The organism is Nocardioides sp. (genome assembly GCF_050699375.1).
In the GTDB taxonomy this organism is placed as follows: Bacteria; Actinomycetota; Actinomycetes; order Propionibacteriales; family Nocardioidaceae; genus Nocardioides.
In genome coordinates, this window is record NZ_JBOHDN010000195.1 from 1 (window position 1) to 52,117 (window position 52,117).

General features: G+C 69.6%; 44 protein-coding genes and 1 riboswitch. Of the genes, 31 read left to right on the plus strand and 13 right to left on the minus strand.

Going from position 1 to position 52,117, the window contains the following annotated elements:
• The first annotated feature begins 325 nt into the window (after window positions 1–325).
• From ACRDPS_RS14305 to holA, 11 genes are all read left to right on the plus strand, one after another.
• Window positions 326–1,606, plus strand: a complete 1,281-nt coding sequence (locus ACRDPS_RS14305; protein WP_431502316.1) for an MFS transporter — start codon at window positions 326–328, stop codon at window positions 1,604–1,606.
• A 32-nt stretch (window positions 1,607–1,638) separates the two neighbouring features.
• Window positions 1,639–2,073 (plus strand): Fur family transcriptional regulator, encoded by a 435-nt coding sequence (locus ACRDPS_RS14310; RefSeq protein ID WP_431502317.1) that lies wholly within the window; start codon window positions 1,639–1,641, stop codon window positions 2,071–2,073.
• A 25-nt stretch (window positions 2,074–2,098) separates the two neighbouring features.
• Window positions 2,099–4,246 (plus strand): catalase/peroxidase HPI, encoded by a 2,148-nt coding sequence (katG, locus tag ACRDPS_RS14315; protein WP_431502318.1) that lies wholly within the window; start codon window positions 2,099–2,101, stop codon window positions 4,244–4,246.
• Window positions 4,247–4,606: 360 nt separating this feature from the next.
• Window positions 4,607–6,904 (plus strand): transglycosylase domain-containing protein, encoded by a 2,298-nt coding sequence (locus tag ACRDPS_RS14320; RefSeq protein ID WP_431502319.1) that lies wholly within the window; start codon window positions 4,607–4,609, stop codon window positions 6,902–6,904.
• 90 nt (window positions 6,905–6,994) lie between these two features.
• Window positions 6,995–7,108: riboswitch (SAM riboswitch) on the plus strand.
• Between the two features lie 46 nt (window positions 7,109–7,154).
• Window positions 7,155–8,522: an aminotransferase class V-fold PLP-dependent enzyme gene (locus ACRDPS_RS14325; protein WP_431502320.1), complete on the plus strand. Its 1,368-nt coding sequence runs from the start codon at window positions 7,155–7,157 to the stop codon at window positions 8,520–8,522.
• Window positions 8,523–8,768: 246 nt separating this feature from the next.
• Complete coding sequence (locus ACRDPS_RS14330) at window positions 8,769–9,824, plus strand: lipoate--protein ligase family protein (RefSeq protein ID WP_431502321.1); 1,056 nt, start codon at window positions 8,769–8,771, stop codon at window positions 9,822–9,824.
• 505 nt (window positions 9,825–10,329) lie between these two features.
• Window positions 10,330–12,813: a leucine--tRNA ligase gene (gene leuS / locus ACRDPS_RS14335; protein WP_431502322.1), complete on the plus strand. Its 2,484-nt coding sequence runs from the start codon at window positions 10,330–10,332 to the stop codon at window positions 12,811–12,813.
• Window positions 12,814–12,891: 78 nt separating this feature from the next.
• Window positions 12,892–13,752 (plus strand): DegV family protein, encoded by an 861-nt coding sequence (locus ACRDPS_RS14340; RefSeq protein ID WP_431502323.1) that lies wholly within the window; start codon window positions 12,892–12,894, stop codon window positions 13,750–13,752.
• Window positions 13,753–13,868: 116 nt separating this feature from the next.
• The gene (locus ACRDPS_RS14345; RefSeq protein WP_431502324.1) at window positions 13,869–14,798 is read left to right on the plus strand and encodes a helix-hairpin-helix domain-containing protein; all 930 of its coding nucleotides are present in this window, start codon (window positions 13,869–13,871) and stop codon (window positions 14,796–14,798) included.
• Window positions 14,795–17,083 carry a ComEC/Rec2 family competence protein gene (locus ACRDPS_RS14350; RefSeq protein ID WP_431502325.1) on the plus strand — a complete coding sequence of 763 codons (2,289 nt, stop codon included), beginning with the start codon at window positions 14,795–14,797 and terminating at the stop codon, window positions 17,081–17,083. The genes ACRDPS_RS14345 and ACRDPS_RS14350 overlap by 4 nt, the downstream gene beginning before the upstream one ends.
• A 29-nt stretch (window positions 17,084–17,112) precedes the next feature.
• A complete protein-coding gene (holA, locus tag ACRDPS_RS14355; protein ID WP_431502326.1) occupies window positions 17,113–18,096 on the plus strand; it encodes a DNA polymerase III subunit delta in 984 nt (327 codons plus the stop codon).
• 256 nt (window positions 18,097–18,352) lie between these two features.
• Here holA and rpsT read toward each other — a convergent pair whose 3' ends face one another.
• Window positions 18,353–18,613, minus strand: coding sequence for a 30S ribosomal protein S20 (rpsT, locus tag ACRDPS_RS14360; RefSeq protein WP_431502327.1), 261 nt, complete (start codon window positions 18,611–18,613; stop codon window positions 18,353–18,355).
• Between the two features lie 301 nt (window positions 18,614–18,914).
• Between rpsT and ACRDPS_RS14365 the strand changes: the two genes are divergently transcribed.
• Window positions 18,915–20,771 (plus strand): AMP-dependent synthetase/ligase, encoded by a 1,857-nt coding sequence (locus tag ACRDPS_RS14365; protein ID WP_431502328.1) that lies wholly within the window; start codon window positions 18,915–18,917, stop codon window positions 20,769–20,771.
• Window positions 20,772–20,817: 46 nt separating this feature from the next.
• Here ACRDPS_RS14365 and ACRDPS_RS14370 read toward each other — a convergent pair whose 3' ends face one another.
• From ACRDPS_RS14370 to ACRDPS_RS14395, 6 genes are all read right to left on the minus strand, one after another.
• On the minus strand, window positions 20,818–21,759 hold the full coding sequence (locus ACRDPS_RS14370; RefSeq protein ID WP_431502329.1) for a hypothetical protein: 942 nt from the start codon (window positions 21,757–21,759) through the stop codon (window positions 20,818–20,820).
• Window positions 21,760–21,802: 43 nt separating this feature from the next.
• Window positions 21,803–22,891 carry a WD40 repeat domain-containing protein gene (locus ACRDPS_RS14375; RefSeq protein ID WP_431502330.1) on the minus strand — a complete coding sequence of 363 codons (1,089 nt, stop codon included), beginning with the start codon at window positions 22,889–22,891 and terminating at the stop codon, window positions 21,803–21,805.
• Window positions 22,892–22,910: 19 nt separating this feature from the next.
• Window positions 22,911–23,408 (minus strand): DUF4919 domain-containing protein, encoded by a 498-nt coding sequence (locus ACRDPS_RS14380; protein ID WP_431502331.1) that lies wholly within the window; start codon window positions 23,406–23,408, stop codon window positions 22,911–22,913.
• The gene (locus ACRDPS_RS14385; protein ID WP_431502332.1) at window positions 23,405–24,454 is read right to left on the minus strand and encodes a hypothetical protein; all 1,050 of its coding nucleotides are present in this window, start codon (window positions 24,452–24,454) and stop codon (window positions 23,405–23,407) included. Before ACRDPS_RS14385 ends, ACRDPS_RS14380 begins: the two co-directional genes overlap by 4 nt.
• Window positions 24,454–24,756, minus strand: a complete 303-nt coding sequence (locus ACRDPS_RS14390; protein WP_431502333.1) for a hypothetical protein — start codon at window positions 24,754–24,756, stop codon at window positions 24,454–24,456. The genes ACRDPS_RS14385 and ACRDPS_RS14390 overlap by 1 nt, the downstream gene beginning before the upstream one ends.
• Before the next feature lie 89 nt (window positions 24,757–24,845).
• Window positions 24,846–26,417, minus strand: coding sequence for an alkaline phosphatase D family protein (locus ACRDPS_RS14395; protein ID WP_431502334.1), 1,572 nt, complete (start codon window positions 26,415–26,417; stop codon window positions 24,846–24,848).
• A 185-nt stretch (window positions 26,418–26,602) separates the two neighbouring features.
• Between ACRDPS_RS14395 and ACRDPS_RS14400 the strand changes: the two genes are divergently transcribed.
• The 3 genes from ACRDPS_RS14400 (at window position 26,603) to ACRDPS_RS14410 (ending at window position 29,971) form a co-directional block, all read left to right on the plus strand.
• Entirely contained in the window at window positions 26,603–27,541 is a 939-nt protein-coding gene (locus ACRDPS_RS14400) for a hypothetical protein (RefSeq protein WP_431502335.1), read from the plus strand.
• Between the two features lie 61 nt (window positions 27,542–27,602).
• Complete coding sequence (gene lepA, locus ACRDPS_RS14405; RefSeq protein WP_431502336.1) at window positions 27,603–29,471, plus strand: translation elongation factor 4; 1,869 nt, start codon at window positions 27,603–27,605, stop codon at window positions 29,469–29,471.
• Window positions 29,468–29,971: a GNAT family N-acetyltransferase gene (locus ACRDPS_RS14410; protein WP_431502337.1), complete on the plus strand. Its 504-nt coding sequence runs from the start codon at window positions 29,468–29,470 to the stop codon at window positions 29,969–29,971. The genes lepA and ACRDPS_RS14410 overlap by 4 nt, the downstream gene beginning before the upstream one ends.
• Window positions 29,972–30,002: 31 nt before the next feature.
• On the opposite strand, the gene ACRDPS_RS14415 is transcribed toward ACRDPS_RS14410, so the two are convergent.
• The gene (locus tag ACRDPS_RS14415) at window positions 30,003–30,590 is read right to left on the minus strand and encodes a hypothetical protein (RefSeq protein WP_431502338.1); all 588 of its coding nucleotides are present in this window, start codon (window positions 30,588–30,590) and stop codon (window positions 30,003–30,005) included.
• A gap of 43 nt (window positions 30,591–30,633) precedes the next feature.
• Window positions 30,634–31,599, minus strand: coding sequence for a phosphotransferase (locus ACRDPS_RS14420; RefSeq protein ID WP_431502339.1), 966 nt, complete (start codon window positions 31,597–31,599; stop codon window positions 30,634–30,636).
• 110 nt (window positions 31,600–31,709) lie between these two features.
• Between ACRDPS_RS14420 and ACRDPS_RS14425 the strand changes: the two genes are divergently transcribed.
• Both ACRDPS_RS14425 and ACRDPS_RS14430 read left to right on the plus strand, forming a co-directional pair.
• Window positions 31,710–32,177 (plus strand): pyridoxamine 5'-phosphate oxidase family protein, encoded by a 468-nt coding sequence (locus ACRDPS_RS14425; protein ID WP_431502340.1) that lies wholly within the window; start codon window positions 31,710–31,712, stop codon window positions 32,175–32,177.
• A gap of 22 nt (window positions 32,178–32,199) precedes the next feature.
• The gene (locus ACRDPS_RS14430) at window positions 32,200–32,652 is read left to right on the plus strand and encodes an NUDIX hydrolase (protein ID WP_431502341.1); all 453 of its coding nucleotides are present in this window, start codon (window positions 32,200–32,202) and stop codon (window positions 32,650–32,652) included.
• On the opposite strand, the gene ACRDPS_RS14435 is transcribed toward ACRDPS_RS14430, so the two are convergent.
• The gene (locus ACRDPS_RS14435) at window positions 32,637–33,161 is read right to left on the minus strand and encodes a cupin domain-containing protein (protein WP_431502342.1); all 525 of its coding nucleotides are present in this window, start codon (window positions 33,159–33,161) and stop codon (window positions 32,637–32,639) included. The genes ACRDPS_RS14430 and ACRDPS_RS14435 overlap by 16 nt on opposite strands.
• 54 nt (window positions 33,162–33,215) lie before the next feature.
• Between ACRDPS_RS14435 and ACRDPS_RS14440 the strand changes: the two genes are divergently transcribed.
• From ACRDPS_RS14440 to ACRDPS_RS14465, 6 genes are all read left to right on the plus strand, one after another.
• On the plus strand, window positions 33,216–34,139 hold the full coding sequence (locus ACRDPS_RS14440) for an aminoglycoside phosphotransferase family protein (protein WP_431502343.1): 924 nt from the start codon (window positions 33,216–33,218) through the stop codon (window positions 34,137–34,139).
• Window positions 34,140–34,184: 45 nt separating this feature from the next.
• Window positions 34,185–34,829, plus strand: a complete 645-nt coding sequence (locus tag ACRDPS_RS14445; RefSeq protein WP_431502344.1) for an MOSC domain-containing protein — start codon at window positions 34,185–34,187, stop codon at window positions 34,827–34,829.
• A 49-nt stretch (window positions 34,830–34,878) separates the two neighbouring features.
• Window positions 34,879–36,639: a serine hydrolase domain-containing protein gene (locus ACRDPS_RS14450; protein ID WP_431502345.1), complete on the plus strand. Its 1,761-nt coding sequence runs from the start codon at window positions 34,879–34,881 to the stop codon at window positions 36,637–36,639.
• A 278-nt stretch (window positions 36,640–36,917) separates the two neighbouring features.
• Window positions 36,918–37,607, plus strand: a complete 690-nt coding sequence (locus ACRDPS_RS14455) for a hypothetical protein (protein WP_431502346.1) — start codon at window positions 36,918–36,920, stop codon at window positions 37,605–37,607.
• On the plus strand, window positions 37,604–39,157 hold the full coding sequence (locus ACRDPS_RS14460) for a DNA polymerase Y family protein (RefSeq protein ID WP_431502347.1): 1,554 nt from the start codon (window positions 37,604–37,606) through the stop codon (window positions 39,155–39,157). The genes ACRDPS_RS14455 and ACRDPS_RS14460 overlap by 4 nt, the downstream gene beginning before the upstream one ends.
• 11 nt (window positions 39,158–39,168) lie before the next feature.
• Window positions 39,169–42,714, plus strand: coding sequence for an error-prone DNA polymerase (locus tag ACRDPS_RS14465; RefSeq protein ID WP_431502348.1), 3,546 nt, complete (start codon window positions 39,169–39,171; stop codon window positions 42,712–42,714).
• Between the two features lie 250 nt (window positions 42,715–42,964).
• Here the strand turns inward: ACRDPS_RS14465 and ACRDPS_RS14470 are convergent, their stop codons facing one another.
• Window positions 42,965–43,672 carry a GNAT family N-acetyltransferase gene (locus ACRDPS_RS14470; protein ID WP_431502349.1) on the minus strand — a complete coding sequence of 236 codons (708 nt, stop codon included), beginning with the start codon at window positions 43,670–43,672 and terminating at the stop codon, window positions 42,965–42,967.
• A 164-nt stretch (window positions 43,673–43,836) separates the two neighbouring features.
• Here ACRDPS_RS14470 and hemW point away from each other — a divergent pair, with 164 nt between their 5' ends.
• Both hemW and ACRDPS_RS14480 read left to right on the plus strand, forming a co-directional pair.
• Window positions 43,837–45,048: a radical SAM family heme chaperone HemW gene (gene hemW, locus ACRDPS_RS14475; protein WP_431502350.1), complete on the plus strand. Its 1,212-nt coding sequence runs from the start codon at window positions 43,837–43,839 to the stop codon at window positions 45,046–45,048.
• Between the two features lie 92 nt (window positions 45,049–45,140).
• Window positions 45,141–45,335, plus strand: a complete 195-nt coding sequence (locus tag ACRDPS_RS14480) for a PspC domain-containing protein (protein WP_431502351.1) — start codon at window positions 45,141–45,143, stop codon at window positions 45,333–45,335.
• On the opposite strand, the gene ACRDPS_RS14485 is transcribed toward ACRDPS_RS14480, so the two are convergent.
• Both ACRDPS_RS14485 and ACRDPS_RS14490 read right to left on the minus strand, forming a co-directional pair.
• Window positions 45,329–46,177, minus strand: a complete 849-nt coding sequence (locus tag ACRDPS_RS14485) for a DUF3097 domain-containing protein (protein ID WP_431502352.1) — start codon at window positions 46,175–46,177, stop codon at window positions 45,329–45,331. The two genes, ACRDPS_RS14480 and ACRDPS_RS14485, sit on opposite strands and share 7 nt — an antisense overlap.
• A gap of 49 nt (window positions 46,178–46,226) precedes the next feature.
• Window positions 46,227–46,499, minus strand: coding sequence for a hypothetical protein (locus tag ACRDPS_RS14490; RefSeq protein WP_431502353.1), 273 nt, complete (start codon window positions 46,497–46,499; stop codon window positions 46,227–46,229).
• Between the two features lie 234 nt (window positions 46,500–46,733).
• On the opposite strand from ACRDPS_RS14490, the gene hrcA reads away from it, so the two are divergent.
• From hrcA to ACRDPS_RS14520, 6 genes are all read left to right on the plus strand, one after another.
• Window positions 46,734–47,762, plus strand: a complete 1,029-nt coding sequence (hrcA, locus tag ACRDPS_RS14495) for a heat-inducible transcriptional repressor HrcA (RefSeq protein ID WP_431502354.1) — start codon at window positions 46,734–46,736, stop codon at window positions 47,760–47,762.
• Window positions 47,763–47,847: 85 nt separating this feature from the next.
• Window positions 47,848–49,029 (plus strand): molecular chaperone DnaJ, encoded by a 1,182-nt coding sequence (gene dnaJ, locus ACRDPS_RS14500; RefSeq protein WP_431502359.1) that lies wholly within the window; start codon window positions 47,848–47,850, stop codon window positions 49,027–49,029.
• Window positions 49,030–49,035: 6 nt separating this feature from the next.
• Complete coding sequence (locus ACRDPS_RS14505; RefSeq protein ID WP_431502355.1) at window positions 49,036–49,779, plus strand: 16S rRNA (uracil(1498)-N(3))-methyltransferase; 744 nt, start codon at window positions 49,036–49,038, stop codon at window positions 49,777–49,779.
• 75 nt (window positions 49,780–49,854) lie between these two features.
• Complete coding sequence (locus ACRDPS_RS14510; protein WP_431502356.1) at window positions 49,855–50,340, plus strand: Gmad2 immunoglobulin-like domain-containing protein; 486 nt, start codon at window positions 49,855–49,857, stop codon at window positions 50,338–50,340.
• A gap of 15 nt (window positions 50,341–50,355) precedes the next feature.
• On the plus strand, window positions 50,356–51,408 hold the full coding sequence (locus ACRDPS_RS14515) for a winged helix DNA-binding domain-containing protein (protein ID WP_431502357.1): 1,053 nt from the start codon (window positions 50,356–50,358) through the stop codon (window positions 51,406–51,408).
• A 108-nt stretch (window positions 51,409–51,516) separates the two neighbouring features.
• A partial coding sequence (locus ACRDPS_RS14520) for a PhoH family protein (protein WP_431502358.1) occupies window positions 51,517–52,117 on the plus strand: 601 nt, incomplete at its 3' end.

The window sequence follows — 52,117 nt, forward strand, 5'->3', positions numbered from 1 at the left end:
CCGCCGGGGGCGTGGGGGTCTCGACAGGCTCGACCGCCGGGGGCGTGGGGGTCTCGACAGGCTCGACCGCCGGAGTCGACGTGGTCTCGGCAAGCTCGACCGCCGGGGGCGTAGGGGCCTGGACAAGCTCGACCCCCGGGACAACGCGGTCGAGACAAGCTCGACCACCGGGACAACGCGGTCGAGACAAGCTCGACCACCGGACAACAGCCTCTCAACAAAAGGCGGGCGACAGACGTGTCGCCGGCAGAAGTCGGGCGAACGGGTGCGCGAGCAGACCCGGAAGGGGCAGACTTCGCGCATCCCGAACGCTAAGGAAGCGACGATGACCCGACTCCAGCTGGCCCGGACGGCGGTCTTCGTCGCGTTCGCGATCCAGGGACTGACCTTCGCTTCGCTGATCACCCGGCTGGAGTCGATCCAGTCCAAGCTCGACCTCAGCGCCGCTGATGTGTTCGTCGTACTCGGCACCACCACCGCCGTCGGAGCCGTCGGCAGCGTCGTAGCCGGTCACCTCGCCATCCGGATCGGCAGTGCCACGACCCTCTCGCTGATGCTCGCCGGCGCCTCCGTGACCGCGGTCGCGCCCGCGTTCGCGCCGACCATGGCGACCCTGCTGGCGCTGATCGGCGTCTACGGCTTCTTCCTCGGCGGCGTCGATGCCTCGATGAACATGCAGGGGACCGCCACCCAGGACGCGTACGGCCGCCCACTCATGAACGGCTTCCACGCGATGTGGAGCGCGGCGGCCGTGCTCGGGGCCGTCTACGCGACGGCGACGATCGCCCTCCACGTACCTCTGGGGATGGACATGATCCCCATCGCTCTCGTCGGTCTGGCCGCCAACGCCGCCACGTTCCGGCTCCTCCTCGCGGGCTCGTCGGAGGTCTCGACAAGCTCGACCACCGGGGTGGCGTCGGAGGTCTCGACAAGCTCGACCACCGGGGTGGCGTCGGAGGTCTCGACAAGCTCGACCACCGGGGTGGCGCCGGAGGTCTCGACAAGCTCGACCCGGGCGCTGCCGTGGCTGCCGCTGCTCCTGGTCGCGGTGCCGACGTTCGCGATGTGGTTCATCGACTCGGCGGCCTCGGCGTGGGGCGGTATCTATGTCGTCGACGGCTTGGGTGCCGCGGCGGCGGTGGCGCCGGCGATCTATGCGGGCTACCAGCTGGTGCTTTTGGCCGTACGCCTCCCCGGCGACCACCTCGTCGCCCGATTCGGCCCGGAGAGGGTGATCCGGACCGGCGGGATCGTCGGCGTGGGTGCCCTGGCGCTGATCGTCGTCGCACCTCATTGGAGCGTGGCGGCCGTCGGCTTCGCGATCCTGGGCGGCAGCCTCGCGATGGTCCCGCCGCAGTCGTTCGTGGCCGCCGCGCACATCTCCCCGGAGAACGCCGAGGCGGCGATCGCGCGGGTCAACCTGGCCAACTATGCCGGCTATCTCGCCGCCGCCTCGCTGATCGCCGCGGTGGCCGAGATCTTCGGTGAACGCTCGATGTTCGTCATCCCGCTCGCCGTGGCCGTCCTGATCCCGCTGATGGCCCGCCGTTTCGCGATCCGGCCCGCCGCGACGTACGAAACCGAAGATTTCCCCGCCGTTTCTTGACTCATTCAAGATTTGGCGCAAGACTCTGACACGTGGGGAACGAGACGTACGAAGAGCTGCTGCGGGGGGCCTCGCTGCGCGTCACCCGACCCCGAGTGGCCGTGCTGGGTGCTGTCTCCGAACATGCGCACGCCGACACCGAGACGATCCTCGGGGCAGTGCGCGAGAGGCTTCCCGACGTCTCCCACCAAGCCGTCTACGACTCCTTGGCCGCGCTCTCGGCGGCCGGGATCGTACGCCGCATCCAACCGTCCGGCTCGGTGGCTCGCTACGAGTCCCGGATCGGGGACAACCACCACCACGTGGTCTGCCGTTCCTGCGGGTCCATCGCCGACGTCGACTGCGCCGTCGGCGATGCGCCCTGCTTGACGGCATCGGACGACCACGGCTTCGTCGTCGACGAGGCCGAGGTCATCTATTGGGGCACCTGCCCGAAGTGTCAGGCCGCCAGCGGAGCAAGTAAGTGATCCGAACAACGAGGATTGGAACCAGATGTCTGAAGAGTCCGTGGGTAAGTGCCCGGTCATGAATGCCGGCCGCGTTCACCCGACCGGCGGCAGCGCCAACCAGGAATGGTGGCCGAACAAGCTCAACCTGAAGATCTTGGCGAAGCACAACCCTGTGGCCAGCCCGGTCGACCCTGACTTCGACTACAAGGCGGCGTTCGAGGCGCTCGACCTTGCCGCCGTCAAGGCCGACATCGCCGCAGTCCTGACCGACTCCAAGGACTGGTGGCCGGCGGACTTCGGCAACTATGGCCCGTTCATGATTCGTCTTGCCTGGCACGCCGCGGGCACGTACCGCAGCCACGACGGCCGCGGCGGCGCCGGCAGCGGACAGCAGCGCTTCGCGCCCCTCAACTCCTGGCCCGACAACGTCTCGCTCGACAAGGCTCGCCGCCTGCTGTGGCCGGTCAAGGCCAAGTACGGCCAGTCGCTCTCCTGGGCGGACCTGTATGTGCTGGTCGGCAACGTCGCCCTGGAGACCATGGGCCTGAAGACCTTCGGCTTCTCCGGTGGCCGCGCGGACGTGTGGGAGCCCGACGAGGACGTCTACTGGGGTCCGGAGAACGTCTGGCTCGACGATGCTCGCTACACCGGTGACCGCGACCTCGAGGCGCCGCTCGCCGCGGTTCAGATGGGTCTGATCTACGTCAACCCGGAGGGCCCGAACGGCAACAGCGACCCGGCCTCCTCCGCGGTCGACATCAAGGAGACCTTCCGCCGGATGGGGATGGACTCCGAGGAGACCGTCGCCCTGATCGCGGGTGGCCACACCTTCGGCAAGACCCACGGCGCCCACCCCGACGACCAGCTCGGCCCCGACCCGGAGACCGCTCCGCTGGAGAACCAGGGTCTCGGCTGGAAGAACGGCCACGGCACCGGTTCCGGCGCCGACGCGCTCACCTCTGGTCTCGAGGTCACCTGGACCTACCACCCCACCCGCTGGGACAACGAGTTCTTCCACATCCTCTACGCCTACGACTGGGAGCTCAGCGAGTCCCCGGCCGGCGCCAAGCAGTGGAAGCCGAAGAACAACGGCGGTGCCGACCTCGTCCCCGAGGCTCACGGCGAGGGCAAGCGCGAGCCGCGCATGCTCACCTCCGACCTCGCCCTGCGCGTGGACCCGGAGCTCGACGCGATCTCGCGCCGCTTCAAGGACGACCAGGACGCCTTCGCGGACGCCTTCGCTCGCGCGTGGTTCAAGCTGACCCACCGCGACCTGGGTCCGAAGAGCCGCTACGCCGGCCCCGAGGTTCCTGCCGAGGACCTGGACTGGCAGGACCCGCTGCCCGCCACGGGCGGCGCGATCGACGCAGCCGCGATCGACGCTGCGAAGAGCGCGATCGCCGCGTCCGGTCTGACGGTCCAGCAGCTCGTCTCCACCGCGTGGAAGGCCGCCGCGACCTACCGTGACTCCGACAAGCGCGGTGGCGCCAACGGCGGTCGCATCCGTCTGGAGCCGCAGGTCTCCTGGAAGGTCAATCAGCCCGACGAGCTCAAGCCGGTCCTGGCCGAGCTCGAGGAGATCGCCGCGACGACCGGCGTCTCCTTCGCCGACGTCGTGGTGCTCGCCGGTGGGGTCGGTGTGGAGCAGGCCGCGAAGGCCGGTGGCTACGACGTGACCGTCCCGTTCACCCCGGGCCGTGTCGACGCCACCCAGGAGCAGACCTCTGAGGAGCAGTTCGCCTGGCTGGAGCCGGTCTCCGACGGCTTCCGCAACTACGACTCCGGATTCCTGAAGCTGCCGAGCGAGTTCCTCCTCATCGACCGCGCCAACCTCCTGGGCCTCTCCGCCCCCGAGACGACCGTGCTCGCCGGCGGTCTGCGCGTGATCGGCAACAACTGGGACGGCTCCGACCTCGGCGTACTCACCGAGAAGCCGGGCACGCTGACGAACGACTTCTTCGTCAACCTCGTGGAGTGGCAGGAGTGGACCCCCTCCGCGGACGAGCAGACCTACACCTCGTCCAACGGCTGGAACGCGTCGCGGGTCGACCTGGTCTTCGGCGCCAACTCCGAGCTCCGTGCCCTCGCTGAGCACTACGCGTCGAGCGACGCCAAGGAGAAGTTCGTCGGCGACTTCGTCAAGGCGTGGGTCAAGGTCATGGAGAACGACCGCTTCGACCTGAAGAGCTGACAAGACGCTGACAAGTTGCAGTGAGCTGAGGCCGTACGCCGCGGCGTACGTCTGATCCCGGAGGCCGGTCCCGCAAGGGGTCGGCCTCCGGTGTCATACCCGCCCCGGTAGGATCAACGGCCGCCGTCTCGGGCCTCTCGCTGTGTGGGGGAGGGAATCAGCTGTCTATGTCAGGTGAGAGCAATGGAACAGCGGAGCGCCGAGCCTCCGAAGGGCCCCACCGGGCCGCCACCGTCCTGGCGACCGCCTCCGCCTCCAGCCCCTCGGATTCCAGGCCAACCAGCAGGACAACACCACGCCACGCCCAGCCGTCCGGGTGCTCGCCGGGCGACGCCCACGCCGTCCTGGGCCTCGGCCTGGGTGGCCAAGGCGGAGCCGGCCAAGGCCTGGGCCGCTGAGAAGTGGGCGTCGAGGAGCTCGACCCCCAAGGGCGCAACCAAGGGCGCACCAGCCACGAGCTGGCGACACTGGGGGAAGCTCTCGGCCAAGGTGGCGCTGGTCGGGTTCCTGGCCATCGCGCTGATCGGTTCGGTGACGGCGATCGTGGCCTACAACCGGATCTCGGTACCCGACCCCAACGCCGCCTTCGAGGTCGAGACCTCCTTCGTCTACTACAACAACGCGAAGACCGAGCTCGGCCGCTTCCAGGAGGGTGACCAGAACCGGATCAAGCTCGATGCCGACGAGATCCCGGAGATGGTCAAGCAGGCCGTGGTCGCCGCCGAGGACCGTACGTTCTACGACAACAGCGGCGTCGACGCCGCCGGCATCCTGCGGGCCGCCTTCTCCAACACCACCGAGGGCACCTCGTCGGGTGCGTCCACGATCACCCAGCAGTACGTCAAGAACTACTACCTCAACGCCGAGCACTCCTACTCGCGCAAGCTGAAGGAAGCGGTCATCGCCCTGAAGCTGACCAGGCAGAAGAGCAAGGACCAGATCCTCACCGACTACCTCAACACGATCTACTTCAACCGCGGGGCGTACGGCATCGAGGCGGCCGCGAAGGCCTACTTCGCCAAGTCCACCAAGGACCTGTCGCTGCGAGAGACGGTCGCGCTCGCCGCGATCCTCAACAACCCGCGTGGGTTCGACCCGGCGAGCAGCTCCTTCCGCGGCGAGGAGGAGCTGCTCGGCCGCTATCAGTACGTCCTGCGGGGCATGGTCGAGCTCGGCTCCCTGAAGCAGGCCGACGCCGACAAGGTGAAGGACGCGCTGCCGAAGTTCCCCGCCAAGACGGTCTCGAGCAGGCTGGGCGGCCAACGGGGCCATGCGCTGACCATGATCAAGGCCGAGCTGCTCGGCCTCACCGATGCCAAGGGCAAGCCGGTCTTCACCGAGGAGCAGATCGACAGCGGCGGTCTGCGGATCACCTCGACGCTCTCGCCGAAGGTCATGAAGGCCTCGGCGTCGGCGGCCAGGCAGGTGAAGCCGAAGAACCGGAAGGCGTACGTCAAGGGTGACCCCGAGCAGAAGAACGCGCTGCACGTCGCGACCGCGTCGATAGACGTGGACAGCGGTTCGCTGCTCGGCTTCTACGGCGGCCAGGACTACCTCGCCAGCCAGCACAACTGGGCCGCGACCGGCGGTCACGCGGGGTCGACGATGAAGGCCTTCGCCGCGGCTGCCGCGATCGAGAAGGGCTACTCGCTCGAGTCGACCTGGGCGGGGGACTCGCCGTTCACGTCCTACACGGGATCCGAGGTGGTCAACGAGGGCGAGCAGGCCGGGATCGCCGACGGGATGGACTACGGCCAGCACATCACCATGCTCAAGGCGATGGAGCAGTCGGTGAACACCGCCTTCATCGACATGACCGAGTCGATGGGTGGACCGGAGGCGGGTCGCAAGGCGATCTACGACACCGCGCTCGCGGCCGGCCTCCCGCCGGAGAAGGCCGATCCGACGCTCCCCGGTATTCCGGGCACGTCCAGCTTCCTGACCGATCAGGACGACCGGATCGCGCTGGGTGGGGCCAACGTCAGCCCGATCAACATGGCCAACGCCTACGCCACGATCGCCAACGGCGGCTATCGGCACGACGTACACGTCGTGAAGAAGGTCCGTGATCGCGCCGGCAACGTCCTCTACAGCTGGAACGGCCGCAAGAACGCCCGGCACGCGATCTCCGAGGACGTCGCGGCGGACGTCACCTACGCCATGCAGGGTGTGGTGCAGAGCGGCTCGGGGCAGAAGGCCCAGAGCATCGGCCGTCCGGTCGCCGGCAAGACCGGAACGGGCACGTGCACGAATGCACAGTACGTCTGCTCGTCGTGGTTCGTGGGCTACACCCCGCAGATCGCCACGGCCGTCCGCTACTCACGCGGCAACGGCGAAGGCAAGCTCGACGGTGGCTGGATGCCGTCCTACTTCGGTGCCGACTATCCCACGGAGACCTGGGCGGCGATCATGGCGAAGGCCATGGACGGCAAGGAGGTCGAGAGCTTCCCTGAGCCGGTCTACGTCGACGGCACCGACCCCGAGCCCGGTCACGAGGAGGAGCTGATCGCTCCGCCGCCCCCGCCCGAAGATGACGATGAGGAATGTGACCCCATCGCGGAGCTCTTCGGCGCCTGTGACGGCGACGAGGGGGACGGCGAGGGAGACGGCGAGGGCCGGCCGTGGGGCGACGGGCGTCCGGGGCGAGGCGACGACTGACGCAGAGATGACCGAATCGCGAGACGCATGCCCACGTATCGAGATGTCGGTTTGGCGAGCAGAGCCGGTCTCCGGCACCCTCTTGGGCAAGGTCACGACTGCCAGCGCGAAGCCCCGGCTTGCTGGCGGGCAACCCTCCTACGCGGTGGGGTGCTCCGGGTGACGACCTGGCTCGCGCCGAGGTGGCGTGGGCAAGCGCGTGCTTCTCCGGGCAACCCTGGGGGAGCCCTGATCCCGAGAAGGGTGACCCATGTCCCTGCTCCCGCTCGTCGGCTCGAACACCCAGGTCCCGCTGCTGGACGGCACCACGAGGACGTACGCCAACCTCGACGTCGCCGCGTCGGCGCCGGCGCTGCAGAGCGTGGCCGACCGGGTGGCCGAGGTGCTGCCCTGGTACGCCTCCGTCCACCGTGGCGCCGGCTATCTCTCCCAGGTCTCGACGGCTCTCTATGAGCAGTCGCGCGAGCAGATCGGCGACTACGTCGGCGCCCGCGAGGACGACGTCACCGTCATCACCCGCAACACCACGGACTCGGTGAACCTGCTCGCCGGCTGCGTACCCGGCCGGGTCCTCGTCCTCGACATCGAGCACCACGCCAACCTGCTCCCGTGGCACCGCGTCGCGGCAGGGGTGAGCGTGGTCGCGGGCCGGGACACCCTCGCCGGCACCATCGCCGCGCTTGCGGACGAGCTCGCCCGCGAAACGTATGCCCTCGTCGCGATCACCGGCGCCTCCAACGTCACCGGCGAGGCGGTGCCGGTCGGCGAGGTCGTCACCCTGGCCCACGCCCACGGTGCGCGGGTCTTCGTCGACGGCGCCCAGCTGCTCGCCCATCGCCACTTCTCGCTCGCGGAGAGCGACGCCGACTACGTCGCCTTCTCCGGCCACAAGCTCTACGCCCCCTATGGCGCCGGCGCCCTGGTCGGGCGCCGCGACTGGCTCGACGTCGGCACGCCCTACCTCGCCGGCGGGGGAGCGGTCGACGACGCCAGTCACGACTCGGGCATCGAGCTGGTCGAAACCTCGTGGCAACCCGCCCCCGCCCGCCACGAGGGCGGCTCGCCCAACGTCATCGGCGCGGCAGCACTGGCCGCTGCCTGTACGACCCTCGGCGGCCTCGCGGCCGCCGAGCTGGATCGTCACGAGGCATCGCTGAGGGAGCGCCTCGTGACCGGCCTGACCGCGTTGGCGGGCGTCGAGGTCGTACGTCTGTGGGCTCCAGAGGCGGAGCGCAAGACGACCGGCGGAGAGCCGGCCGAGCCAGTCGGTGTGGTGACGTTCACCGTGGCGGGCATCGAGCCCGGCCGGGTCGCCGCCTACCTCTCCGCCGAGCACGGCCTGGGCGTACGCGACGGTCGCTTCTGCGCACAGCCGCTCCTCAAGCGTCTCGGGCTGACCGGCGGCGCGGTGCGCGCGAGCATCGGCATCGGGACCTCGGTCGCCGACGTGGACCGGTTGGTGGCCGGCGTACGGTCCCTTGTGGAGGGTGACGTCCGGGGTGAGTACGTCCTCGTGGACGGTGTCTGGACGCTCGCCGAGGACCCGCGCCCGCTCGTCGGCCCGGCCGGCCTCACCCGCCTCGCCGACACCGCCGGCTCCTGCGGCGCCTCGGTCTAGTGGTCGGAGCCGATAGTTCGTCCCTGGTCCGTCGTCCGGGTGCGTGCGGGGCAAAGGCCACTTCGTTCAGACCTCCCCGCGAAGGCATACCGGGGTCTTTCGAGCGGGGGCAACGCCGCCCAGTGCGTGCCATGTCGGCGGACCAGGGACGAACTTGAGGCGATGACCACTAGCTCCCGCGCAGTCCGGTGGTCGAGCCTGTCGAGACCTCGGGATGGAATGACCTGCTCACGGTGTTGTGGAGATGTGAGCGAACGAGTGCATGGCGAGCGGAAGGTACGCGGCGGGAAGCTGGTCGTCGTCGACGCCACCGTCTCCGCGGACACGATCATCGACGTCGTCGTCTCGGGCGACTTCTTCCTGGAACCTGACGAGGCGCTGGGGTGGCTGACCGCGGCGCTGGAGGGGCAGCCGGCGGACGCCTCCGTCGACGAGCTGACGGTGGCCCTCGACGTGGCGGCACGTGATGCCGACCTGGTCGGCTTCGGCACCCGCGACGTCGCACTGGCGGTGATGCGGGCGCTTGGCCGGGCCACGACCTGGGACGACCTCGATCTGGAGATCGTCGAGACCGGCCCGCTGGAGCCGCGGGTGCAGATGGCCCTCGACGAGGTCATCGCCCGCCAGGTCGCCGAGGGCCGTCGCGCCCCCAACCTGAGGTTCTGGGACTGGGCGAGCGGCGCGGTCGTGATCGGCAGCTACCAGTCGCTCTCCAACGAGGTCGACGAGGCCGCCGCGGAGGGTCACGGCATCGAGGTCGTACGCCGCATCTCCGGCGGCGGCGCCATGTTCATCGAGCCCGGCAACACGATCACCTACAGCCTCGCCGTCCCCGACACGCTCGTGGCCGGGATGACGTTCCAGGAGTCGTACGCCTTCCTCGACGAGTGGGTGCTGCGCGGGCTGCGCAGCGTGGGGATCGAGGCGGCCTACGCCGGTCTGAACGACATCGCCTCGCCGGTCGGCAAGATCGCCGGTGCCGCTCAGAAGCGGGTCCCGGGCGGGGTGCTGCACCACGTCACGATGGCCTATGACATCGACGCGGACAAGATGCTCGAGGTGCTCCGGATCGGCCGGGAGAAGATGTCCGACAAGGGCACCAGGAGCGCGACCAAGCGCGTCGACCCGATCCGGTCCCAGACCGGGCTGAGCCGGGACAAGGTCATCGCGGCGCTGCTGACCGAGTTCGAGGAGAGCTTCGGAGCTGCGTACGTCGGGCTCGATCGGGCGACGCTCGACGAGGCGGCGGCGCTGGTCGAGAGCAAGCATGGGACGCGGGAGTGGGTCAATCGCGTGCCGTAGGCGCGTCGCTCGATCTCCAATACGTTTTGAGGCCGCCGACGGAGTCGGCGGCCTCAAAGTATTGGACTCCGCTGCTCGGAGCGTTCCTTGGATGAGATGGGGGGGTCCTCATTCACGACCGACATCACGAGCAGCGGAGCGCCGTCAGTCTGACACGCGCCAACTCACGCTCGCAATAGAAGATGCGCCCTCCGAGCGTATTTTCTGTCGGTCGATCTGCAGGGTGGAACTCATGGGGTATTGAAAGTACTGGACCAGAGGATTTGGACCGTAGTTTCCGGGTCTTCGGACCCAACTGGGCGATGGGCTCGAATGACGACGCGCGTCCAGGTCGGCTACCCTGGTGACATGCAGATGTCTGTCCTGCTTCTTAGGCAGCCGCGCTGACCCTGAGGGACACACCCAGGTCACGCGGCTACCCCTCCATGTGAGGGGCCCTTCTCATTTGTAGGGATCGTTCCAGAAGCAGTCTTGACGCACGACACTCGACAAGGACGAAAGACCAATGACGCAGGAGCAGGCCGAGCAGGCGACGTACGACGTCACCGAGCTGCAGGACAAGTGGCGCCCCATCTGGGAGAAGCTGGAGCCGTTCAAGGCCGGCCAGCGCGAGGGGGCCGAGAAGCGCTACGCGCTGACGATGTTCCCCTACCCCTCCGGTGACCTCCACATGGGTCACGCCGAGGTGACGGCCCTGCACGACGTACTGGCTCGATACTGGTGGCTGAAGGGCTTCGACGTCCTCAACCCGATCGGCTGGGACTCGTTCGGCCTGCCCGCCGAGAACGCCGCGATCAAGCGCAACGAGAACCCCGCCGGCTGGACCTACGCCAACATCGAGACCCAGGCGGAGTCGTTCAAGCGCTACGGCATCTCCTTCGACTGGTCGCGCCGTCTGCACACCTCCGATCCTGAGTACTACAAGTGGACTCAGTGGATCTTCCTGAAGCTGTACGAGGCGGGCCTGGCCTACCGCAAGAAGTCGCCGGTCAACTGGTGCCCCAACGACCAGACCGTGCTGGCCAACGAGCAGGTCGTCAACGGCGAGTGCGAGCGCTGCGGCGCGGTGGTCACCAAGCGTGACCTGACGCAGTGGTATTTCAGGACCACGGCCTATGCCGAGGAGCTGTACGACGGGCTGGACCAGCTGCAGGACACCTGGATCGGCAAGGTCGTCAACATGCAGCGCAACTGGATCGGCCGGTCCGAGGGCGCGCACGTCGACTTCGAGATCTCCCTGGCCGACGGGCAGACGAAGTCGGTCACCGTCTTCACGACCCGCCCGGACACGCTGTACGGGGCGACCTTCATGGTCGTCGCCGCCGATGCGGACCTGGCCGCCGAGATCGTCGCCCCGGAGCGCCGTGGCGACCTGGAGGGCTACGTCGAGGACGTACGCAAGGCCTCCGACATCGACCGGCTGGCGACGGACCGTCCCAAGACCGGTGTCGACCTGGGCGTCACCGCGACCAACCCGGTCAACGGCGAGCAGATCCCGGTGTGGGCCGCCGACTACGTGCTGGCCGACTACGGCACCGGCGCCGTGATGGCCGTCCCGGCCCACGACCAGCGCGACCTGGACTTCGCCAAGGAGTTCTCGCTGCCGGTGCGCCGCGTCGTGGACGTGCCGGGCGCGGACAACCCCGAGGAGACGTACGTCGCGACCGTCGGCGACGGTGCGTACGTGAACTCCGCCGAGCTGGAGGGTGTCGCCGACAAGGCGAGCGGGATCCACAAGATCATCGAGAAGCTCGAGGCCGAGGGCCACGGCAAGGGCACGATCAACTACCGGCTGCGCGACTGGCTGCTGTCGCGGCAGCGCTACTGGGGCGCGCCGATCCCGATCGTGCACTGCCCGGTCGACGGTGAGGTGGCGGTGCCGGACGACCAGCTGCCGGTGCAGCTGCCCGACCTGGCCGGAGCCGACCTGAAGCCCAAGGGCGTCTCGCCGCTGGCGGCTGCCTCGGAGTGGGTCAACGTGGCCTGCCCGAAGTGCGGTGGTCCGGCCACGCGGGACTCGGACACGATGGACACCTTCGTGGACTCGTCGTGGTATTTCCTGCGCTACCTGTCCGCGACCGACGAGAGCCAGGCGTTCTCCTCCGAGCTGGCCAGCGAGTGGGGCCCGGTCGATTTCTACCTGGGCGGCGACGAGCACGCGGTGCTGCACCTGATGTACGCGCGGTTCTTCACCAAGGCGCTGCGCGACATCGGTCTGATCGACTGGGACGAGCCGTTCTCGGCCTACCTGTCCCAGGGCAAGGTCATCAACGGCGGCAAGAAGATGTCGAAGTCGCTGGGTAACGGTGTGAACCTGTCGGATGTGCTGGAGGAGTTCGGTGTCGACGCGACCCGGCTGACCCTGGTCTTCGCCTCCCCGCCGGAGGACAACATCGACTGGGCCGACGTCTCGCCGGCCGGCTCGGTGAGGTTCCTGCAGCGCGCCTGGCGGCTGGCCGGCGACGTGACGTCGTCCCCGGGTGCTGATGTCACCGGTGGTGACGTCGCGCTGCGGCGTACGACTCACAAGACGGTCGCCGAGGCCGAGCAGCTGATCGAGTCCTACCGGTTCAACGTGGTCGTGGCCCGAGTGATGGAGCTCGTCAACGCGACCCGGAAGGCGATCGACTCCGGTGTCGGCCCCGCCGACCCCGCCGTACGTGAGGCCGCGGAGACCGTTGCGATCCTGCTGTCGCTGGTCGCGCCGTACACCGCCGAAGAGATGTGGGAGATCCTGGGGCACGAACCGACGGTCGCGCGAGCTGCGTGGCCCACGGTCGAGCCCCACCTGCTCGTGGAGGACGTCGTGACCGCGGTCGTCCAGATCAAGGGCAAGGTGCGCGCGCGCCTGGAGGTCTCGCCGTCCATCTCCGAGGCCGACCTGGAGGCCGCCGCGCTGGCCGACCCCGCGATCGCCGCGGCGATCGAGGGGCAGACCGTGCGGAAGGTCATCGTCCGGGCGCCCAAGCTGGTCAACATCGTCGTCTGATCCTCGTCTGATCGTCGTCCGATCCTGTCGGCTCGCTGCGGCGAGCCGACAGGATGGGTCGATCTGTACGCTTCAGCCATGGCCCGGGTAGCGATCGTGACGGACTCGACCGCGATGCTTCCATCCGATCTCGGGGATGCCGCGGAGCTGATCACATCGGTGCCGTTGCAGGTGATCGTGGATGAGACCGCGTACGACGACGGGGTGGAGGAGACGTCGCCGGAGGCGCTGCTGGCGGCGTTGGCCGCGCACAAGACAGTGACGACCTCACGACCCTCGCCGGCGCTGCTGGCGGAGACGTACGCCAAGCTGGCCGCCCAGGGGTTCGAGGAGATCGTCTCGATCCACCTCTCCGCCGAGCTGAGCGCGACGTGCGAGTCCTCGATGCTGGCGGCGCGGGAGGCTCCGGTGCCGGTGCTCACCGTGGACACGCGACAAGCCGGACCTGGTGTGGGGTTCGCTGTCATGGCCGCCGCGGCGGTGGCCGGTCACGGCGGTGATGCCGCCGAGGCGCGCGCGGCCGCGCTGGAGCGGGTCGGCGCGACCAGCTCCTACTTCTACGTCGACACGCTCGAGTATCTGCGCCGTGGTGGGCGGATCGGCGCCGCCGCGGCTCTGCTCGGGACTGCGCTGGCGGTCAAGCCGTTGCTCACGATCGAGGAGGGACGGGTCGTGCCGCATGCGCGGGTGCGTACCGCTGAACGGGCGATCGCGCGGCTGCAGGCGCTCGGGGTCGAGGCAGGCGAGGGGGCAGAGTCCGTCGAGGTCGTCGTCGCGCATCTGGGGAGTCCCGACCGGGCTGCCGCGATGGCCGAGGGACTGTCCGCGCAGCTGGCCGACAGGATCAGCGGCGACGTACGCGTCGGGGAGCTGGGCTCGGTGCTCGGCGCGCATGCGGGGCCGGGGTGCGTGGCTGTCTCCGTGGGGCCGGCGCTCTGATTCTGGCACTGCTTTTCGGGCCGGTTGCCGTCCACAGGCACGGTTGAGGATCGGGTTATCCACAGGCGCTGAATTCGCGTTCGGAACTGTCGGCGAGGGCGCATAACTTCGGCGGCATGCGCACCCGATCAACCTCCGAACATGCCGAAGCCGTCGCTCGCCGGCTGGAGGAGCTGCGAGCCGAGCTCGATCCGCCGGGCGAGGCGGTCGAGCCCGCGGATCCGCTGGAGGATGGCGACGGAGAGGAGTGGCAGCCGCCCTGGTGGGACGGGCCGGGGTCGACCGATACCGCTGAACTGGACCCGTTGGTGCCGGTCCCGGGGCGCCATGCGTCTCGACGGCAGGTCGTGATCTCGCCCGACGTGGTGCTGCCGGAGCCGCTGCGTGGACGGGTGAGCCTCGGGCCCTGGCATCTCGTCGTCGTCTCGTTGGTGCTGGTCGCGGGGTTGGCTCTGGCCTGCTGGTGGATGATCCGGTCCGATCCGGAGGTGGTGCCGGCCGCCCGAGCGGCGCCGCCGTCGGGGTCGGCATCGCCGTTGGTTCCGTTGCCGACGGGTTCGGCCTCACCTGGAAGCGTGGCCGGGTCGCCGTCGGACGGGGCTTCTGCCGGCACGGTGACGGTCGACGTCGAGGGCAAGGTGCCCAAGCCGGGCATCGTGGTGCTGCCGGTCGGGTCGCGGGTGGTGGACGCCGTCGAGGCAGCCGGCGGGTCCTCCCACAAGCACCTCGCCGGGCTCAACCTCGCCGCCGTGCTCACCGACGGGCAGCAGATCGTGGTCGGCGCCCCGAACGGAGGCGGTGCCGTGCCGCCGGGTTCGGGTGGGCCGGGAGCCGCGGCGCCCGGAGGACCCGGGGCAGGGGTGAGCCTCAACGCCGCCTCCATGGAGGAGCTGGAGACCCTTCCCGGAGTGGGACCGGTGACGGCGCAGGCGATCATCGACTGGCGTACGACCAACGGTGCCTTCACCTCCGTCGATGAGCTGCTCGAGGTCGACGGGATCGGCCCGAAGACCCTCGACTCGCTCGAGTCGCTGGTCACGTTGTGAAGGACCTTCGTCTGCCGCTCCTCGGCGCCGGCGCCTGGGCCGGGGCGCTGGCCGGGCCGGTGGTCGTGGCAGGCGGGCGGGTCGGGATGGTCCTGCTGGTGCTGGTCGCCGGCGTCTTGGGGATCGGGGGTGGATGGGCGGTTCGCCGTCGTCACGCGACGGCGCTGGCTTTGGTGGTGATGGTCGCCGGGACGGCGGCCGTCGCCGGGCTGCACGCTGCCCGCGTCAGCGACAACCCGGTGGCCGACCTGGCCGAGAGAAAGGCCCAGGTGCGGGTGCTCGCCACCGTCACCACCGACCCGATGGAGGTGATCGGTGAGCATGCGACCTACCAGCTCCGGCGCGCCAGCGTGCGCGAGATCAAGGGCCGAGGTGTGGTCTACCGGCTGCGTACTCCGGTGGTCGTGCTCGGCGATGAGGCGTGGGCGGACGTCCCGCTCGGGGCGACGGTGTCGACGACGGGTCGACTGGGCAAGAGCGACTCGCACGAGGAGTCCGCGCTCCTGATCGCCGGGGAGCCTCGGGTGGTCGCCGGCCCGGGGATCTGGTGGCGGGTCTCGGACACGCTGCGTGCCGCCATCCGGGAGGCGGTGGCACATCGGCCTCCCGATCAGGCCGCACTGGTCCCGGCCCTGGTCGACGGCGACGACACCGGACTCTCCGACGATCTGGCCGACGACTTTCGTACCACCGGGCTCACCCACCTGCTCGCCGTCTCGGGCACCAACCTGACCCTGGTGGTCGGGTTCATGCTCATCGTGGCCCGCTGGGCCGGAGTGCGGGGAAGGGGTCTGTACGCGATCGGGGTGCTCGGCATCCTCGGATTCGTCGTGCTCGCACGGACCGAGCCGAGCGTCGTGCGAGCGGCCGCGATGGGCGCGGTGGGGCTCCTGGCGATGACCCACAACGGTCGGCAGCGGGCGCTGCGGGGGCTGGGAGCGGCGGTGATCGGGCTCCTGCTGATCGACCCGGGGTTGGCGACATCGGTCGGCTTCACGCTCTCGGTGCTGGCCACGGCGGGCATCCTGCTCTTCGGCCCGCCGTGGCGCGACGCCCTGCGCCGCTGGATGCCGCAGTGGTGCGCGGAGGCGATCGCGGTCCCGGCGGCGGCGCAGCTGGCGTGCACCCCGGTGGTCGCCGCCATCTCCGGACAGGTCAGCCTGGTCGCGGTGCTCGCCAACCTGCTCGTCGAGCCGGCCGTCGCACCGGCGACCGTGCTCGGTCTGTTGGGTGGCCTGCTCGGGTTGGTGTGGGATCCGCTCGGGATGGTCGCGGGCACGATCGCGACCTGGTGCGTCGCCTGGATCATCGTCGTCGCCCGTGTCGGTGCCGGGCTGCCGACCGCGCAGGTCGGCTGGGCCACCGGGCCACTCGCGCTGCTGATGCTGGTGGTCGTCTGCGCCGCGATCGCTTTCCTGGCGCCGCGGGTCCTTCGGCATCCGGTCACCGGTGCGGCCGGCTGCCTGCTGCTGCTCGCGGTCGCTCTGGTGCGGTTGCCCAGCCCGGGATGGCCGCCACCGGGCTGGGTGCTGGTGATGTGCGATGTCGGGCAGGGAGACGCGCTGGCGGTGCGTACCGGCCCGGGCAGCGCGATGGTCGTGGACGCCGGGCCCGACCCCGCCCTCGTCGACGACTGCCTCGATCGGCTGGGGGTCGAGCAGGTCCAGCTTGCCGTGATCACCCACTTCCACGCTGACCACGTCAACGGCGCCGAGGGCCTCTTCACGGGGCGCCAGGTCGCCGAGCTGTGGACCTCGCGCCTCCAGGACCCGTCCGCGGGTGTCCGGGTTCTCGGTGAGGCCGCCGGTGCGGCAGGAGTGGTGCCGGTTCCCGCACCGTACGGAGCGACGACGACGCTCGGTGAGGCTCGGATCCAGGTGCTCTGGCCGACCGGCGACTCCGACACCCGCGGCCCCGGGGACGGCTCGACGGCCAACGACGCCAGCGTGGTGCTGCTCGTCGAGTCCCACGGCCTACGTCTGCTGCTGACCGGAGACATCGAGCCGGAAGGACAGGACCGGCTGGCCGAGGACCTGGCCGGGCTCGACATAGACGTGCTGAAGGTGCCCCACCACGGCTCGCGCTACCAGGACCTCGACTGGCTGCGTGCGTTGTCGGCGCAGGTCGCGCTCACCTCGGTCGGAGCCGACAACGACTACGGTCACCCGGCGAGGGCCACGGTCCGGGGGCTCGAGGAGGACGGGACCAAGGTCTACCGCACCGATCGCGACGGCTCGATCGCCATCGTCGAGTCAGGAGGCGAGGCCGACGTGGTGACGCAATAGGTGTCGGTGCTGTGTGGGAGGGTTTGAGCATGGCACGCACCGCCTCCGCCCCCAGCCCTGCCGGCACTCTGTCGGCCCCCGATGTACTCGGCCGGGTGACCCTGGTGACCGGCAAGGAGGAGTTCCTCGGGGAGCGTACGGTCGCGGCCGCGAAGGCTGCCGTCAGGGCGTTCGACGCGGAGGCGGAGATCTCCGAGGCGACCGCGGCCGATCTGACTCTGGCCACGCTCGGCGAGATGAGCGCGCCGTCGCTCTTCTCGAGCATCAGGTGCGTCGTCGTACGAAACCTGGAGAACCTGCCGGACGAGTCGGTGGCCGGGTTGGTGGACTACGCCGGGATGCCGTCCGAGGACGTCGCGCTGGTCCTCGTCCATGGGGGAGGGCAGAAGGGCAGCGGCACGCTCGCGAAGCTCCGAAAGCTGCCGAAGGTGACCGAGCGCAAGTCGGTCGAGCTGAAGGCGCGCGAGTTCGGGAGCTTCGTGAAGGCCGAGCTCCGCCTGCACGGGGCGAGCATCGACGAGGAGGGCGCCGACTTCCTGATCCAAGCGGTCGGCCAGGACCTCCGCGCGCTCTCGGCCGCGGCGAGCCAGCTGGCCGGGGACAACGACGTGAAGCGTCTCGGGATGGACCACGTGAAGCAATACTTCGGCGGCCGGGCCGAGGTGAAGAACTATGTGATCGCCGATGCGATCATCTCCGGCGACCGGGTCAAGGCACTCGAGGAGATCCGCTGGGCCCTGGACACCGGGTCCTCCCCGGTCTATGTCCTCTCGGCGGTCGCCGGCCAGATGCGTACCGTCGCCAACCACGTGGCCGGCATCCGCGACAGCGCCACCCCACCGTGGAAGCAGAAGACCGTCGCCGGCCTCGCTCGAGGCTGGTCCCGCGAGGCCATCGGCGACGCCCTCCGCGCGATCGCGCGAGCCGACGCCGACCTCAAGGGCGCCGCCAGCGACCCCGCGTACACCCTCGAGCGCCTCGTCCTCACCATCGCCGCCCTCCGCCAGCGCTGACCCCACACGCCGAGACGTCACTTCTGCAGGCCGAGGCGTCAGTCGTGCAGGCCGAGACGTCACTTCTGCAGGCCGAGGCGTCAGCTCTGCAGGCCGACACGTCACAGCTGCCAACTCGACCTGCAGAACTGACTTCTCGGCCTGTAAAGGTGACGTCTCGGTCTGCAGAGCTGACTTCTCGGCCTGCAAAGGTGACTTCTCGGCAGAAAAGACGAAAACCCCCGCCACATGGGACGGGGGCTTCGGTGGGGCTACCTCAGAGGGAGGCGGCCTTCTTGGCGATCGCCGACTTGCGGTTGGCGGCCTGGTTCTTGTGGATGACGCCCTTGGAGGCAGCCTTGTCGAGCTTCTTCGCGGCGACCTTGGCGGTCTCGACCGCGGTGTCCTTCTCGCCGGCCTCGGCGGCGGTGGCGAACTTGCGGATGACGGTCTTGAGCTCGCTCTTGACCGCCTTGTTGCGCTCGTGCGCCTTCTCGTTCTGCTTGTTGCGCTTGACCTGCGACTTGATGTTCGCCATGGGTGAATAATCTCCAGTGCTTCGACGTGTGGTGGTGCGAGCTCTCAATCCGGCCCCTCGGGGAAAGTGAGAGGGGAGAGGCCTACGCGAACACGCTTGCGGTCAAGGTTACAGACTTGCGACGTACGGCCTCAAATCGCCGTTCCCGTGGGGGCTACCGCAGGGTAGGCTGTGGTGATCTCGGTCACGAGATTTCCGGCGGAACCCTGTCGCGACGCGACTCGAGCGTCTAGGGTCCCCCGCGCGGTGCCTCGTGCTAACCGCCCATCACCCCACGCTCATACTGCAGGCCAGGAGAACCATGCCGACCCAGTCCGCGATCGATCTCGCGTTTCTCGACGAGATGCCGGCGAACTTCGCCATCCACTTCCTCAACCGCGTCAAGGCCACGCCCGACGCGGAGGCGTTCCGCTATCCCGTGGTCGGCTCGACGACCGAGTCAGGCGGGGAGGAGTGGAAGTCGCTGACCTGGAAGGAGGCCAGCGACCAGGCCAGCCGGCTCGCCGCCGGTCTGGTCTCGCTCGGCCTCGAGCTCGAGCAGCGGGTCGGCATCGCCTCGACCACGCGCTACGAGTGGATCATCGCCGACCTCGCGGTGATGCTCGCCGGCGGCGCCACCACGACGGTCTACCCGTCCACGAACGTCGAGGACACGGCCTACATCCTCGGCGACGCCGAGTGCCGCTTCGTCTTCGCCGAGGACGACACCCAGCTCGCCAAGATCGCGGAGAAGGCTGCCGACCTGCCCGAGATCGTCAAGGTGATCACCTTCGACGGTGAGACCGACGGCGAGCGGGTGATCGGCCTCGACGACCTGGCGAAGATCGGCGAGAAGCACCTCGCCGACCACCCGGACCTCATCGAGGAGACCGCGGCGAGGATCACCGCGGACCACCTGGCCACGCTGGTCTACACCTCGGGCACGACGGGCAGGCCGAAGGGTGTGCGCCTGCTGCATCGTGCCTGGGTCTACGAGGGTGAGGCCGTCAGGACCCAAGGCGACGTGCTCGGCCCCGATGACCTGCAGTTCCTGTGGCTGCCGATGTCGCACGTGTTCGGCAAGGTCCTGCTCTCGATCCAGATCGCCTGCGGCTTCCCGACCGCGATCGACGGCCGGATGGACAAGATCGTCGACAACCTCGCCATCGTGAAGCCGACCTTCATGGGTGCCGCCCCGCGCATCTTCGAGAAGGTCCACTCCAAGATCGTGATGATGGTCGAGAACGACGGTGGCGTGAAGAAGAAGCTCTTCGACGCCGCCTTCGCCAACGGCATCGCCCGCGACCGGTTGCTGCGTGAGGGCAAGACCGTGCCGACCGCGATCGCGCTCAAGCACGCCGTCCTCGACAAGCTCGTGCTGAGCAAGGTCCGCAACCGGTTCGGCGGCCGCGTACGTTTCTTCATCTCCGGCTCCGCCCCGCTCAACCGCGACATCGCCGAGTGGTTCCGGGCCGCGGGCATCCTGATCATGGAGGGCTACGGCTCCACCGAGAACGCCGCCGGTGCCTCCGTCGGCACCCTGACGGAGAACAAGCTCGGCACCGTCGGCAAGGCGTTCCCGGGCAGCGAGGTGAAGATCGGCGACAACGACGAGCTGCTCATCCGCGGCCCGCACGTGATGCCCGGCTACCACAACCTGCCCGAGGAGACCGCCAAGGCGCTCGACGCCGAGGGGTGGTACCACACCGGTGACAAGGCCTCGATCGACGACGAGGGCTACATCACCATCACCGGCCGGATCAAGGAGTTGTTCAAGACCTCGGGCGGGAAGTACGTCGCGCCGCCGGCGATCGAGTCGAAGTTCGCTGCGCTGTGCCCCTACTCCAGCCAGTTCCTGGTCTTCGGAGCCAACCGCAACTTCGTCACCGCACTGATCACCCTCGACCCCGAGTCGATCACCGCCTGGGGCGCCTCCCGCGGTCTGGAGGGGAAGTCGTACGAGGAGATCGTCACCTCGCCGCAGGTGCGGGAGCTGATCGGCGGCTACGTCGACGAGCTCAACGCCGGCCTCAACCGCTGGGAGACCATCAAGAAGTGGGAGATCCTCGAGCACGACCTCACCGTCGAGAGCGGTGAGCTCACCCCGTCGCTCAAGGTGAAGCGCAACGTGGTCGAGGCCAAGGAGCAGGAGCGGATCGACGCCTTCTACGCCGGCTGATCTGGAGGTCGCGCGGGTAGGTCCTGCCTGCTGAGCGACGGCAGCCCTACCCGCGCGACCTCCATCCTCGGCGCTCCGTCAGCCAGTCCAGAGACACCTCGCCCTGCCACCGCTGCATCCTGCGGAGGTGGGGCGAGGTCGTCTTGACCGGCTGCTCGGCCGCGGCCAGGAAGTAGCCGGCGAAGAGCGCCAGGACGGAGTCGATGGCTTCCGGCGCGGCCTTGGACAGCAGCGGATGGGCGGCGAGGAACGACTCGACCTCGAGACCGTCGCCACGGGGGCCGACCAGCAGCATGAGCGAGTCGATCCAGTCGGCGCCGAGCACCGGCCAGGTCCAGTCGACCAGCAGCACACCGCCGTCGGGGCGGATCAGGATGGTGTCGTCGCGTACGTCCAGGTGGACCAGGGTCTCGCCGGCGGTGTGCTCCGCGAACCCGGCGGCGAGCTCGGCCGCCCGGTCAGCGTGTACGTAGCCGATGACCCGATCCCACAAGGCAGGGAACGAGGCGTGCTCCTCGGCGAACGTCGGCCAGCCGATGCCCGGGGCGGGGGTGAGTGCGGCGGCGGCCTCGACGAGCGCGCCCGAGACGACCTCGAGATCCGGGAAGGTCCACGGCCGCGACGGCAGCCGCGACTCGACATGCTCGAAGGCCAGGACCACCCACTCGCCGTCGTCGAACCACTTCAGCTTCGGGGAAGGGACCCAGCCCGAGAGCTTCTTCAGCTTCGCCCCCTCCTCACGGAAGGCGGCGGCCGAGTCGCGCTGGGCCTTGGCGGAGGCTGCCTTCACGAAGTGTTTCGAGCCGTCCTGGCAGGTCAGCACCGAGGCGAATCCCGGCGTGTAGCCCGCTCCGTGCGACTCCGTCGAGACCACCGGGCCACCGCCGAGCCGCTTCTCGATCGAGGAACGCAGGAACGGGGGCAGGTGGGGCCATTCCAGGCGGCGGGCGGTCTGCCCGTGCGGGATGTTTGTCGGGATAGCGCTCACCACCACATCCTGACGTACGCCGCCTCGAGCAGCAGCCGCAGACTCACCCGGTGGAGGTTGTGGAAAGCCCCGGAGCCTGGAAGGGCGACGCCGGCTTCCCGGTGCGTAGGTCCCAGGCGGCGAGCCCGTCCTCGGCGGTAGCGGTGTAGAGGACCTTGCCGTCGGGGCGGAAGACGACGTTCGATCCGGGGGCCACGGACTTGGAGACGTCTCGGGTCTCGCCCGAGCCGCCCAGCGCGGTGGGCGTCCACAGCGCCAGCCGGGCCTCGTCGCCCTTAGGGCCGTCGCCGCCCTCGCTGGTGGCGGCCAGCGATCGGGAGTTCGGCGAGAAGGCAACGGAGGCCGCGTCGAACCCGTTGAAGGTCTCCACCGTCTTGAACGTCTTGGCGTCCCAGACCGTGGGAGATCCCTCAGTGGTCACCCCGGCGATCCAGCGGCCGTCCGGGCTCCAGGCCGGGCCGGTCCCGCTCGCCGCCGAGATGGTGCCGACCTCGTCGCCCGAGCCGGCATCGAGGATCGAGATGCTGTCGTCCGCGGAGACCGCCACCTGTTTGCTGTCCGGGCTGAACGAGATCGACCCGACCCCGGTCCCGAGGTCCGTACGCGTCATCTCGTCGCCGTCCTCGGTCGACCAGATGACCAGGTCACCCTGGAGACCGGCGCCGGCCACGAGCCTGCCGTCGGGGCTGAAGGCGATCTCGCCGACGGGGCTCACATCGGTGATCTTCGGGTCGGGCAGCCCCTCCAGCCGCTGGACCTCCGTGCCGCCGTCGACCTCGACCAGGGCGACGTCGGCGCACCCCACCTTCCGCGCGACCAGCGACAGGTCCGGGCTGATGGCGTCGTAGCCGCGGTCGGAGATCGTCTCGTACGCCCCGCCGCCGGCGTTCCAGCGGCAGATGCCACCGGTGCAGCTGGCCACGACGTACGTCCCGTCGGCGCTGGTGACCAGCGAGCCGGCATCGAGCCGAGCCGGAGTGAAGGTGGCCACCAGGCTGATCGCGTCGCCGGCCGACCCCGTCGATGAGATGTCGCAGCCGCCCCGGTCCGGGTCGCCGGCACAGCCGGCGAGCAGGGCGGCCACGAGCACGCCGATGAGCGGGATGCTGAGGGCGTACGTTCGGGGTCTCATCGGTCCTTCTCGGGATCTGTCAGGCGATCGAGGTCACGTCGAACCAGGCGACTGTGCCGTCGGTGCAGGTGAGGCGGTCGAGACGACGGGCGCCGTCCTCGATGAGGTCCTGGCGGTCCCGGACCTTGTCGAGCGCTCGAAGCATGTCGTACTCGTCGCTGATACGCAGCACGGACCACGGGCGTTGCTCGCTGCCGTCGCCGGTCGAGCGGATGCTGCGCAGCGCGGCCAGCGCGACCTGCCGCTCGCGGGCCGCGGCCCGCTCGTCGCCGGAGTGCTCCAGTGCGGTCGCCATCCGCAGATGCGCCGAGGGGCTGAAGATCGCGCCCGGCATGAGCCGGCGCAGCTCCGCGGAGGCGGCGGCGTACGAACCCTCGGCGAGCAGTGTGTCGACGGCACGCAGGTCGAGATCCGGGTCGAAGTTGGCGGAGCCGCGGACCGCGCGCCGCAACGGGGCCAGCGTCCCGGGCCCGGGGTTGTCGAGGTAGGCGGTCACCAGCTCGGCGTACGTCGTCATCGGGACTCCTCCAGCAGGCGGTCGAGCTCGTCGGGCGTCACGTTGTCGAGGTAGTCGCGACCGGTGTTGCGGGCGTCGGCCTCGACGGGCTGGTTGTAGTAGGCGTCGAAGTCCTTGTCAGGGCTCTTGTAGTCGTCGAAGTTCTCCTCCCACTCCTCGGCCTGATCCTCGGTGATCCCGTCCTCCTCGTGCATGTCGAACGGGTCGTCCTCCCAGGGGAACTGCCAGTCGTTCATGTCGTCGACGGCCTCGTTCTGACGGGCGTGACGCATCTCGTGGGCGACGGTGTGCAGCAGGTCGGGGTCATCGAGCCGGTCGGGATTGAGGCGTACGGCCTTCTCGCTCTCGCTCCAGGAGCCGTTGCCGCTGATCGTGTCGTCCCAGATGATGTCCTCGACGTCGACGCCGTACTCCTCGGCGAGCTCCTCGATCTTCTGGTCGATGATCGCCTTGCGCTCGTAGTCGGTGAGCTGGGCCCACCGCTCGGCGGTCTCGGGGGAGGCCAGACCTCGTTGCTCGCGGGTGTCGTCGAGCCCGTCGTCGGTGCCGTCCGGGATGCCCTGGGTGAGGGCCGCGTCGACGCCCGCCGCCTTCGCGAGGGCGTCGGTGATGTCGTCGGCGATCTCCTGGGCGATGGTCTGGCGGCTGTTGCCCCACTCCTCGGCCTCGAAGCGGCTGCGGAACGTCGGGGGCGTGGCCGTGCTGGTCACCGACCCGTCGTCGCCGACGGTGAACTCGTGGGTCTTGGCACGGTCCTGGATGCCGTCGACCAGCCGCTCGATCGCCTCGACCTCGGGCTCGGCCGTGTAGAGCGCCTTCTGCATCTGCTGCTTGCCCTGGATGTGGCTGCTGAGCCGGGCGACCAGGGAGTCGCGCTGGCCTCGCGCGGCGTCGGCGGCGACGCCGGTCCACGACTTGGGTACGCCGTTGGCCTCCAGCTCGTCGCGGCTGGTCTCCAGCTTGCGAAGGTCTGCCTTGAGGCCGTCGCCGGCGTCACCCAAAGGGGCTGCCTTCCAGGTCTTGACCTGGCCGAACGTGATCGCCATCAGTTGCCGCCGATGACGCCGCCGGCGTTCGCGCCCGCGGCCGCGTCGGCGGCCTCGAAGTCGTCGAGCGCCTTCTGCATCTGCGTCGCCAGCCTCTGGGAGCTGTCGGCGGCGGACTTGGTCTCGTCGGTCCATCGGGTGCCGAGCTCGGACATGTAGGCGACCGAGTCCGCGCCCGGAACCGCGCCGGCCGCCTTGGTCAGATGCGCCGCCGAGTCAGCGCCGCGCACATCGCCCTCTGCCTCCGTGGCGACCGTGATGGATGCCTTCATGTCCTTGGGGACGACATGGATTTCGCTCATGGTCTGGTGGTCCTCCTGGGCCCGAACGGGAGACGGCCAGGCCGTCGGCTAGGCCGGACAGTAACGCACGTCCGGGCCACCGGAGGAGCCTATTTAGCGGCCGGGTCGAGCGTCTTCGTGAACAGCGCCCCGCCGTCGATGTCACGGAGGGTGACGGTGAGCTGCTGCGTACGTCCGTCGATCTCGACCTCGCCGAAGAACTGGAACCCGTCGGCGGGCGAGGCGTTGGGGGCTGGGGGAGCGGCGACGAACTCGGCGGTCGGGCCGAAGGTCGCGTCCAGCTTGCTCGGGCCGAAGGCGCCGGCGTTGAGCGGACCGGAGACGAACTCCCAGAACGGGTCGAAGTCCTGGTAGGTGGCGCGGTCGGGCGAGTAGGAGTGCGCGGCGGTGTAGTGGACGTCGGCGGTCAGCCAGACGTGGTTGCGGATGCCGAGGCGCTTGAGCCCGGTGAGCACCTTCGCGATGTCGATCTCGCGGCCCAGCGGGGCGCCGCCGTCGCCCTGGGAGATGCCCTCCTGCAGCGTGCCGTCGGGCACGACCAGTCCGATGGGCAGATCGGCGGCGATGACCTTCCAGGTGGCGCGGGAGGCGGCCAGCTCGCGCAGGAGCCACTTCGTCTGACGCTCACCGAGCACGCCGCCGTCGGCGGTCGTCTCGGCGTTGGTCGTGTTGGGGTCCTTGTGGGTGCGCATGTCGAGGACGAACAGGTCCATCAGCGGGCCGTAGGGGAGCTTTCGGTAGATCCGGCCGTCGGGGTCGGGGGAGGCGTCGCCGACCGGGATGTACTCGTGGAAGGCCTGCTTGGCGCGCGCCGCGAGGACGTCCACGCGCCGCTCGGCGTAGGGCCCGTCGGCGGGAAGGATCTCGCCGGGATACCAGTTGTTGGTGACCTCGTGGTCGTCCCACTGCGCCACGATCGGCGTCTGGGCGAGGAAGGCGCGCCAGTTGTCGGCGAGCAGGTTGTAGGCGTACTGGCCGCGAAACTCGGTCAGCGTCTCGGCGACCTTGTCCTTCTCCTCGGTGACGATGTTCCTCCAGGTCCGCCCGTCGGGGAGCGCCACGGTCGCGGTGAGCGGGCCGTCGGCGTAGACGTTGTCGCCGGAGCTCAGGAAGAAGTCGGCCTCGCGCGCCGCCATCGCGGGCGCGATCCGGAAACCGCCGAAGTCGGGGTTGGCACCCCAGCCCTGGCCGGCGATGTCACCGGACCAGAGGAACCGGATGTCCTGGCGGGTGCTCGGTGCCGTACGCAGCCGGCCCAGCTCCCAGGCGCTGCCGCGGCGCGGGTCGTCGGGGTCGACGGCGCGGACCCGGTAGAAGTAGTCGCGCCCGGCCTCGAGGCCGTTGACCTTCAGCTCGCCGGTGAAGTCGCTCCTCGCGGTCACCACCGGCCCGTTGACCGGGCGGGCCCTTCGGAAGGACTCGTCGGTCGAGATCTCCGCGACCAGCCGCGAGGTCTTGTCCGCGCGGCTCCACAGGACGCCGCCCCGGGCGCCGACGTCGCCGGACTGGACGCCGTGGGTGAGGGAGGGGCGGTTGCCGCGGACGAAGGCGGGTGCGGAGGTCGAGACGGCGTTGGCGGCTGCAGTGGTCGTGGGGATGACGAGTCCGGCACCGGCGGCGGCACCGAGGCCGAGGACGGAGCGGCGGTTGAGTGGGGTCATGGACCAAACCTGCCGATTCCGGCGGAACGACCGGTGAGTTCCGCGGGTCGTGTCGGTGAACACGTACGCGAAGGGTGCCGTCCCGGGTGGAAGAAAAACTTCCTTCACCCGGAGGTCGAGATCGCCGGGCGGGCTCCTAGAGAGGGATGTGACCCGCTGGGATGCGGGTGGCAGTATCTGCGGTGATGTGGGCAAGAAAGAACCTGTTCGCCGCTGTGCTGCTGCTCCTGGCGGCGCCGGTGCTGTTCGGCTGCGCCGCCGAGCCTCCGGCCGAGGCGGAGTCCGCCTCGCCCTCGATGCCCGCGAGCCCTGCGATCACGGAGCCCGAGACGTCGGCGAGCGCACCACCACGCGCGCCGGAGTCGCTCGACATCCCGTCCGTCCCGCCTGCCGACGACCGCGGGATCGTCGAGGGCGGTGACCTGAGCTGGCCGCAGTGTCCCGAGGGGATGGGCATCAAGGAGCGTCGGACGCTGGGGCTGCCGATGCCGCTCGCCTCGGCGGAGTACGTGGTCATCGGGCTCACCAACGGTCCGGCGTTCACCCCCAACCCGTGCCTGGCCTCGCAGGTCGAGTGGGCCAAGAAGAACAAGGTGATGACCTCCGCCTATGCGGTCACCTCCTATCCCCGTGAAGCCACGATCCGGGAGTACGGCGGCGAGGGGCCTGGCGACCCGGACACGAAGATCGGCCGGCTGACCAACGTCGGCTACCAGCAGGCGGTGTGGAATCTCGAGGAGATGAAGCGCGCCGGCCTGGAGTCGCCCTCGGTCTGGCTCGACGTCGAGCCGGTCGCGGTCTGGGAGTGGTCCGGCGACATCGAGGCCAACCAGGCGGTGGTCAAGGGCGCCCTGGCCGGCTATCAGGATGCCGGGAAGCGGGTCGGGGTCTACTCGATCGAGGGCCTGTGGACGCCGATCGTCGGCGACCTGCAGCTGCAGCTGCCCGAGTGGCGCCCGGCGGGCGAGGCATCGCGGGCCGCGGCCCTGGAGCGGTGCGGTGGCGACTGGATGTTCCAGGGCGGTGCCGCGGTGATGGTGCAGTGGCTCGAGAACGGCCGCGACCGCAACGTGACCTGCCCGGGCGAGTCGGTGCAGCTGCCGCTTTGGTTCCATCAGTACTGAGCGTGGGACAATAGGCGGTGACGTACCCGCCCCCGTTCTTGAGCATCTACGAAAGCAGCCTGTGACTCACTCCGCGCCACAGCCCGGCTCCACCGACCCGGCGATCATCCGCAACTTCTGCATCATCGCCCACATCGACCACGGCAAGTCGACGTTGGCCGACCGGATGCTGCAGCTGACCGGTGTGGTCGACGAGCGGGCCGCGCGGGCGCAGTACCTGGACCGGATGGACATCGAGCGCGAGCGCGGGATCACGATCAAGTCCCAGGCCGTGCGGATGCCGTGGACGGTCACCGAGGGCGAGAGCAAGGACCAGACGTACGTCCTCAACATGATCGACACCCCCGGCCACGTCGACTTCACCTATGAGGTCTCGCGGTCGCTGGAGGCGTGCGAGGCGGCGATCCTGCTCGTCGACGCGGCGCAGGGCATCGAGGCGCAGACGCTGGCCAACCTCTATCTCGCGATGGGTGCCGACCTGCACATCATCCCGGTGCTCAACAAGATCGACCTGCCTTCGGCCAACCCCGACAAGTACGCCCTGGAGCTGGCCAACCTCGTGGGCTGCGACGTCGAGGACGTGCTCCAGGTCTCGGCCAAGACCGGGTTCGGTGTCGAAGGGCTGCTCAACGAGATCGTGGCCCAGACCCCCGCTCCTGTCGGTGACCCGGACGCGCCCGCGAGGGCGCTGATCTTCGACTCGGTCTACGACACGTATCGCGGCGTGGTGACGTACGTCCGGGTCTTCGACGGCAAGCTGACCCACCGCGACAAGATCAAGATGATGTCGACCGGCGCGGTCCACGAGATGCTCGAGCTGGGCGTGATCAGCCCGGAGCCGGTCAAGGCCGACCACATCGGCGTCGGCGAGACCGGCTATCTGATCACCGGCGTGAAGGACGTACGCCAGTCGCGCGTGGGCGACACCGTCACCGGCAACAACCGTCCGGCCAAGGAGATGCTCGGCGGCTACTCGCACCCCAACCCGATGGTCTTCGCCGGGCTCTACCCGATCGACGGCGACCAGTATCCCGTGCTTCGCGAGGCGCTCGACAAGCTGCAGCTCAACGACGCGGCGCTGACGTACGAGCCGGAGACGTCGGGTGCGCTCGGGTTCGGTTTCCGGGTCGGGTTCCTCGGCCTGCTGCACATGGAGATCACCCGCGACCGTCTCGAGCGCGAGTTCAACCTCGACCTCATCTCGACCGCTCCCAACGTGGTCTACGACGTGATCATGGAGGACGGCTCCGAGCACATCGTCACCAACCCGTCGGAGTTCCCCGAGGGCAAGATCCGCGAGGTGCGCGAGCCGGTCGTCAAGGCCACCATCCTCTCGCCGTCCGACTACATCGGCACGATCATGGAGCTGTGCCAGAAGAAGCGCGGCACGCTCGGCGGCATGGACTACCTCTCCGAGGACCGCGTCGAGATGCGCTACGTCCTCCCCATGGGCGAGATCGCCTTCGACTTCTTCGACCAGCTCAAGTCCTCGACCAAGGGGTACGCCTCGCTGAACTACGAGTTCAGCGGCGACCAGGCGGCCGACCTGGTCAAGGTCGACATCCTGCTCCAGGGGGAGCCGGTGGACGCCTTCTCGGCGATCGTGCACCGCGACGCCGCGTACGCCTATGGGGTCATGATGGCCGGCAAGCTGCGCGATCTGATCCCCAGGCAGCAGTTCGAGGTGCCGATCCAGGCCGCGATCGGCGCCCGGGTCATCGCCCGCGAGACCATCCGCGCCATCCGCAAGGACGTCCTCGCCAAGTGCTACGGCGGCGACATCTCGCGTAAGCGCAAGCTGCTCGAGAAGCAGAAGGAGGGCAAGAAGCGGATGAAGATGGTCGGCCGCGTCGAGGTGCCTCAGGAGGCCTTCGTCGCCGCCCTCTCCACCACCCAGCCCTCGACCGACAAGTCGTCCGGGAAGAAGTGACCCACGAGCTCCGGCCGATCTCCGGAGAGGCCGAGTGGGAGATCGTCGCCTGGCTGTGGCAGGACTTCCGCCACGACCTCGCGCCGGTGGTCAACGGCTTCCCGCTGGCGGACGGCCGCTACCGCCACGAGTGGCTCGACGAGTATCCGGCTCCGGACCGCTGCGGCTACCTGGCCTGGGCGCGGCACCCGAGCACGGGCGAGGACGCTCCGGTCGGTTTCGCGCTGGTTCGGGGACTGGGCTACGTGGAGCGCACCATGCAGGCCTTCTTCGTCGTGCCGGCCGCGCGTCGGGGAGGCCTGGGGCGTGCGCTCGCGCTCGAGGTCATCGCCCGCCATCCCGGGCCGTGGGCGATCCCGTTCCAGCACGACAACACCGCGGCCGTGAGCTTCTGGCGCGGGGTCTCGACCCAGGCGTGGGGCGAGGGTTGGACCGAGATCACCGTGCCGGTGCCGGACAAGCCCGACGTGCCGCCGGATCACTGGATCCGGACGCTCTGACCGTTCGTCCGGTCCCCAGGTGGTCCGGTCGTCAGCTCCGCACGAGCGCGACGCTGTCGAGCACGACGTCGAGGTCGTCGAGACGCTGGTCGGTGCCCTCGGGGTTCTCCCAGAACAGGCGGATGCCGCCCGCCTGGACATGGACGCAGTCGGCCGGTGAGCCGTCGGAGTAGGTCCACCAGCTGAGCCGCTCGCCCTCCAGATCGCCGAAGGCGTCGGTCGGGGCGTCATAGGTGACGTCCTTGACCTCGTCGTCGCCGCCGATGTCCTCGTACTCCTTCAGGTCCTCGCTCATGTCCTCGAGCGACTCCTTCTCGCCGACCTCGACGCTGAAGAAGAGGTCCTCGGAGCCGCGCCAGGTGCACTGGCCGTCCGGGGTGTCCTCGCTCGAGCCGGTCGACTCCGACGCGAACCCGGTCGGCACGACCAGCTTCAGGGTGGCCGGCTTCCCGCGGACCGTCGCCGGGCACTCCGCCGCCGTGAACCCCGCCGGCACCGAGGTCGACGCGGCCGAGAACGGGGTCGGCGTGCCTGTCGTCACCGGGGGCTCCTCGGCGCCGCAGGCCGACGTCGCAGCGATCAGGATGAGCGTGGCGGAGAGGGCAGCCCGGATCTGCATGCCCGCCAGTCCATCACGTCGCACCAAGGGCGGCGTCGTCGGGTCATGCCCTCAGTCGGCGAGCGGCGGCACCGAGGAACCGCGCCGATTCCGTACGCCGGAACTCCTGCAGCGTCGGCAGGTTGACGTCTACGGCGGTGACGGTCCGAACGGCCAGATGGGTGCCGATCCCGACCAGCCACGTGGTGACCGCGTCGTCGCCGATCCGCGCGAGCGGTGCGGAGGAGGCCAGCGAGGCGTCGAACCAGTCCTGGTCGACGCGCTCCAGCCTGGCCAGGAGCGGATCCAGCCAGTCCGGGCCGACGCCGGCCGCGCCCCAGTCGAGGAAGACGATCTCGCCGGTGGGGCGCCGCAGCAGGTTGTCGATCCGGATGTCGTAGTGGACCAGGGTGGTCATCGCGTGTTCGGCAAGTCCGCGGGTCCTCGCCGCCCAGCTGCCGGCCTCGGCGCGTACCCATTCGGGCACGGGTGCGCCGGGGCACGCAGCCAGATCGTCCAGCGTCGCCGCGAACTGGTGGAAGATGGTGTGCTGGTCGGTCAGGCCGGCGTCGTACCCTCCGCCCCTGCCCGTGGCGCCATGCACCGTCCGCTCGGCCAAGATGACGCCGAGCTCGTCGGCCGCCTCCAGGAGCTGTCCCATGACCATGTCGTCGGCGAGGTCGGGATGGCTGCCCTCGATGTCCTCGAGGATGAGGGCGACCCAGTCGCCGTCGTCGTAGGAGGCCCGGAGCCGTGCCCACAGCGGATGTTCGCCGATCAGGTTCAGGACCGCGATCTCGCGGCGGAAGAGGATCGGGGTGTGTGGGTTGAGGTCAGCCCCGACAGCCTTGACGAACGCCCGGGTGCCGTCCGCGCAGACCAGCCGCGCGGCGCAGCCCGGGGACATCCCACCGACCTGGTCGGCGGAGGAGACCACGGCGGAGCCGAGGGTCTCCTCGACCCACCGGGTGACGTTCGGCGGGACATCGGCGTAGGAGATGCGTACGCCGACTGCTCTGGGTGTGGTCACGTCGCCATCCTCCCTATCCCGATCGCCGGGATGCCACTGGTTATCCAGCCCGCCGAGGTGCGCAATTTCGGTCGGGCGCGTGGCCGTCGCGCGGTGGTTGAGTGGGATGCATGCGTACAGAACAGGTTCGGTTCCCGAAGGAGTACGGCACGCCGTCAGAGCTGCTGGCGTGGGAGGACGTACGTCAGATGCTGGTCGAGGCGAAGCAGTTCTGGTTCGCGTTCGAGAGGACGGGGCGGAGTCCGCACGTGACACCGCTGGACGGGATCTGGTTCGAGGACAAGCTGGTCTACGGAGGCAGTCCGGAGACGCTGCACCGACGGCTCGCGGCCGAGCATCCGAAGGTGACGGTGAACCTTCCGGACCCGTGGAAGCTGGTCGTCGTCGAGGGCGAGGTGCGGGAGACGTCCTTCACCTCCGCGGCCGCCGAGGAGATCGCGGGACTGCTGAACGCGAAGTATCCCGAGTACGGCGAGGACGTCTTCAAGCCCAACACGAAGGCCCCGGCCGTGCATCCGCGCCGGATCCGGGCATGGACGTCGTTCCCGAAGGATGCGACGGCCTTCGTCTTCGACTGATCGGGCGGCTAGCATCCTCTGGATGCATTTCACCGAGTACGACACCCGGGTGGCGGCGTACGCCGTCATTGTCGATGATGCGGACCGGATCCTGCTGAGCTGGTTCAACGGCAACCACCGCACCGAACCGGGCTGGACGCTGCCGGGCGGTGGCGTCGACTACGGCGAGCAGCTGCCCGCCGCGGTGGCGCGCGAGGTGAAGGAGGAGACCGGGTACGACGTCGAGGTGGGGGCACCGCTGACGACCAACGTGTATGTCGTCCCGTTCGGGGTGGGACGGCGGCGGCCCTACCAGTCCACCAGGGTGATCTTCGGGGCGCGGATCGTCGGGGGTGAGCTGGGCACGCTGGAGGTCGGCGGGACCACCGACTTCGCCGAGTGGGTCCCGCTCGCGGATGCGGCGGCCGTGGCCGAGTCGACCGCGGACATCGTGGGTCTGGGGATCGAGGCCTGGAAGGCTCAGTCGACCCAGTAGTTGTCGTGGAGCTTGAAGAACTCGGCCATCTCGTCCGGGCCGAGCTCGGTGCCCTCCGCCAGCTCGCGCAGGCCCTCGAAGTAGCCCTCCCGCGGCGCGCCCGGGGTGAAGTGAAGCAGCATCGAGGCAGGCTCCTCGGTGGTGTTGCGGAAGCCGTGCAGGCCTCCCACCGGCACGTGCACGAAGTCGCCGGCGCCTGCTGGGATCCACTCCTCGCCGTTGTAGATCCGCACCGTGCCGGTCAAGACGTAGAACGACTCGGCAACCGCACGATGGAAGTGTGGACCCGGGCCGGTCTCGCCCGGGCCGAAGTGCCAGCGGTAGAGCCCGTAGTCGCCGGCGGTCGTGGCGCCCGTCGCGAGGTAGTCGACCTTCACGCCGTTGGAGTAGGCGAGGTCGGGCGGAGTGGCGTCGGGACGATAGAACGCCGAGACCTCACCGGCCTCACCGTCGTAGCGCTCCGGCGGGTAGGGAACACCTCTGGTCCCCATGGACTCTGGAAGTGACATGGGCTCAACCTGCCTGATCCGGCGAGGGTTGGGAAGCGGATTAAGGTTTCTCGGGTGACGCCGCTGCCGGACTCCTTCCTGGCCCTCGCCGCGAACGGACCCGACTGGGCGCAGTGGCTCGACCGGCTCCCGGCTCTGCTGCGCGATCTCCTCGACGAGTGGGCGCTGACGCTCGAGGGCGAGACGACCCATGGCAGTACGACCCATGGCAGTACGACCCATGGCAACACCGCGCTGGTCCTGCCGGTGCGCACCGCTGACGGGGAGGCCGCGGTGCTGAAGGTCGGCTGGCCGCACCGGGAGGCCGAGCACGAGGCGCTGGCGTTGCAGACCTGGGGCGGCCGGGGCGCCGTACGCCTTCTCCGGGCCGATCCGAAGCGGTTCGCGCTGCTGCTCGAGCGGCTGCATCCGGAGGACCTCTCGGAGCTCTGGGACGTGCAGGCGTGCGAGGTCGTGGGCGGGTTCTACCGGCAGCTGCACGTCCCGGCTCCGCCGCAGATGCGTACGTTGTCGCAGCAGGCCGCACGCTGGGCGATCGAGCTGGGAGAGAAGGAGCGGCGGCTTCCGGTGCCGCCGCGGATGGTCGAGCAGGCGCGGTCGATCGCACGGGATCTCGCTGCCGACGAGGCGACCGACGGGACCCTGATCCACACCGATCTTCACTTCACCAACGTCCTCCGGGGCGATCGAGAGGAGTGGCTGGTGATCGACCCGAAGCCCCTCTCGGGCGATCCGCACTACGAGATCGCGCCGATGCTGTGGAACCGGTTCGACGAGTATGCGGGACGGATCCGGGACGGCGTACGGATGCGGTTCTTCACCCTCGTCGACGCAGCCGAGCTCGACGAGGACCGCGCCCGGGCGTGGACGATCCTGCGGCTGATGGTCAACGTCAAGGACGAGCTGGAGGACAACCAGGCGCCCGACAGGGACTGGATCACCGCGATGATCTCGGTCGCCAAGGCGGTCCAGGACTGAAAAACTCGCGTGCCTGAACCCGGCACGGCCAGGAGAATCGGCGCCATGCCCATCGTGCGAAGCGTCAACGTCGGTCAGTCCAAGCCAGCTGAGTGGGCGGAGGTGGGCGCCACCTCGATGGAGAAGCACGCCACGCCCGACTCGGTGACGGTCGGCAAGGAGGGCATCCTCACTGACACCCAGACCGACCGGCGCCACCACGGTGGCGAGGAGCAGGCGGTCTACGCCTTCGCCCGCGAGGACCTCGACGTGTGGGGCTCGCGGTTGGGTGTGACGCTTCGTGACGGCCAGTTCGCCGAGAACCTCACCACCGAGGGGATCGACATCAACGCGGCTCTGGTGGGGGAGCGGTGGCGGATCGGGACGGTCCTGCTGGAGATCTGCAGCGTGCGTACTCCTTGCAACGACTTCAAGAACTGGATCGGTGTCTCCGGCTACGACAACGCCCGGTGGGTCAAGAAGTTCGCCGCCGAGGCGCGCCCGGGGCCCTATCTGCGTGTCCTCGAGGAGGGGCAGCTGCAGGCCGGTGACGAGATCGTCGTCGTCCACCGCCCCGACCACGACATCACCGTCTCGACCCTCTTCAAGGCCCTCAACACCGACCGATCTCTGCTGCCGAGGCTGATCGGCATCGACGGTCTCGGGGACAAGCCGCGGGCGGCGGCGGAGAGGTACGTCGCTGCCCAGTGAGCACTAGGCTGCAACGCGTCGAGCAACCTGCAACCGAAGGAACGCCCGTATGAGTCTGAACACCGCCGTCGTCGACGATCTCTTCGCCCAGCGTTTCGAGGAGGAGCTGACGCCGGGGCTGGTCTATGGGGTCGTACGCGGCACCGAGCTGCTCCACTCCGGAGCGTTCGGTGGGGTGAGCGTCGGCGGTCCGGCGCCGACCGCGGAGAGCGTGTTCCGGATCGCGTCGATGTCGAAGTCGTTCACCGCGGCCGCGGTGCTGCTGCTGCGTGACCGCGGGCTGGTCGACCTGGACGAGGCGATCGCCCAGTATGTGCCCGAGCTCGTCGACCAGGCGCCCTACTCCGCCGACTCACCGGCGGTGACGCTGCGGCTGCTGCTCTCGATGTCGGCCGGGCTGCCGACGGATGACCCCTGGGGAGACCGGCAGGAGTCGTTGTCGTACGACGCCTTCGGGACGTTCCTCGACGGGGGCTTGTCGACCGGTCGGGAGCCGGGGGTGCGGTTCGAATACTCCAACCTCGGCTATGCGCTGCTCGGGCGCGCGATCGAGAACGTGGTCGGCGGTTCGTCCCCCGAGGGGGCCAACCGCGACTTCATCGAGCACGAGCTGCTGGCGCCGCTGGGGATGACGTCCTCCGCCTATTCGCCCTACGCCGTGCCGAACCGGGTGCCGGGGCACGTGTCGCCGCTGCATCCCGCGTGGGCCGGCGACCGGCTCGAGGGTCCGCGGTCGTGGACCGAGGCGGCGCCGATCCCGTCCGGGTCGTTCGCGGCGATGGGTGGTCTGCACTCCTCGGTTGCCGACCTGGCTCGCTGGGTCGGTGGGTTCGTGGGTGCCTTCTCGCCTGCGGCCGACGGCCATCCGCTGTCGAAGGCTTCGCGACGGGAGATGCAGCAGATGCAGCGCTTCGGATCGGTATCGGCCTCGCTCGGTTTCGAGGGCTCCGAGGCGGGTCTCGGCGCGGTCGCGATGGGGTATGGCTACGGCCTCATGATCGACCACGATCGGCTCGGGCAGTTCGTGCACCACTCCGGTGGCTATCCCGGCTACGGGTCGCGGATGGTCTGGCACCCCTCGACCGGGCTGGGTGTGATCACGCTGTCGAACGGCACGTACGCCGGTGCCTACCCGACCGCGATGACCGCGCTGCGGCGGCTGGTCTCCGAGGAGGCCTCTACTGGTGGGCCGCACCGCTTTTCGACGGCGGTCAAGGGCCTTCGGCCGCGGCTCGACTCGGCGCTGGAGTCTGCGATCGATCGGCTGCGTACGTTTGATCCTGAGGGTGCCGAGGTGTTCGCGGTGCCGTCGCTGTTCGCCGACAACGTCGAGCTCGACGCGCCCGACACCAACCGGCGCGCGCAGATCGTCCAGGCGCGCGCGAAGGTCGGGCTGCCGCTGGCGGGGGCACCCTATGGCTACTTCGGCCGAAACATGGGCGTCGCGCTGGCGGTGGTGCCGGCCGAGAAGGGTCGCTACGACATCGAGGTCATGCTCAGCCCCGAGGCCGAGCCGCGCATTCAGACCCTGCGGGTCAACGCCGTCCCCGACGCCAACGAGGGCGTCGTCGCCTGTGCCCGGGCCGCCCTCGAGGAGGACTCCCCGCTCATCGCCGCCATGCGCGCCTTCGGCGAGCCCGAGCTGATCACCACGCCCTTGTCCGGCGACGGTTCGTCGAAGGCCGACTTCCTGGTCGTCGCCGGCGCGACCTACTGGAAGATCGCGGTGGCCAAGACCACCACCGTCACCGCCCTCCCCACCTCCGACTACCCCCGCCTCACCTACCTCGCCTCCGCCCTCCGCGGCTGACCCCTCCCCGCCGAGAAGTCACCTCTGCAGGCCGAGAGGTCACCTCTGCAGGCCGAGAGGTCACCTCTGCAGGCCGAGAGGTCACCTCTGCAGGTCGAGAAGTCACCTCTGCAGGTCGAGAGGGCACCTCTGCAGGTCGAGAGGGCATCCCAGTGACTTCTCGGCCTGCACAAGTGACGCCTCGGCCTGCATTAGTGACTTCTCGGCAGGGGGTGTGATGTCTCGTGTGAGGTCTCGGAGCTCTTGCTCTGATCGAACAAATGTTCGATACTTGCTGAGTGGGAGTGGTAGCGGGGATTGAGCAGCACCAGAAGCTGGCGCAGATCGAGCAGCTTCGGTCGAAGGTGCGACGGCTGGAGCAGAAGCCGGGCATCGGCGCGGAGCTGGCTACGCATGAGGCGCTGGGTGGGGTGGTGCAGCTGCGGGCCGGGGGGACGTACGCGGCCGACTCGCTGTCGCTGGCGATGCTGCTGCTGGCGGGGCCGTCGGGAGCAGGGGAGTGGACCGCGGTCGTCGGGGTGGAGGACTTCGGGGCCGAGGCGGCCGCCGAGACCGGAGTGGCCCTGGAGCGGACCATCCTGGTGCCGCGCCCACAGGACTCCTGGCTGGAGGCGACCGCGGCTCTGGTCGACGTGACCACCCTGGTTCTCGTCAGGCCGTCGGGGCGGGTGACGCCCGCGGTCGCCGAGAAGATCGGCGCGCGGCTGCGCACTCGCGGCGCCGCGCTGGTGGCGCTGGGGGACTGGCCGAGAGCAGACGTACGTCTTCGCGCGAGCGAGCCTCGCTGGGTCGGGCTCGGCAACGGCGAGGGTCATCTGCGGGCCCGCCGGATGGTGGTCGAGACCGTGCGCGGGACGGCCCCGCCGCGGCGTACGGCGCTGTGGTTCCCGGCCGAGGACGGCAGCCCGCGGCGAGTTCTCGAACCCGTCGCCGACCTCGCTGACCTGCGTAAACAGGAGTCGGCATGAACCGTACGCTGGTGGTCTGGTGCGCCGACTGGCCGGTCGCCGCGGCGCTGGGCGAACAGGGGCTGCCGCGGCATCTGCCGGCGGCGGTCTTCGCGCAGAACCGGGTCCAGGCGTGCAACCAGGCGGCGCGGGACTTCGGGATCAAGCGCGGGATGCGGCGCCGGGACGCGCAGTCGCGCTGCCCCGAGGTGCAGGTGCTCGCCGCCGACGACACCCGGGACACGCGGGCGTTCGAGGAGGTGCTGACGCGCCTCGAGGAGCTGCGCCCCGGAGTCATGCCGTTGCGCCCCGGGCTGGTCGCGCTGCGCTCCCCGGCGAGGTTCTACGGCGGCGAGACCGAGGCCGGCGCGGCGATCGCCGAGTGCGTGGTCGAGCTCGGGGTCTGGGACGTACGGATCGGCATCGCCGACGAGCTCTTCACCGCCGAGCAGGCCGCGCGCAGCACCGGGTTGCAGGAGACGTACGCGGTCCCGGCAGACGGAGGCTCCGCCGTGTTCCTGCGTGCGCTGCCGGTCCATGTCCTCGAGGACGCCAACGCGGTCAGCCTGCTGCAGCGGCTCGGCCTGGCCACGCTCGGTGGCCTCGCCGATCTGCCCGGCGCCGATGTCAAGGCTCGCTTCGGCGCGCAGGCCGAGTGGGTACGCCGGGTGATCCACGGCGAAGGGGCGCGGCCGGTGGCGGGACGTACGCCCCCTCCCGAGCTCACCACCGAGGTCGCCTTCGAACCGCCGCTCGACTCCGCCGAGGCGGTCTGCTTCTCGGCTCGGCAGACCGCGGAAGGGTTCGTGAAGGGGCTGGCGGCGCGGCAGGAGGTCTGCACCGAGGTGCGGATCGAGGTCGAGACCGAGTCTGCCGGCGCCCTTCAAGGCACAGCCGGGCCGGCGTCCGTCCGCACCTGGGCACATCCGCGCTGGTTCGGTGCCGCCGACCTGATCGACCGGCTGCACTGGCAGCTGGTCGGCACGCTGCGGGCGGGGGACATCCGCTCCGCGGTGACCCGGGTCCGCCTCATCCCCGAGGTCGCCGTCCCCGAGGCGGTCCATGCCGACGGTCTCTGGGGCGGCACCGACCAGCGCGTCGAGCGCGGCATAGCCCGGGTGCAGGGGCTGCTCGGTCGCGAGGCCGTCGTCGCCCCGGTGCTCCAAGGTGGCCGTAGCCCGCGCGACCGGCAGGCGTACGTCCCCTGGGGCGACCGCCCCACCACCCTTCGCGACCGCGTGCTGCCGTGGCCGGGAAGCATCCCGCCCCCGGCGCCGGCCCGGGTCCTGGACGATCCCTGGCCTGCGGAGGTCTGCGACCAGGCCGGGCGTCAGGTGGTGGTGCTCCCGCGTGGCGGTGTCTCCGGCGACCCTGCCCGTTACCGACCCGCGGCCGGCCAGCCCTGGCAGCGGGTCGCCTCCTGGGCCGGTCCGTGGCCGGTCACCGAGGGCTGGTGGGAGCCCGGCGGTGGCCGCCGGGTCGCCCGCTTCCAGCTCGTCGGGGTCGACGGTCGCGCCTGGCTGGCCACCTTCGACACCGACCACTGGCTCACCGAAGCAAGCTACGACTGAGGGAGGGACCGATGGGCTGGAACAACCCCGAGATCCCGTGGAAGGAGCTGGAACGGCGACTGTCGGGCCGCCCCGCACGCGACCCCTATGGCGACGCGCCGATCTCGCGCCGCAAAAAGCGGCTGGACGAGGACACGGTGCGCGGGCCGGAAGGCCCGGTGGTGCCGTACGCAGAGCTCCATGCCCACTCCGACTTCTCCTTCCTCGACGGTGCGAGCTCGCCGTCCGCGCTGGTCGCCGAGGCGATCCGGCAGGGGCTGCACGGGCTGGCGATCACCGACCACGACGGGTTCTACGGGGCTCCTGCCCTAGCGGAGGCGGTAAATGTGTACGGCGCCGAGGCGGCGCAGAAGCTGGCGCCGGAGACACCGGAGAGGAAGCTGCGGACCGTCTACGGCGCCGAGCTGTCCCTGGGCCTGACCAAGCCGCAGAACGGGGTCGCCGACCCCGAGGGAAGCCATCTGCTGGTGCTCGCCCGAGGTGTCGACGGCTACCGGCAGCTGGCCGCGGCGATCACCGAGGCGCAGCTGCGCGGGGATGAGAAGGGGCGGCCGGAGTACGACCTCGACGAACTTACTGATCGATCAGTAAGTTCGCCACACCCCTGGTTGATCCTCACCGGCTGCAGAAAAGGTGCCGTACGCCAGGCCCTCACCACCACCGGCCCGATCGCCGCAGCCAGGGCGCTGGCCGGTCTCGTCGATCGCTTCGGTCGCGACAACGTCGTGGTCGAGCTGACCGACCGCGGTCATCCGACCGACTCCTATGACAACGACATGCTCGCCGACATCGCCCGCGAGGCCGGCCTGCCCACGGTGGCCACCAACAACGTCCACTACGCCACGCCCGACCGGCACCGGGTGGCCGATGCGCTCGCGGCGGTCCGCGCGCGCAGGACCCTGAGCGACATCGCCGGCTGGCTCCCGGCCGGCCCCACGGCGTACCTCCGCTCCGGCGAGGAGATGCAACAGCTCTTCCGGCGGTACCCCGGCGCGGTGGCACGCAGCGTCGAGATCGCCGAGGAGTGTGCCTTCGACCTGCGCAAGGCCACCCCGAAGCTGCCCAAACGTGGGATCCCCGAGGGCGAGACCGCTGCGAGCTGGCTGCGCCACCTGACCGAGCTCGGTTTCGAGCAGCGCTACGAGATGGCGTACGCCGACAAGCCCGAGCACATCGAGAAGGCCCGCGAACGCGTGGAGCACGAGCTCGACGTCATCGAGCGCAAGGACTTCGCGGGCTATTTCGTGATCGTGCACGACATCGTGGCCTTCGCCCGGGGCGAGGAGATCCTCTGTCAGGGCCGGGGGAGCGCGGCGGCGAGCGCGGTCTGCTACGCGCTCGGGATCACCGCGATCGACCCGGTCTTCTACAACCTCCCCTTCGAGCGGTTCATCTCCGAGCACCGGGAGGAGGAGCCCGACATCGACGTCGACTTCGACTCCGACCGGCGTGAGGAGGTGATCCAGTGGGTCTACCGCCGTTATGGGCGGCGCAATGCCGCGCAGGTCGCCAACATCGTCGGCTACCGCCCGAAGATGGCGATCCGCGACGCGGCCAAGGCGCTGGGCCACTCGCCGGGGCAACAGGATGCCTGGTCCAAGCACGTCGGCTACTCCCGTGTCGAGGCACCCGAGGACATCGGTATCCCCGCTCCGGTGCTGGCTCTGGCCGAGGAGATCCACGGGGCGCCGCGCCATCTCGGCATCCACTCCGGCGGGATGGTGCTGACCGAGGAGCCGATCGGGGAGGTGGTGCCGATCGAGCGGGCGCGGATGGAGGACCGCACCGTCATCCAGTGGGACAAGGACGCCGCCGAATACATGGGGCTGGTGAAGTTCGACCTGCTCGGGCTCGGGATGCTGGCCGCGCTCGACCACATGATGCATCTGGCCCTGGAGCATCTCGATGAGCAGTGGACCCTGGCGACCATCCCCAAGGAGGAGCCGGCGGTCTACGACATGCTCTGCCGGGCCGACTCGATCGGGGTCTTCCAGGTCGAGTCGCGCGCGCAGATCGGCACCCTGCCGCGGCTGCAGCCGCGGTGCTTCTACGACCTGGCCATCGAGATCGCGCTCATCCGGCCCGGGCCGGTGCAGGGAGGGGCGGTCCATCCCTACGTACGTCGTGCCACCGGTCGTGAGGAGCCCACCTATGCCCACAAGGTGTTGAGGCCGGTGCTGGAGCGCACCCTCGGGGTGCCGTTGTTCCAGGAACAGCTCATGGAGATGGGCCGCGTCCTGGGCGACTTCGACCCCGACGACGCCGACCTGCTGCGCCGGGCGATGGGCTCCAAGCGTGGCGTCGAACGCATCGACTCGCTCAAGTCGCAGCTCTACCAGGGCATGCTCAGCAAGGGTCTCTCGGAGGATCAGGCCGAGGCGATCTACACCCAGATCCTCTCCTTCGCGAACTTCGGCTTCGCCGAGTCCCACGCGCTCTCGTTCGCCAAGCTCGTCTACGCCTCGTCGTGGTTCAAGCTCCACTATCCCGCTGCGTTCCTGGCCGGCCTCCTCCGCGCCCAGCCCATGGGTTTCTACAGCTCCCAGTCCCTGACCCAGGACGCCCGGCGTCATGGAGTGGAAGTACGCCGCCCGGACCTGGTGCTGAGCCAAGCCATGGCCGACCTCGAACCCCTGGCCGACCCGGAACCCCATGCCGAGTCGGCGCAAATGACCCAAGAATCCACGCCGAGTCGGCGCAAATGTCCCACTGAGGACGGTCGAGTCGGCGCTGATGTCCCAACGACCGGGCGCGACGACTGCCTGCGGGACGGGGAGGCGACCGAGTGGGTGCCCGGCACCCCTGACCCGACCCCGGAACACCGGCGCGACGGCAACTTCGCGGTGCGGTTGGGCCTGGATTCCGTACGCGGCATCGGCAAGGACGTCGCCGAGCGGATCGTGAAGGCCCGTGAGACTCGCCCGTTCCAGGACTCCCTCGATCTCTCGCGCAGGGCCGGGCTGGAGCGTACCCAGCTCGAGGCGCTGGCCACCGCTGGATGTTTGGAGGTGTTCACATCGAGCCGGCGGCGGGCGCTGTGGCAGGCCGGCTGGACCGAGACCGAGGACCAGCTCGAAGGGGTCCGGTTCACCGGCGAGACCCCTGAGCTGCCCGACCTCGACCCGGTCGAGGAGACCCTCGCCGACCTCTGGGCGACCGGGGTTACCCCCGGCAGCCATCCCTTCACTCACCTCCGGCCCGGGCTGACCGCGGCAGGGCTCCCGAAGATCGGCGACCTCCCCACGTACGACTCCGGTCGCCGCATCACCGTCGCCGGTCTGGTCACCCACCGCCAGCGCCCCGGAACCGCGGGTGGGGTCACCTTCATCAACCTCGAGGACGAGACCGGCATGCTCAACGTCGTCTGCTCCGCCGGGCTGTGGGCCAAGCACCGCAAGATCGCGGTCTCCACCTCCGTCATGCTCATCCGCGGCATCCTCGAGCGCAACGACGGCGTCACCAACCTCGTCGCCGACCGCCTCGCCCCGCTCGAGGAGCTACACCCCGAGGCCGCCAAGGCCATCGCCTCCCGCCACCGCTCCCGCGACTTCCGCTAACAGCCGAGACGTCACTTCTGCAGGCCGAGAGGTCACCTGTGCAGGCCGAGGCGTCACTTCTGCAGGCCGAGATGGCATGGCCTGACGTCTCGGCCTGCACAACTGACTCTTCGGCCTGCAGAGGTGACTCTTCGGCCTGCAGAGGTGACTTCTCGGCCTGCAGAGGTGACTTCTCGGCCTGCAGAGGTGACTTCTCGGCCTGCAGAGCTGACTTCTCGGCCTGCAGACCTGACTTCTCGGCAGGGAGAGGTCAGAGCGGAGCGCGGAAGAGCTCGAAGGACGTACGCCGCCGCTGCTCGAATCCGAGGCGGAGGTAGACGTCGATGGCGCTGGTGTTGGTGACCGAGGCGTGCAGGAGCGCCCGGGAGCCGCGGGCGTGGATGTCGGCGGTGATCGCGAGGATGAGGCGGCTGGCGAGGCCGCGGCCACGCGCTTCGGGGGCGGTGCAGACGGCACTGATCTCGACCCAGCCCGCCGGGTGCATCCGCTGGCCGGCCATCGCGACCAGCCGGCCTTCGTGGCGCAGGCCAAGATACGTACCCATCGAGTGGGTCGCCGCCTCGAACGGTCCAGGCTCGGTGCGGGCGACGAGCTCGAGCATCTCGGGAACGTCATCGGCTCCGAGCACGATCGCCTCGGGGTCGGACACGGCCACCACCTGTGGCGTATCGACGAGCTGGACCCCCTCACCACCGCTGACGAGCGACCAGCCGTCCCCGCAGACACCGGCCGCTCCGGTGATCAGCGCGGTGCCGCCAGGCCCGACGGCCGCGGCCAGGTCGCGCCACGCCTGCTGATCACGCGGGTCGGCGACAGCGGCGAAGATCGAGACATCGGGCCGGTAGCGACGCGCGCGCCCCGAGCCCTCGGCGAGCCGGGCATGTGACCCGGTCAGCGACGACCACACCGGGTTGTCGAGGACGTCGTCGAGGATCAGATCTGGCTGCGAGACGGACACCTGGGAATTTTCCCATCACCACACCGAACACGGTTAATTCTTTCAGCAGACGGATCGACGGGTCGCCCTTCGCGCGCACCGCGAGAAGGTCGGCGTCATCGCTTCCGAAGAGGCAACGAGGCAGCCATTTCCCGCAGCTCGCCCCGGGGGTTGAGAATGGAGGCGTGCCTTCTGCTCTGCCGCCCGGCGACCCCGCTCCCGCCGACGGGACGCTGCCGGCCGAATCGCTGAGCACCCTGGGGGAGAAGGGGCTGGGGTTCTACGTCCACGTCCCGTTCTGCACGGTGCGCTGCGGCTACTGCGACTTCAACACCTACACCGCCGTCGAGCTGGGTCCGGGCGTGAGCAGGCAGACGTACGCCTCCCAGGCCATCGAGGAGGTCAGGCTGGCCCGCCGGGTGCTCGGCGAGCGCGACAAGCAGGTGGACACCATCTTCTTCGGCGGAGGCACCCCGACGCTCCTCCCCGCGAAGGACCTGACCGACATCCTCGCGGCGATCAAGGACGAGTTCGGGCTCGCCGACGACGTCGAGGTCACGACCGAGGCGAACCCGGACTCGGTGGACCTGCACTATCTCGACACCCTGCGCGCCGGCGGGTTCACCAGGCTCAGCTTCGGGATGCAGTCGGCGGTCCCGCACGTACTGAAGACCCTCGACCGCACCCACGACCCCGAGCGCGTCCCTGCGGTGGTCGAGTGGGCACGCGCCGCGGGCTTCGAGCAGGTCTCCCTCGACCTCATCTACGGCACCCCCGGCGAGTCGATCGACGACTGGCGCACCAGCCTGGAGACCGCGCTGGCCAGCAACCCCGACCACATCTCGGCCTACTCCCTCATCGTCGAGGACGGCACGGCACTGGCCAGAAGAGTGCGCCGGGGAGAGGTCGAGATGCCCGACGAGGACGACCTCGCCGACAAGTACGAGCTGGCCGACCACACCCTGCGAAACCACGGCCTGACCTGGTACGAGGTCTCCAACTGGGCCACCGGCGAGAGCCAACGATGCCGCCACAACATGCTCTACTGGCAGGGCGGCGACTGGTGGGGCGTCGGCCCCGGCGCGCACAGCCACGTCGGCGGCACCCGCTGGTGGAACGTCAAGCACCCCAAGGCGTACGCAGACCGCATCGGCACCAACGCGAGCCCCGCCCACGCCCGCGAGATCCTGGCCGACGAGGACCGCCGCGTCGAACGCGTCCTCCTCGAGCTCAGGCTCGCCGACGGCCTCCGGACCGACGCCCTCGACGACGACGGCCGCGCCGCCCTGCCCGAGCAGGTACGCCGCGGCCTGGTCACCGTCGCCGACGACGCGATCGTGCTCACCGACACCGGAAGGCTCCTCGCCGACGCGGTGGTCCGAGACCTGCTCCCCTGAAGCCGTTCCCTGAGCTCGGGACTTAGTTCCTGACCGCAGGATCAGGGGAGTTCCTGATTGGTAAACCCCCTCCGAGAGGGCAGGGTGGAGCTATGGCAACCACAACTCTTTCCCGTCCCACCAACGACAAATGGATCGCCGGCGTATGCGGCGGACTCGGTGCCCGTTTCGGCATCAGCTCCAACCTGATCAGGCTGGCCTTCGTACTCTCCTGCCTGCTCCCCGGACCGCAGGTAGTCGTCTACCTCGTGCTGTGGATCATCATGCCGAAGCGTTCGGCCTACTGATCCACCGTCACGAAGTCGATCAGCTCCTCGACCCGTCCGAGCAGGGCGGGCTCGAGGTCACCGAAGGATGAGACCCGGGAGAGGATGTGCTTCCACGCCCGGGCGATGTCGGCCTGGTCGCGGTGCGGCCAGCCCATGTGCTGGCAGATGCCCTTCTTCCACTCGATCGACCGCGGCACGGAGGGCCAGGCCTCCAGCCCGACCCGGCCGGGCTTGACCGCCTGCCACACGTCGATGAACGGGTGGCCGACGATCAGCACGTGCTGACCGACCGCGGAGCGCCGGACCGACTCCGCGATCCGGGCCTCCTTGGAGCCCTTGACCAGGTGGTCGACCAGGACGCCCACGCGACGCTCCGGTCCCGGGCGGAAGCCGACCAGGTGGTCGGCGAGGTCGTCGACGCCGCCCAGATACTCGACGACGACACCTTCGATCCGTAGGTCGTCGCCCCAGATCTTCTCGACCAGCTCGGCGTCGTGGCGGCCCTCGACGAAGATCCGGGACTCGCGCGCGACCCGCGCCTTCACGCCGGAGACGGCCACCGACCCCGAAGCGGTCTTGGTCGGCTTGGCCGGTGCCGTGCGGGTCACCGGGGGAGTGAGGATGACCGGCTTGCCCTCGAGCCAGAAGCCCGGCCCGAGCGGAAACGTACGCCGCTTGCCGCGCCGGTCCTCCAGCGTCAGCGTGTGCAGGTCGCGGTCGATCCGGACGATCTCGCCCACGAAGTCGGTCTCGACCTCCTCCACCACCGCACCCAGCTCCGCGGGGGTCTCGACGGCGCGCCCGTTCTTGGGTTTGCGCCAGTCGCCGGCCAGGACGTCGGAGCCATAGCGATCGCTCATCCGGGCGAGGTTAGTGACCTACGCCCTCGGGGGCACGCAGCCACGCCGGTCAGTAGAGAGAGCCGGTCAGCACCCGGCCGAGCTGCTCGAGAACCTCGTCGGGCGTGGCCGCGGGCTCGGGGAAGCGGAAGGTCGTGTGGTGGCCGCCGTCGAGGGTGATCCAGGAGACCTCGACGCTCTCGGAGGTGAGGTTGGAGAGGCGTACGCCGACGATGTGTCGCGGTCGCAGACCCAGACGTGCCGCGAGCGTGTGGCACAGGTCGGCCTGGTGCTCGTCGTTCGCGTGGGCCGCGATACGGACCAGCAGATCGTTGGCGATCATGGACTCTCCAGTGGGGCGGAAGCGGTGAAGCGGGACACTCTAAGGTCAGCCTAACCTAACGCTATCTCGATGACGAGGGAAGTGCGCTCGATCACAGTCGGCGTTCCGCGCCCCGGAACGACCGCCGGAACTGGCTCCCTGCGAACGAACCGGTAGGATTGGCACTCGCACAGAATGAGTGCCAGGCGAATTCACTGAGCCTGTCGAGCAGCTGGGGTAGGGAAGGGAGCGCGAATGCAGAACGAGCGCAGGCTCTCCGTCCTCCGGGCGATCGTCGAGGACTACGTGAAGACCGAGGAGCCGGTCGGCTCCAAGGCGCTCGTGGAGCGCCACGGTCTGGGCGTCTCGCCGGCGACCGTTCGCAACGACATGGCGGCGCTGGAGGAAGAGGGCTACATCTCCGCGCCGCACACCAGCGCCGGCAGGGTGCCGACCGACAAGGGCTACCGGCTCTTCGTCGACCGGCTGACCACGGTCAAGCCCATGACGTCCGGCGAGAAGCGGGCCATCGCCGGCTTCCTCGAGGGTGCCGTGGACCTCGACGACGTCGTCAGCCGCTCGACCCGGCTGCTCTCCCAGCTGACCCGCCAGGTCGCGGTCGTGCAATACCCGACGTTGAGCCGCTCGACGGTCCGCCACGTCGAGCTGGTCGCGCTCGCCCCGACGAGGCTTCTGCTCGTCCTCATCCTCAGCACGGGTCGTGTCGAGCAGCGGTTGCTGGAGGTTGCCGACGAGGTCTCCGAGGAGACCCTGGCCACGCTGCGCTCCCAGATCAACACCGCCGTCGCCGGCGTCCAGATCGCGGAGGCGGGCGAGGCGCTGCGTGCGTACGCCCAGCCCGCGGCCGCCGACGCACCGGCCGACACCCTCAAGACCGCTGTCGCCGAGCACCTGATCGAGGCGATGAACGACCACCGCTCCGACGAGCGGATCTCGATCGGTGGCACCAGCAACCTGGCCCGTTTCGGCGACAGCTTCGACACCGCCGTACGTCCGCTCCTGGAGGCACTGGAGGAGCACGTCGTCCTGCTGAAGCTGATGGGCGAGGCGACCGCGGGTGGCCTGGTCACGGTGCGCATCGGCGCGGAGGGCCCCTACCAGGAGCTGTCGCAGACCAGCGTGGTCGCGACGGGCTACGGACCTGGCGAGGAGGCGCTGGCCACGCTCGGCGTGGTCGGACCGACCCGGATGGACTACCCCGGATCCATGGCAGCGGTGCGTGCGGTGGCGCGCTACCTCTCCCGGATCCTCGACGAGGCCTGAGCGGGCCGCACGATCATTTGATGACCCTGAGCTTGATGACTCGAGCTCGTGACCTGAGCAGGAACTGATTTCGATGGCAGGAAGAGTGACGTTGGACCCCTATGAGCTCCTCGGCGTCGACCGCGACGCCGACGACGCGGCGATCAAGAAGGCGTACCGGAAGCTGGCGCGCCAGTATCACCCCGACGTCAATCCCGATGCGGCCTCGCAGGAGAGATTCAAGGAGATCTCCCACGCCTACGAGGTGCTGAGCGACCCGCAGAAGCGGGCCGCGTTCGACCGCGGCGGCGACCCGTTCGCCGGCGGCTTCGGCGCGCAGGGCGCGGGCTTCTCGTTCACCGACATCATGGACGCCTTCTTCGGTGGCGCCGGAGCCGGCACGGCCGGCGCCGGGCGTGGCCCCCGTCCGCGCGTACGCCGCGGGCAGGATGCCCTCATCCGCCTCGACATCGACCTGGCCGAGGCCGCCTTCGGCGTCACCCGCGACCTCAAGGTCGACACCGCTGTCGTCTGTGACACCTGTGATGGCGAGGGCGCCGCGGAAGGCTCCCACCCGGTCCCGTGCGAGACCTGTCACGGCCAGGGTGAGGTCGCGGTCGTGCAGCGCTCCTTCCTGGGCGAGATCCGTACGCTGCGCCCCTGCTCGGCCTGCAACGGATTCGGCACCGTCATCCCCGACCCGTGCCGCGACTGCAGCGGCGAGGGCCGCGTGCGCTCGCACCGCACCCTGACCGTCAAGATCCCGCCCGGTGTCGACGACGGCACCCGGGTGCAGCTCGCCGAGCAGGGTGAGATCGGCCCGGGCGGTGGCCCTGCCGGCGACCTCTACGTCGAGATCCACGTCGCCAGGCACGCCACCTTCACCCGCCGCGGAAACGACCTGCACTGCACCGCGAAGGTGCCGATGACGGCGGCGGCGCTGGGCACCACGCTCAACCTGCCGACGCTGGAGGCAGACCTCGCCGAGGAAGGCTCCGACCTGGTTGACCCGGAGGACGCCTCGATCCAGATCGAGCTCCGGCCCGGCACCCAGTCCGGCACCGACCACGTCCTGCGTGGTCGCGGTGTCCCCGGGCTGCGCGGCGGTCGCGGCGACCTGATCGTGACGATCAACGTCGAGACGCCCACCAAGCTCGACCTCGAGCAGGAGGCGCTGCTGCGCCAGCTCGCGGAGATGCGCGGTGAGGAGTCCACCCAGGGCCAGCTCAAGGCGGCCCACAAGGGCGGCGTCTTCTCCTGGTTCAAGGACACCCTCAACGGGCACTGATCCCCAATGACTCTGCCTGTTCACATCGTCGACTCACTCGCCGGCGTACGCGTCGGCGACCAGGTCGAGGTCGGCGGCGAGGAGGGCCATCACGCCGTTGTCGTACGCCGGTTGCGCGTCGGTGAGCAGGTCATGCTCGCCGACGGTGCCGGCGAGGGGATCACGGGCACGATCTCGGGGACCGGCAAGAAGTCCATGACCGTACGCGTCGACGACGTCATCCTCGGCGACGCACCGCCCGCGCCCGAGCTGACCATCGTCCAGGCGCTGCCCAAGGGCGACCGCGGCGAGCTGGCCGTCGAGATGCTCACCGAGATCGGCGCCGCCCGCATCGTCCCGTGGGCGGCAGCCCGCTCGGTCGCCGTCTGGAAGGGCGAGCGCGCGGCGAAGTCCCTCGGCAAGTGGCGGGCCACCGCCCGCGAGGCGGCCAAGCAGTCCCGCCGCCTCTGGCACCCCGACATCGAGCCGTTGGCCGGCACCGACGCCGTCGCGGCGATGGTCGCGGAGGCCGACGTCGCCGTCGTGCTCCACGAGGACGGCACGCTCCCCATCGGCGCCGTTCCCATCACCGACGAGGGGTCCATCCTCGTCGTGGTCGGCCCCGAAGGAGGTCTCACCGACGAGGAGATCGCCCTCTTCGAGAAGGCCGGAGCCATCACCATCCGCCTGGGCAACGAGGTCCTGCGCACCTCCACAGCCGGCGTAGCCGCCGCCTCGGCCCTGCTGGCCCGCACCCGCCGCTGGACCTGACCCGCGGGTGGTCAGAAACCGACCTCTCGGCGTGGGGGACGGCGGGTTCGGGGAATGGCGGGTCACGATGGAGGCATGAGGAGCACACGTACGTTTCGGGGCCGCCGTGTCGTCGTCACCGTCGCGCTCTCCGGCGTGCTGGGCGGGCTGGGCGCGTTGAGCGCCGGCTGCGGCAGCAGCACCGACGCGACCGCCGAGGACCCGGACGTGTCCGCGCAGCCGTCCGAGGAACCAACCGCCCCGCCGCGTACGGCCGAGCTGATCACGCTGGCGACCCCTGCCGAGGGGGAGACCGTGTCGGGCACCCTCGAGGTCTCGGGCAAGGCCAACTCGCCCGAGGCGAACGTGCCGTGGGAGATCCAGGACTCCTCCGGCGAGAAGGTCCTCGACGGCGCGGTCACCGCGGAGGGCTGGATGGACAAGCTCTATCCGTGGAAGGCGTCGATCGACGTCTCCGAGCTCGAGCCCGGGACGTACGTCTTCATCGCCCGCACCGACGACACCTCCGACGGCGAGGGCAAGCCCGCGGAGGAGGTCGGCGCGAGGTTCAGCGTCGAGTAGGACATCATCGCTACCGTGATCCTCACCGAACGGCAGCTCAACCGGACCCTGCTGCTGCGCCAGCACCTGCTGTCCCGCGTCACTCTCACCCCGGCCGAGATGATCGAGCACCTGGTCGGCCTCCAGGCCCAGGAACCGCTGCCTCCGTTCATCGCGCTGGCCGCGCGGCTGGAGTCGCTCGACCCCTACTCGGTCAGCGCCCAGCTCGAGTCGAGCGCCTTCGTCCGGCTCTCCTCGCTGCGCTCGACGATCCACATGCACACCGCCGCCGATGCCGCGCTGATCCGGGCCTGGACCCAGCCGGTCCACGACTACTACACCCAGCGGATCGAGATCGTCCGTCCGGCGGCGCAGCTGACCGGCTTCGTCGAGGCGGTCGAGGACGTACTCGCGCTCGGTGCCCTGCCCAACGCCGCCCTCGAGGCAGGCCTGGTCGAGCACTTTCCGGGGGTGCCGGCCAAGGCGCTGGGCCTGCGCGCGCGCAATGAGCTGCCGCTGGTGCAGCTGCCGCCACGAGGACTGTGGAAGGGATCCGGCGGCCTGGTCTACGACCTGCTGCCACGCTGGACCGGCGTCGCCCCGGTGGTCGTCGACGATGTGGTGCCGACGCTGGCGCCGGAGATCGTACGCCGCTATCTGCGCGCCTTCGGTCCGGCGACCGCGGCCGACATCACCACCTGGTCCGCGCTGACCCGGCTCGGACCGTTGATCAAGCGGATCGAGGGCCTGGTGACCTATCGCGACGAGGCCGGCAAGACCCTGTACGACGTGCCGGACGCGCCGATCGCCACAGGCGAGGAGTACGCCCCGGTGCGGTTGCTCGGCGTGTACGACAATCTCTGGCTCGCCCACGCCAACCGTGAGCGGATCACCGCCAAGGGCACCCGCAAGGAGTGGGGAATCGCTCGGAGCGCGTCGGTCATCATCGCCGGCGGTCACCTCGTCGGTCTCTGGAAGCCGGTCGAGGGAAAGGTGGAGGTCGTCAAGCTCTTCCGTGACCTCACCCCCGACGAGCGTGACGAGCTCGCCGAGGAGACGAGCCGCGTCGACGCCCTCCTGGCCAGCTGACGCCGGCCCTGTCCGAACCGGTCAACTATCCAGTAGGACCCGGGCCCGCGGCCCGCGTAACATGGAGGTCAACAGCCTCGTGACCAGAAAGGGCCCGCCCGGGCATCCATGACCGATCGACACCCAAGTCCGCTCCCGACCGACCCTGCTTCGACGTCGCCGACGACCTCGACCAAGCACACCGTGGTCGTTCCGAACAGCGTCGACATGGTCACTCTGCTGGGCCCGGCCGATGAACACCTGGGCATCATCGAGGCGCACTTCGACGCCGACGTGCACGTGCGCGGCAACCGGGTCACCCTGCACGGCGCCCCGAGCGAGATCGCCATGATCGAGCGGCTGCTGGAGGAGCTGGTGCAGATCATCCGCACCGGCCAGGGCGTCTCCGGTGAGGCCGTCGAGCGCGTGATCGGCATGCTCCAGGCGGACACGACGGAGAAGCCGGCCGACGTGCTGAGCCTCAACATCCTGTCCAACCGCGGCCGGAGCATCCGTCCCAAGACGCTCAACCAGAAGCGCTACGTCGACGCGATCGACAACCACACGATCACCTTCGGCATCGGCCCGGCGGGCACCGGCAAGACCTATCTCGCGGTCGCCAAGGCCGTCCAGGCGCTGCAGTCCAAGCAGGTCAACCGGATCATCCTGAGCCGCCCCGCGGTCGAGGCCGGTGAGAAGCTGGGCTTCCTGCCCGGCACGCTGACCGAGA

Bases quoted from the DNA above. Each gene is read 5' to 3' on its own strand.
- ACRDPS_RS14435 (WP_431502342.1), bottom strand. From the start codon at position 33,161: ATGTCACTTCCAGAGTCCATGGGGACCAGAGGTGTTCCCTACCCGCCG.
- ACRDPS_RS14430 (WP_431502341.1), top strand. From the start codon at position 32,200: ATGCATTTCACCGAGTACGACACCCGGGTGGCGGCGTACGCCGTCATT.
- ACRDPS_RS14505 (WP_431502355.1), top strand. From the start codon at position 49,036: ATGACTCTGCCTGTTCACATCGTCGACTCACTCGCCGGCGTACGCGTC.
- ACRDPS_RS14425 (WP_431502340.1), top strand. From the start codon at position 31,710: ATGCGTACAGAACAGGTTCGGTTCCCGAAGGAGTACGGCACGCCGTCA.
- ACRDPS_RS14465 (WP_431502348.1), top strand. From the start codon at position 39,169: ATGGGCTGGAACAACCCCGAGATCCCGTGGAAGGAGCTGGAACGGCGA.
- ACRDPS_RS14380 (WP_431502331.1), bottom strand. From the start codon at position 23,408: ATGACGACGTACGCCGAGCTGGTGACCGCCTACCTCGACAACCCCGGG.
- katG (WP_431502318.1), top strand. From the start codon at position 2,099: ATGTCTGAAGAGTCCGTGGGTAAGTGCCCGGTCATGAATGCCGGCCGC.
- leuS (WP_431502322.1), top strand. From the start codon at position 10,330: ATGACGCAGGAGCAGGCCGAGCAGGCGACGTACGACGTCACCGAGCTG.
- ACRDPS_RS14375 (WP_431502330.1), bottom strand. From the start codon at position 22,891: ATGAGACCCCGAACGTACGCCCTCAGCATCCCGCTCATCGGCGTGCTC.
- ACRDPS_RS14415 (WP_431502338.1), bottom strand. From the start codon at position 30,590: ATGCAGATCCGGGCTGCCCTCTCCGCCACGCTCATCCTGATCGCTGCG.
- ACRDPS_RS14400 (WP_431502335.1), top strand. From the start codon at position 26,603: ATGTGGGCAAGAAAGAACCTGTTCGCCGCTGTGCTGCTGCTCCTGGCG.
- ACRDPS_RS14345 (WP_431502324.1), top strand. From the start codon at position 13,869: ATGCGCACCCGATCAACCTCCGAACATGCCGAAGCCGTCGCTCGCCGG.
- ACRDPS_RS14510 (WP_431502356.1), top strand. From the start codon at position 49,855: ATGAGGAGCACACGTACGTTTCGGGGCCGCCGTGTCGTCGTCACCGTC.
- ACRDPS_RS14385 (WP_431502332.1), bottom strand. From the start codon at position 24,454: ATGGCGATCACGTTCGGCCAGGTCAAGACCTGGAAGGCAGCCCCTTTG.
- ACRDPS_RS14325 (WP_431502320.1), top strand. From the start codon at position 7,155: ATGTCCCTGCTCCCGCTCGTCGGCTCGAACACCCAGGTCCCGCTGCTG.
- ACRDPS_RS14395 (WP_431502334.1), bottom strand. From the start codon at position 26,417: ATGACCCCACTCAACCGCCGCTCCGTCCTCGGCCTCGGTGCCGCCGCC.
- ACRDPS_RS14450 (WP_431502345.1), top strand. From the start codon at position 34,879: ATGAGTCTGAACACCGCCGTCGTCGACGATCTCTTCGCCCAGCGTTTC.
- ACRDPS_RS14365 (WP_431502328.1), top strand. From the start codon at position 18,915: ATGCCGACCCAGTCCGCGATCGATCTCGCGTTTCTCGACGAGATGCCG.
- ACRDPS_RS14445 (WP_431502344.1), top strand. From the start codon at position 34,185: ATGCCCATCGTGCGAAGCGTCAACGTCGGTCAGTCCAAGCCAGCTGAG.
- ACRDPS_RS14490 (WP_431502353.1), bottom strand. From the start codon at position 46,499: ATGATCGCCAACGATCTGCTGGTCCGTATCGCGGCCCACGCGAACGAC.
- holA (WP_431502326.1), top strand. From the start codon at position 17,113: ATGGCACGCACCGCCTCCGCCCCCAGCCCTGCCGGCACTCTGTCGGCC.
- ACRDPS_RS14340 (WP_431502323.1), top strand. From the start codon at position 12,892: ATGGCCCGGGTAGCGATCGTGACGGACTCGACCGCGATGCTTCCATCC.
- ACRDPS_RS14390 (WP_431502333.1), bottom strand. From the start codon at position 24,756: ATGAGCGAAATCCATGTCGTCCCCAAGGACATGAAGGCATCCATCACG.
- ACRDPS_RS14480 (WP_431502351.1), top strand. From the start codon at position 45,141: ATGGCAACCACAACTCTTTCCCGTCCCACCAACGACAAATGGATCGCC.
- ACRDPS_RS14305 (WP_431502316.1), top strand. From the start codon at position 326: ATGACCCGACTCCAGCTGGCCCGGACGGCGGTCTTCGTCGCGTTCGCG.
- hrcA (WP_431502354.1), top strand. From the start codon at position 46,734: ATGCAGAACGAGCGCAGGCTCTCCGTCCTCCGGGCGATCGTCGAGGAC.
- ACRDPS_RS14460 (WP_431502347.1), top strand. From the start codon at position 37,604: ATGAACCGTACGCTGGTGGTCTGGTGCGCCGACTGGCCGGTCGCCGCG.
- rpsT (WP_431502327.1), bottom strand. From the start codon at position 18,613: ATGGCGAACATCAAGTCGCAGGTCAAGCGCAACAAGCAGAACGAGAAG.
- ACRDPS_RS14485 (WP_431502352.1), bottom strand. From the start codon at position 46,177: ATGAGCGATCGCTATGGCTCCGACGTCCTGGCCGGCGACTGGCGCAAA.